This window comes from Oceanobacillus sp. GQ8 (genome assembly GCF_059758495.1).
The window spans coordinates 1-57,671 of the sequence record NZ_JCAXEV010000003.1 but is presented as its reverse complement, the minus strand read 5'-3'; the positions used below and the strand labels follow the sequence as shown (position 1 = coordinate 57,671).

Annotated in this window: 61 protein-coding genes and 2 pseudogenes (1 of these 63 running past the window's edge); 27 read left to right on the top strand and 36 right to left on the bottom strand. The window is 36.8% G+C overall.

All coding sequences use genetic code 11. The features are described 5' to 3' along the window. Positions 1-1,178: the 3' portion of a complex I subunit 5 family protein gene (locus AC6CHS_RS09250; protein WP_498235749.1), read on the top strand. The gene continues 289 nt to the left of window position 1, outside the view; the window shows 1,178 of its 1,467 coding nt (coding positions 290-1,467); its start codon lies off the left edge, out of view; the stop codon is at positions 1,176-1,178. A 2-nt stretch (positions 1,179-1,180) separates the two neighbouring features. Further along, positions 1,181-2,737 carry a proton-conducting transporter transmembrane domain-containing protein gene (locus AC6CHS_RS09245; RefSeq protein WP_498235748.1) on the top strand — a complete coding sequence of 519 codons (1,557 nt, stop codon included), beginning with the start codon at positions 1,181-1,183 and terminating at the stop codon, positions 2,735-2,737. 359 nt (positions 2,738-3,096) lie between these two features. Here AC6CHS_RS09245 and AC6CHS_RS09240 read toward each other — a convergent pair. Then, positions 3,097-4,324 (bottom strand): annotated as a pseudogene (locus AC6CHS_RS09240) (TolB family protein). A 308-nt stretch (positions 4,325-4,632) separates the two neighbouring features. Here AC6CHS_RS09240 and AC6CHS_RS09235 point away from each other — a divergent pair. Continuing rightward, positions 4,633-5,082, top strand: a complete 450-nt coding sequence (locus AC6CHS_RS09235; RefSeq protein ID WP_498235747.1) for a hypothetical protein — start codon at positions 4,633-4,635, stop codon at positions 5,080-5,082. 388 nt (positions 5,083-5,470) lie between these two features. Here the strand turns inward: AC6CHS_RS09235 and AC6CHS_RS09230 are convergent, their stop codons facing one another. Continuing rightward, positions 5,471-6,493, bottom strand: coding sequence for an alpha/beta fold hydrolase (locus tag AC6CHS_RS09230; RefSeq protein WP_498235746.1), 1,023 nt, complete (start codon positions 6,491-6,493; stop codon positions 5,471-5,473). Between the two features lie 143 nt (positions 6,494-6,636). Here AC6CHS_RS09230 and AC6CHS_RS09225 point away from each other — a divergent pair, with 143 nt between their 5' ends. Continuing rightward, positions 6,637-7,545, top strand: coding sequence for a LysR family transcriptional regulator (locus AC6CHS_RS09225; protein ID WP_498235745.1), 909 nt, complete (start codon positions 6,637-6,639; stop codon positions 7,543-7,545). A 49-nt stretch (positions 7,546-7,594) separates the two neighbouring features. Here AC6CHS_RS09225 and AC6CHS_RS09220 read toward each other — a convergent pair whose 3' ends face one another. The 7 genes from AC6CHS_RS09220 to AC6CHS_RS09190 form a co-directional block, all read right to left on the bottom strand. Continuing rightward, entirely contained in the window at positions 7,595-8,236 is a 642-nt protein-coding gene (locus AC6CHS_RS09220; protein ID WP_498235744.1) for a chloramphenicol phosphotransferase CPT family protein, read from the bottom strand. Positions 8,237-8,292: 56 nt separating this feature from the next. Then, a complete protein-coding gene (locus tag AC6CHS_RS09215; protein WP_498235743.1) occupies positions 8,293-8,811 on the bottom strand; it encodes an NUDIX hydrolase in 519 nt (172 codons plus the stop codon). Positions 8,812-8,964: 153 nt separating this feature from the next. Further along, positions 8,965-9,804, bottom strand: coding sequence for a dihydrodipicolinate synthase family protein (locus AC6CHS_RS09210; protein WP_498235742.1), 840 nt, complete (start codon positions 9,802-9,804; stop codon positions 8,965-8,967). 177 nt (positions 9,805-9,981) lie between these two features. Then, the gene (locus AC6CHS_RS09205) at positions 9,982-10,776 is read right to left on the bottom strand and encodes an SDR family NAD(P)-dependent oxidoreductase (protein WP_498235741.1); all 795 of its coding nucleotides are present in this window, start codon (positions 10,774-10,776) and stop codon (positions 9,982-9,984) included. A gap of 96 nt (positions 10,777-10,872) precedes the next feature. Then, on the bottom strand, positions 10,873-11,880 hold the full coding sequence (locus AC6CHS_RS09200; RefSeq protein WP_498235740.1) for an AraC family transcriptional regulator: 1,008 nt from the start codon (positions 11,878-11,880) through the stop codon (positions 10,873-10,875). Positions 11,881-12,192: 312 nt separating this feature from the next. Continuing rightward, positions 12,193-12,567, bottom strand: a complete 375-nt coding sequence (locus AC6CHS_RS09195; RefSeq protein ID WP_498235739.1) for a VOC family protein — start codon at positions 12,565-12,567, stop codon at positions 12,193-12,195. A gap of 72 nt (positions 12,568-12,639) precedes the next feature. Beyond that, on the bottom strand, positions 12,640-12,927 hold the full coding sequence (locus AC6CHS_RS09190; RefSeq protein WP_498235738.1) for a hypothetical protein: 288 nt from the start codon (positions 12,925-12,927) through the stop codon (positions 12,640-12,642). Positions 12,928-13,413: 486 nt separating this feature from the next. Between AC6CHS_RS09190 and AC6CHS_RS09185 the strand changes: the two genes are divergently transcribed. Genes AC6CHS_RS09185 through AC6CHS_RS09175 form a run of 3 tightly spaced genes read left to right on the top strand, consistent with a single transcriptional unit; the run spans position 13,414 to position 17,611 of the window. Then, positions 13,414-15,513, top strand: a complete 2,100-nt coding sequence (locus tag AC6CHS_RS09185) for an MMPL family transporter (protein WP_498235737.1) — start codon at positions 13,414-13,416, stop codon at positions 15,511-15,513. A 56-nt stretch (positions 15,514-15,569) separates the two neighbouring features. Next, complete coding sequence (locus AC6CHS_RS09180; RefSeq protein ID WP_498235736.1) at positions 15,570-16,241, top strand: response regulator transcription factor; 672 nt, start codon at positions 15,570-15,572, stop codon at positions 16,239-16,241. Beyond that, entirely contained in the window at positions 16,238-17,611 is a 1,374-nt protein-coding gene (locus AC6CHS_RS09175) for a sensor histidine kinase (protein ID WP_498235735.1), read from the top strand. Before AC6CHS_RS09180 ends, AC6CHS_RS09175 begins: the two co-directional genes overlap by 4 nt. A gap of 115 nt (positions 17,612-17,726) precedes the next feature. Here the strand turns inward: AC6CHS_RS09175 and AC6CHS_RS09170 are convergent, their stop codons facing one another. After that, the gene (locus AC6CHS_RS09170; RefSeq protein WP_498235734.1) at positions 17,727-18,113 is read right to left on the bottom strand and encodes a hypothetical protein; all 387 of its coding nucleotides are present in this window, start codon (positions 18,111-18,113) and stop codon (positions 17,727-17,729) included. A gap of 936 nt (positions 18,114-19,049) precedes the next feature. Between AC6CHS_RS09170 and AC6CHS_RS09165 the strand changes: the two genes are divergently transcribed. Beyond that, positions 19,050-19,367: a PadR family transcriptional regulator gene (locus tag AC6CHS_RS09165; protein ID WP_498235733.1), complete on the top strand. Its 318-nt coding sequence runs from the start codon at positions 19,050-19,052 to the stop codon at positions 19,365-19,367. Then, entirely contained in the window at positions 19,354-19,920 is a 567-nt protein-coding gene (locus AC6CHS_RS09160) for a DUF2812 domain-containing protein (protein ID WP_498235732.1), read from the top strand. The genes AC6CHS_RS09165 and AC6CHS_RS09160 overlap by 14 nt, the downstream gene beginning before the upstream one ends. A 115-nt stretch (positions 19,921-20,035) precedes the next feature. On the opposite strand, the gene AC6CHS_RS09155 is transcribed toward AC6CHS_RS09160, so the two are convergent. The 12 genes and pseudogenes from AC6CHS_RS09155 to AC6CHS_RS09100 form a co-directional block, all read right to left on the bottom strand. Next, positions 20,036-20,578: a hypothetical protein gene (locus AC6CHS_RS09155; RefSeq protein ID WP_498235731.1), complete on the bottom strand. Its 543-nt coding sequence runs from the start codon at positions 20,576-20,578 to the stop codon at positions 20,036-20,038. 46 nt (positions 20,579-20,624) lie between these two features. Further along, the gene (locus tag AC6CHS_RS09150) at positions 20,625-21,008 is read right to left on the bottom strand and encodes a VOC family protein (protein ID WP_498235730.1); all 384 of its coding nucleotides are present in this window, start codon (positions 21,006-21,008) and stop codon (positions 20,625-20,627) included. A gap of 39 nt (positions 21,009-21,047) precedes the next feature. Further along, positions 21,048-21,326 carry an ArsR/SmtB family transcription factor gene (locus AC6CHS_RS09145; protein ID WP_036575890.1) on the bottom strand — a complete coding sequence of 93 codons (279 nt, stop codon included), beginning with the start codon at positions 21,324-21,326 and terminating at the stop codon, positions 21,048-21,050. A gap of 49 nt (positions 21,327-21,375) precedes the next feature. Continuing rightward, positions 21,376-21,531: pseudogene (locus AC6CHS_RS09140) on the bottom strand (YkvA family protein); the annotation flags it as partial. Positions 21,532-21,630: 99 nt separating this feature from the next. Then, positions 21,631-22,995 (bottom strand): FAD-dependent oxidoreductase, encoded by a 1,365-nt coding sequence (locus tag AC6CHS_RS09135; protein WP_498235729.1) that lies wholly within the window; start codon positions 22,993-22,995, stop codon positions 21,631-21,633. A 20-nt stretch (positions 22,996-23,015) separates the two neighbouring features. Next, positions 23,016-23,849 carry a carbohydrate ABC transporter permease gene (locus AC6CHS_RS09130; protein ID WP_498235728.1) on the bottom strand — a complete coding sequence of 278 codons (834 nt, stop codon included), beginning with the start codon at positions 23,847-23,849 and terminating at the stop codon, positions 23,016-23,018. Further along, a complete protein-coding gene (locus AC6CHS_RS09125; RefSeq protein ID WP_498236450.1) occupies positions 23,839-24,666 on the bottom strand; it encodes a carbohydrate ABC transporter permease in 828 nt (275 codons plus the stop codon). Before AC6CHS_RS09125 ends, AC6CHS_RS09130 begins: the two co-directional genes overlap by 11 nt. 158 nt (positions 24,667-24,824) lie before the next feature. Next, positions 24,825-26,090 carry an ABC transporter substrate-binding protein gene (locus tag AC6CHS_RS09120; protein WP_498235727.1) on the bottom strand — a complete coding sequence of 422 codons (1,266 nt, stop codon included), beginning with the start codon at positions 26,088-26,090 and terminating at the stop codon, positions 24,825-24,827. Positions 26,091-26,191: 101 nt separating this feature from the next. Then, entirely contained in the window at positions 26,192-26,929 is a 738-nt protein-coding gene (locus AC6CHS_RS09115; RefSeq protein WP_498235726.1) for a response regulator transcription factor, read from the bottom strand. Then, on the bottom strand, positions 26,922-28,787 hold the full coding sequence (locus AC6CHS_RS09110) for a cache domain-containing sensor histidine kinase (RefSeq protein ID WP_498235725.1): 1,866 nt from the start codon (positions 28,785-28,787) through the stop codon (positions 26,922-26,924). The genes AC6CHS_RS09115 and AC6CHS_RS09110 overlap by 8 nt, the downstream gene beginning before the upstream one ends. Before the next feature lie 133 nt (positions 28,788-28,920). Continuing rightward, entirely contained in the window at positions 28,921-31,020 is a 2,100-nt protein-coding gene (locus AC6CHS_RS09105) for an FIMAH domain-containing protein (RefSeq protein WP_498235724.1), read from the bottom strand. Between the two features lie 235 nt (positions 31,021-31,255). After that, positions 31,256-31,774 carry a YkvA family protein gene (locus tag AC6CHS_RS09100; protein WP_498235723.1) on the bottom strand — a complete coding sequence of 173 codons (519 nt, stop codon included), beginning with the start codon at positions 31,772-31,774 and terminating at the stop codon, positions 31,256-31,258. 309 nt (positions 31,775-32,083) lie between these two features. On the opposite strand from AC6CHS_RS09100, the gene AC6CHS_RS09095 reads away from it, so the two are divergent. The 10 genes from AC6CHS_RS09095 to AC6CHS_RS09050 all read left to right on the top strand — a co-directional run bounded on the left by AC6CHS_RS09095 (position 32,084) and on the right by AC6CHS_RS09050 (position 37,176). Continuing rightward, entirely contained in the window at positions 32,084-32,428 is a 345-nt protein-coding gene (locus AC6CHS_RS09095) for an RDD family protein (protein ID WP_498236448.1), read from the top strand. A 632-nt stretch (positions 32,429-33,060) separates the two neighbouring features. Further along, on the top strand, positions 33,061-33,240 hold the full coding sequence (locus AC6CHS_RS09090) for a hypothetical protein (protein ID WP_498235722.1): 180 nt from the start codon (positions 33,061-33,063) through the stop codon (positions 33,238-33,240). 377 nt (positions 33,241-33,617) lie between these two features. After that, the gene (locus AC6CHS_RS09085) at positions 33,618-33,803 is read left to right on the top strand and encodes a hypothetical protein (RefSeq protein WP_498235721.1); all 186 of its coding nucleotides are present in this window, start codon (positions 33,618-33,620) and stop codon (positions 33,801-33,803) included. 208 nt (positions 33,804-34,011) lie between these two features. Continuing rightward, entirely contained in the window at positions 34,012-34,266 is a 255-nt protein-coding gene (locus AC6CHS_RS09080; RefSeq protein WP_498236446.1) for a DUF3021 family protein, read from the top strand. Between the two features lie 28 nt (positions 34,267-34,294). Beyond that, a complete protein-coding gene (locus AC6CHS_RS09075; RefSeq protein ID WP_498235720.1) occupies positions 34,295-34,462 on the top strand; it encodes a hypothetical protein in 168 nt (55 codons plus the stop codon). Positions 34,463-34,565: 103 nt separating this feature from the next. Further along, the gene (locus AC6CHS_RS09070; RefSeq protein ID WP_498235719.1) at positions 34,566-34,877 is read left to right on the top strand and encodes a hypothetical protein; all 312 of its coding nucleotides are present in this window, start codon (positions 34,566-34,568) and stop codon (positions 34,875-34,877) included. A gap of 145 nt (positions 34,878-35,022) precedes the next feature. Further along, positions 35,023-35,424: a disulfide bond formation protein DsbD gene (locus AC6CHS_RS09065; RefSeq protein ID WP_498235718.1), complete on the top strand. Its 402-nt coding sequence runs from the start codon at positions 35,023-35,025 to the stop codon at positions 35,422-35,424. 666 nt (positions 35,425-36,090) lie between these two features. After that, the gene (locus tag AC6CHS_RS09060) at positions 36,091-36,390 is read left to right on the top strand and encodes a DNA-binding protein (protein WP_498235717.1); all 300 of its coding nucleotides are present in this window, start codon (positions 36,091-36,093) and stop codon (positions 36,388-36,390) included. A gap of 62 nt (positions 36,391-36,452) precedes the next feature. Next, complete coding sequence (locus tag AC6CHS_RS09055) at positions 36,453-36,623, top strand: hypothetical protein (protein WP_498235716.1); 171 nt, start codon at positions 36,453-36,455, stop codon at positions 36,621-36,623. 187 nt (positions 36,624-36,810) lie between these two features. Next, entirely contained in the window at positions 36,811-37,176 is a 366-nt protein-coding gene (locus AC6CHS_RS09050; RefSeq protein ID WP_498235715.1) for a hypothetical protein, read from the top strand. Positions 37,177-37,536: 360 nt separating this feature from the next. Here AC6CHS_RS09050 and AC6CHS_RS09045 read toward each other — a convergent pair whose 3' ends face one another. From AC6CHS_RS09045 to AC6CHS_RS09025, 5 genes are all read right to left on the bottom strand, one after another. Beyond that, positions 37,537-38,226 carry an alpha/beta fold hydrolase gene (locus AC6CHS_RS09045; RefSeq protein ID WP_498235714.1) on the bottom strand — a complete coding sequence of 230 codons (690 nt, stop codon included), beginning with the start codon at positions 38,224-38,226 and terminating at the stop codon, positions 37,537-37,539. 169 nt (positions 38,227-38,395) lie between these two features. Continuing rightward, positions 38,396-38,872 (bottom strand): GNAT family N-acetyltransferase, encoded by a 477-nt coding sequence (locus tag AC6CHS_RS09040; RefSeq protein ID WP_498235713.1) that lies wholly within the window; start codon positions 38,870-38,872, stop codon positions 38,396-38,398. Positions 38,873-38,925: 53 nt separating this feature from the next. Then, positions 38,926-39,240 (bottom strand): putative quinol monooxygenase, encoded by a 315-nt coding sequence (locus AC6CHS_RS09035; protein ID WP_498235712.1) that lies wholly within the window; start codon positions 39,238-39,240, stop codon positions 38,926-38,928. A gap of 220 nt (positions 39,241-39,460) precedes the next feature. Next, positions 39,461-40,267, bottom strand: coding sequence for a carbon-nitrogen family hydrolase (locus tag AC6CHS_RS09030; RefSeq protein ID WP_498235711.1), 807 nt, complete (start codon positions 40,265-40,267; stop codon positions 39,461-39,463). An 11-nt stretch (positions 40,268-40,278) separates the two neighbouring features. Next, positions 40,279-40,938 carry an MBL fold metallo-hydrolase gene (locus AC6CHS_RS09025; RefSeq protein ID WP_498235710.1) on the bottom strand — a complete coding sequence of 220 codons (660 nt, stop codon included), beginning with the start codon at positions 40,936-40,938 and terminating at the stop codon, positions 40,279-40,281. 104 nt (positions 40,939-41,042) lie between these two features. On the opposite strand from AC6CHS_RS09025, the gene AC6CHS_RS09020 reads away from it, so the two are divergent. Continuing rightward, positions 41,043-41,396 carry a winged helix-turn-helix transcriptional regulator gene (locus AC6CHS_RS09020; RefSeq protein ID WP_106897778.1) on the top strand — a complete coding sequence of 118 codons (354 nt, stop codon included), beginning with the start codon at positions 41,043-41,045 and terminating at the stop codon, positions 41,394-41,396. Between the two features lie 143 nt (positions 41,397-41,539). Here AC6CHS_RS09020 and bla read toward each other — a convergent pair whose 3' ends face one another. Next, positions 41,540-42,439, bottom strand: coding sequence for a class A beta-lactamase (gene bla, locus AC6CHS_RS09015; protein WP_498235709.1), 900 nt, complete (start codon positions 42,437-42,439; stop codon positions 41,540-41,542). Between the two features lie 362 nt (positions 42,440-42,801). Between bla and AC6CHS_RS09010 the strand changes: the two genes are divergently transcribed. The 4 genes from AC6CHS_RS09010 to AC6CHS_RS08995 all read left to right on the top strand — a co-directional run bounded on the left by AC6CHS_RS09010 (position 42,802) and on the right by AC6CHS_RS08995 (position 46,253). Beyond that, positions 42,802-44,592, top strand: coding sequence for a BlaR1 family beta-lactam sensor/signal transducer (locus AC6CHS_RS09010; RefSeq protein ID WP_498235708.1), 1,791 nt, complete (start codon positions 42,802-42,804; stop codon positions 44,590-44,592). A 42-nt stretch (positions 44,593-44,634) separates the two neighbouring features. After that, positions 44,635-45,030: a penicillinase repressor BlaI gene (gene blaI / locus AC6CHS_RS09005; RefSeq protein ID WP_106897793.1), complete on the top strand. Its 396-nt coding sequence runs from the start codon at positions 44,635-44,637 to the stop codon at positions 45,028-45,030. 258 nt (positions 45,031-45,288) lie between these two features. Then, a complete protein-coding gene (locus AC6CHS_RS09000) occupies positions 45,289-45,672 on the top strand; it encodes a helix-turn-helix domain-containing protein (protein ID WP_498235707.1) in 384 nt (127 codons plus the stop codon). 74 nt (positions 45,673-45,746) lie between these two features. Then, the gene (locus AC6CHS_RS08995) at positions 45,747-46,253 is read left to right on the top strand and encodes a sigma-70 family RNA polymerase sigma factor (protein WP_498235706.1); all 507 of its coding nucleotides are present in this window, start codon (positions 45,747-45,749) and stop codon (positions 46,251-46,253) included. A gap of 29 nt (positions 46,254-46,282) precedes the next feature. Here AC6CHS_RS08995 and AC6CHS_RS08990 read toward each other — a convergent pair whose 3' ends face one another. The 5 genes from AC6CHS_RS08990 to AC6CHS_RS08970 all read right to left on the bottom strand — a co-directional run bounded on the left by AC6CHS_RS08990 (position 46,283) and on the right by AC6CHS_RS08970 (position 50,676). Beyond that, complete coding sequence (locus AC6CHS_RS08990; protein ID WP_498235705.1) at positions 46,283-47,521, bottom strand: MFS transporter; 1,239 nt, start codon at positions 47,519-47,521, stop codon at positions 46,283-46,285. A 508-nt stretch (positions 47,522-48,029) separates the two neighbouring features. Next, entirely contained in the window at positions 48,030-48,932 is a 903-nt protein-coding gene (locus AC6CHS_RS08985) for a YitT family protein (RefSeq protein ID WP_498235704.1), read from the bottom strand. Positions 48,933-49,173: 241 nt separating this feature from the next. Further along, positions 49,174-49,830 carry a Type 1 glutamine amidotransferase-like domain-containing protein gene (locus tag AC6CHS_RS08980; RefSeq protein WP_498235703.1) on the bottom strand — a complete coding sequence of 219 codons (657 nt, stop codon included), beginning with the start codon at positions 49,828-49,830 and terminating at the stop codon, positions 49,174-49,176. Positions 49,831-49,864: 34 nt separating this feature from the next. Further along, entirely contained in the window at positions 49,865-50,044 is a 180-nt protein-coding gene (locus AC6CHS_RS08975) for a hypothetical protein (RefSeq protein ID WP_498235702.1), read from the bottom strand. Between the two features lie 239 nt (positions 50,045-50,283). Continuing rightward, positions 50,284-50,676, bottom strand: a complete 393-nt coding sequence (locus tag AC6CHS_RS08970; RefSeq protein ID WP_498235701.1) for a DUF3888 domain-containing protein — start codon at positions 50,674-50,676, stop codon at positions 50,284-50,286. Between the two features lie 289 nt (positions 50,677-50,965). Here AC6CHS_RS08970 and AC6CHS_RS08965 point away from each other — a divergent pair, with 289 nt between their 5' ends. Further along, positions 50,966-51,634 carry a DNA alkylation repair protein gene (locus AC6CHS_RS08965; protein ID WP_498235700.1) on the top strand — a complete coding sequence of 223 codons (669 nt, stop codon included), beginning with the start codon at positions 50,966-50,968 and terminating at the stop codon, positions 51,632-51,634. Positions 51,635-52,069: 435 nt separating this feature from the next. After that, complete coding sequence (locus tag AC6CHS_RS08960; RefSeq protein WP_498235699.1) at positions 52,070-52,456, top strand: DUF192 domain-containing protein; 387 nt, start codon at positions 52,070-52,072, stop codon at positions 52,454-52,456. A gap of 274 nt (positions 52,457-52,730) precedes the next feature. Here AC6CHS_RS08960 and AC6CHS_RS08955 read toward each other — a convergent pair whose 3' ends face one another. Next, positions 52,731-54,101 (bottom strand): FAD-dependent oxidoreductase, encoded by a 1,371-nt coding sequence (locus AC6CHS_RS08955; protein ID WP_498235698.1) that lies wholly within the window; start codon positions 54,099-54,101, stop codon positions 52,731-52,733. 589 nt (positions 54,102-54,690) lie between these two features. Here AC6CHS_RS08955 and AC6CHS_RS08950 point away from each other — a divergent pair. Continuing rightward, positions 54,691-55,056 (top strand): triple tyrosine motif-containing protein, encoded by a 366-nt coding sequence (locus AC6CHS_RS08950; protein WP_498235697.1) that lies wholly within the window; start codon positions 54,691-54,693, stop codon positions 55,054-55,056. Positions 55,057-55,166: 110 nt separating this feature from the next. On the opposite strand, the gene wecB is transcribed toward AC6CHS_RS08950, so the two are convergent. Both wecB and AC6CHS_RS08940 read right to left on the bottom strand, forming a co-directional pair. Beyond that, positions 55,167-56,279, bottom strand: coding sequence for a non-hydrolyzing UDP-N-acetylglucosamine 2-epimerase (gene wecB / locus AC6CHS_RS08945; protein WP_498235696.1), 1,113 nt, complete (start codon positions 56,277-56,279; stop codon positions 55,167-55,169). 108 nt (positions 56,280-56,387) lie between these two features. Further along, positions 56,388-57,671, bottom strand: a 1,284-nt coding sequence (locus AC6CHS_RS08940) for an N-acetylglucosaminidase (protein ID WP_498235695.1), incomplete at its 5' end; no start/stop codon positions are given.

Below are 57,671 nucleotides of genomic sequence, written 5' to 3'. Positions count from 1 at the left end.
ATAAATTTATTAAACATGACTATTTTATTTTTGCATATTTAATGGTAGCCGGTATTTCAGGAATGGTTCTTACCACTGATTTATTCAATCTTTATGTATTTATGGAAGTGTGTTCTCTGAGTTCTTGCGCTCTTTCATTGCACAAAAAGACTGATAAGGGAATAGAAGGTACTTTTAAGTATTTGATAATGTCTACGTTGGGGAGCTTTTTTATTTTACTGGCTACAATTTTAACTTATTATTTAACTGGAACTCTAAATATGGCTGAAATCTCCCTAGCATTTGAAGATATCCCCTTTAAGATTAAAAGTACAATTATGGCCTTTTTTGTTTTTGGCTATGCAATAAAGATCGGGTTAATTCCTCTGCATGCTTGGCTACCTGATGCTTATGAAGATTCTCCAATTCCTTACAATGTTTTATCTTCGGGTTTGGTGATGAAATCTGCTGTATATGCATTAATAAGAGTATTATATATAATATTTGGCATTGATTTTCTGGATGAAAGTGGAATGTTAAATATTGTAGTTTTCTGGGGAGTCATTACTTTTATTATTGGTCATTGTTTAGCCTATCAGCAATCAAATTTAAACCGGCTGCTTGCATATTCCAGCATTGCCCAAATAGCGTATATCATGATCGGATTATTTGTGGGAACTGAAGCAGGCTTAATTGCTGGAAGTTTTCATATTATAAATCATGCCATAATGAAAGGGACGTTATTTTTTGTTGTAGCAATTTTTAATTATAGTATAGCCGCTGTTGAAATAGAAGATATTAAAGGACTAGGTTATAAATTCCCCATACTCTCCTTTACTTTTGTGGTTGCTTCCCTTGCTATAGTGGGACTGCCTCCCTTCAATGGATTTATGAGTAAATGGCTTATTGTTGAAGCAGCTCTAGAAGCTGGCTTTGTTTATGCTGCCTTCTTTATTCTGGTGGGCACGTTTTTATCTTTAACGTATTATTTAAAAGTAATTGTTACATTATATACAAAAGACGAACAAGAACTAGAAATGGAAAAAGCCGGTTTATCTTTAAAATTACCTACTATCTTTCTAGGTAGTTTATGTATTGTATTTGGTATAGTACCATCATTACCTTTAAATCTTATTAATAAAATCCCAACATTTTTGCTAGAAAACAGGGATTACATAAGAATATTACTAGGAGGTTGAAGATGATTACTCCGGGTTTTTTATATTTAACAGGTGCTTTACTATTATTTTTACCCTTTCAGGATAAAATCAAATACATCCTATCTTCCCTTATTGCTACAGGAGCCCTTATCGTTACTTTTTATTTAATACCTGGTTATCGACTGCACCTGGATTTTCTCTCTTATACTCTAACTCCTTTTAGCGTAGATAGTATTAGTAAATTAACGGGATTAATTTTTGCCGTCGGTGGCTTAGCTGCTGTAATTTATTCGATAAATATATGTTCCCTACCTAAATTAAGGCTAATATTTGTGTTTATTGGTAGTGCCCTGACCGTGGTTTTTTCCGGTGATCTGTTTACTCTATATGTTTTCTGGGAGTTAATGACGATCAGTTCTTCTTTTCTTATTATAATAGCAAGCGATTTCACTAAAAAAACGGGGTATTATTATTTTCTAATGCACGTGGCTGGCAGTTTGAGTTTATTATGGGGGATATTTTTACAGTATTCTGCTACAGGTAGTTTATCTTTGAATGCTATAGAGGCTGGAATTCCCTTTTTTTTAATGGCAATAGCAGTTAAGCTGGCCTTTGTCGGTTTCCATACATGGATGCCATGGGTTTACAGCAAAGCTCCTTTTTATGTTGCAGTTGTTTTATCGATATATACGACAAAAGTGGGCGTATATGTAATGGCTCGTCTTGTATCGGGGATAAATATTTTGGCATATGCCGGTCTTATTTCAGCTTTGTTTGGAATTGTAATGGCCCTAAGGCAAAACGAGGTTCGTAAATTATTGAGCTATTCGATCATAACCCAAGTTGGCTATATGATTATTGGTATTAGTATTGGTACTGCAGCGGGAATTGCAGGAGGTATGTTTCACCTGGTTAATCACATATTATATAAAACTGTATTATTTATGGCAGTGGGATTTGTCATGTATACAACAGGGAAGGATGATTTTGAAAATTTAGAGATCATTCGCCGCAAACTTCCGATAACTTCTATCGCAACATTGGTAGCTTTTATGGGGATATCTGGCGTTCCCTTTTTTAATGGCTATATGAGTAAAACCATTATTAAAGATGCTTTACATGACCCATTATTAAAATTGGGTCTGGACCTGATGAGTTTTGGGACCTCTCTCATGTTTTTAAAATTTATCTATTATGTATTTTTCTATAAAAGTAATAGGAACTTAGCTGAAAAGCCACCCATTAGCATGCAATTAGGAATGGGCTTTTTAACTGTTATGATGATATTGATTGGTCTTAATCCTTTTTTGTTAGAAACTTTAACGAATATTAATGTAGATATTAATTATTTCGAAATAAAACATATGTTAAGCGGAATTCAACCCTTTCTTTGGTCTATTCTTATATTTATTTTATTTAAGAAATATATAGTAAAAAAATACGATAGACTTCTATATCAGGATATTTATCGTCAAATGGCTAAAATATTTGTAGGTGCAGGTTATAAGTTAAGTAACTATCATGACGGAAAATTAAATAAATATTTGTTATGGGCAACTACCACTCTAATATTTCTGCTGTTATTGTTAATGTTTTAATATCCATCTACTGTTATGATGAATATAGATTTGATAAACATTATTCAACGGTGAATTATACCAATTGACCTATATCTGATTTGGTGCCTATAATCCTTCAACTTCATTAACCCACATTCTTTCTTGTTTGTCTGAGGATACGTTATTGGCATTACAAATCAATTTCAATTATAACTAATACTTCTTCAAATTACCTGCCCCTTTAGTTAAATAACTTCAACAAAAAAGTACTTCTCCTTCTTTAAGAAAAGCACCCGTTTGTTTTAGTTCATTTGTCACATTCTTGTTGATGAAATAAAAAGCGACCTTCAACTTTGAAGTATCGCAATCGTTTTTAACCTTTTTTAATAAACGTATTCTCAATGCTTACCATTCTGAGTATAAAAAATTGGAGCTGAATCAACATCCTGAATCCATAGATGTTCTCGATCACTTAATCCTTCCTTCACCCATACATCGCCTTTCGTACTATTTAAATTCTCTCGAAACCAAGTAAGTTTAGAGCCAACAACTTGAGGATCTCTGTCAAGTTCATTTTTCTTTGGAAATGAGATTCGTTTTTGCTCTTCTGTTTTAACATTGATAACATAAAGTGCTGTGAACATGGTTGGAACAGGTCCTTCATCCCACTCCTTGTTCTCTTTGGCACGAGCGACAATGATTTGCTCGGGTGAAAACCATTCCAAATCAAGATCGACATAACCTTTAGGTGTGTACTCCTTTTGCTGCTTCGAAGTTGGTATATCAGCAATTGTAGTGTTTTTGTTCTCAACAAAAAATCTTCCTTCTCCAGAAATATATGCGAGTTTGTTGGCCGAAGGAGCCCACTTCATCCAGTCTTGATACCAAAGCATTTTTCCTATTACTTGAAAATCTTCTCCTTCTGATGACAAAACGCTTAATGTATTACTATCATTTGACCAAGAAGCCGTTGGAGTGGCTAAAAAGCTAACCCACTTTCCGTCAAAGCTCCATTTAAAGTTCTCTGCGGAAATAGCAAAGAAACCTTGATTTTTTGTTTGAATGGTATAAAAAGGTTTCATTTTCTCTTCAGAAAGATTCGCATCTACGGGAACCTTATAAAGTGGTATTGGTCCCCACCCAGTAGGACGCAAACTGGCTTGGGAAGAAACGATAAATTCTCTTCCGTTTGGGAACCACTCAAAATCACTAACACCTAGAGAGACATTTTCAAAACCATGTGGACGATCATTTTTCATTTTTGTGACATTTAGTAGCCCTTCTGAATTGTAAGCTAATTGATTTTTAATCGGGGACCATTTGAAGTTCGTTGTTTCAACTCTTACATATGACTGGTAGTTTTCTCTTTCCTTTGGGTCATATATGAATAGGTCCGCTTTTTCTCCTTGATCATCACCATCAATATAAGCAATAAATCGACCGTCATATGACCATTTCGGAGAATACACATATTTGTCCTTTGTAATTTGTCTTTCTGCCATCACCGTCTTTGATCCATAACTGGTTGTCACGAATAAAAGCTGCTTTTAATGGGGAGCTTGCACTAACCATTGTTGCTAAATGAAAACTAATGAGAATAAGTAGTAATAATACTCGAAGTACCAAGATCATCCCTCCTGCTTTTAAGATGACCTAATATTTGTGGAAAATTCTACTTAAACTACCTTGGAATAGATTCTTTTCCTTTATCTTCTTTTCATACAGATAGGTAAGGGTTTGAAGTTATCGCTTCCTTTTCCCCCTGGTCACACCGTACGTTGTAACCGTCAAGTAGTTTTGAACACTTTTTGCTCATTAATTTTAACACGCAGACCAGACAGAAAATTCATTCTAGGAAGAATGGCTTTATGTTAAAATTTATTTAGAGATTATTTAATTTACGGAGCATTATGTTAAACAGGGGGGAGAATAAAATGGATGAAACACAATGGGATTTAAAAGAAATAAAACATTTAAAAAAGAAGCAATTAGTTCAATTTAATCTCATCATGCTTTTGTTATTCGTGCTATTTGGTTATTTTGCCGAGAACGGAAAACCATCCCTGCTCATTGGGGGATTTTGTGTGCTTATGTGGATAATAGTAACCATCACGTTGTCCACCCTAACGAGAAGGCCTTTTGGTACGAAGACAAGTAGAATAGTGCAGGAATTTGAGAAAAACCGTTTTGGACAGAATCGTTGGAAGCGAAGAAAAATGATTGAGGCTGTCATCATCATTGTTATAAGTGCTTTTATTACAGTATTAATGTTTAGTAAGGATTTTAACTCTGGAAGATTGGACTTTCCTCTCGACGCTTTCCCATTTATCGGGGCTTGGGTAGGCGCTAATATTGGAGAGTTTATCAGAATAAGCAATTTGTAAGGATATCAAAATATAAGAAGAAGCTTTTGTAAGTAAGTAGCGGAAGCTTTAGTGGAAGAACACTCGATAAGATTTAAGACACATAACTAAAAGGCATGGCTGTAAGTAGCTATGCCTTTTAGTTCACCTTTTAGTTTACTTCTAACCACCATTAGCACATGAACTAACAATGGTTTTCGCATCATTTTCAAACGTATGTCAATAAAAATTGTCGCCCTGCTGTTGGAGCTGCTAATAGCAGTATCATTTACCTTGTTGAATAGTTCAAAATGGCTTATATCATCAAAAATGTGGATGATAAAACAATTGCTAAAATGAAGGAAAATACTATTAAAAATTCCACACATTGCAAGCACCAAGAGCAAAGCATTCCTATTGAAAATTTAATCTATCTCTTTGTACGAAGTGCCAATAAGTGCTTTAAATTGTCATCAATAAATTGATTATCGGTACGGTTTATCCCACGACCGGCAAAATGGCCCCATACTGATTTAATAGGATGATATTCACTATTAGGTACTAGATTAGCCTCATATTCATTATTATCTGCAGTGCAAAAGAGATCTGTACTTCCTGGCATGATATAAGTAGTCGCTTCTATACTTTTTAATGCTTCATCAAAATCTCCGTTATACAAGGAGTTTTCACTAATATCTGCATGTTGTCCTGTCCATAACATGGCTATTACATTGTGCGGATCCATATTCATAAAACTATTTTCCCAAACTCCTACCGCAAAATCTTCCAAGGAATCAAATCCCATTTCCCGAAAAAGTTCTTCTTTATAGAAGGTCTGGGATAATCCCCAACCTGCATAGACACGTCCGACAGCACGCATGGATTCAGAAGTTAATTGGTTTAACTTCGTTGAATCTGAGCCAATTGATCCCATGAGCGCAGCTTTAAGTCCATCTAGGACTACATACGTTTGCGGCCAAGTCTTTGCATTTCCACAGAAAGAGGCTATTCGTTCCACCATGTCAGGATAAATTGCTCCCCATTGGAATGACTGAAGACCTCCCAGTGACCATCCAACTGCAAGAGAAATCTTTTTAATACCAAATTTTTCTGTCACTAGTCTATACTGTAATTGAATGTTGTCATAAATAGTTACCTGAGGGAAATTACCCTTATCAAATGGTTCAGGTGTATTACTTGGAGATGAAGATAGTCCATTCCCTAGCAAATTAGGAACAATAATGAAATATTTCTGTGGATCTAGTGCCATCTCCTTGCCAATTAACCATTCATTATTAACATGCTGGTCACCAAATGCCGTTGGATAAAGGATGACATTATCTTTCTTTTCATTCAAAGTTCCATAAGTCTTGTAAGCAAGAAAAGCATTTGGTAATATCACTCCGGACTGCAAGGTTACATCACCTAAATTATAAATCTCAAAATCCTCCATTGAGTAATCACTCCTTTCAAATGAAACACAAACAGCTAGAATGTATTTCTTGTTATTAAGTATAATGCCGTGCTACATTCAATAAAAGTGAACAAAATTAATAGTAGTATTCAATAATATTGAAAGCTCAAGGAGGAATCATGATGGAATTGCGCCAACTTAACACATTCCAAACGGTTGCAACAACTTTAAATTTCAGTCGAGCTGCTGAAGCACTAAACTATGTACCCTCCAACGTCACCATGCAAATAAAAGCATTAGAAGAAGAACTTGATGTTCGTCTCTTTGATCGTTTAGGAAAGCAGCTCGTTCTCACAACTGCGGGGAAACGTTTTTTAACTCATGTCCAGGACATTCTAAACAAATTAGAAGAAGCTCGCAGTTCCGTCCATGACACTGAAATTCTAAGCGGTACGCTAACAATCAGTGCCAACGAGGTTGTTTGCGCCTATCGGCTTCCAGAGGTCTTTAAACTTTTCCGTTTGCGTTATCCTGGAGTTCGCCTTATCTTTCGCTCCGTTCCAAATCAACAACTCAAACAAACACTATTTGATGGAACCTCAGATGTCGCTTTTATATTGGACGAGCCCATCCAATCAACAGGACTTGCAGTGGAGGCATTGACGAAGGAAACTTTTAGCTTTTTCGCCGCTCCAGATCATGCGCTTGTGAAACGCACTACATTACAGCTTGAAGATTTTCAGGGAGAAGCTTTCCTCATTAATGAAAAAGGTTGTCCCTATCGAACTATGTTTGACCGAACATTTAGGAATGGAGACATTGATAGTATTTCTCCTTTAGAGTTTCAAAGTGCAGAAGCCATTAAACAATGTGCAATCTCGGGAATTGGTATTGCGTTTCTTCCTGAAATAGTAACGGAAGTCGAAGTGGAACGCGGTGAACTTATTGCTCTTCCTTGGCGAATGTCAGACTTAGATGTATATACACAGATGTCATGGCATAAAGACAAGTGGCTATCACCGATCATATTAGCTTTCATAGAAACAGCAAGAGAGGTTATGGGTATAAAAGAAGACAATATGTCTACATAGTTCAAACTGTGTAGACATATTGTCTTTAAATCTTTTTCATCTAAATGTACTATCTATCAGGAAACTCTCCTCTACTCATATCTGCACTTTGTTTAAATGCCGTACCATATGGCTCTGTTTTTAATCGCTTTCGGATTGCATCTGCACATTCTTCAGAGCTTAAAACCGATGTATCAAGTTCTAAATCATAAATACCAGGCACATGAACGGAATCTTGCCAAAGAATCACGGGTTGCGGTACATTCCCATCTTCTGTGTAACCAGTGTTCCACGTTTCAATTCGCCGCTCCATAACAACATCTAAGGGGCATCGGATACCTACAAATAACACAGGAAAGTCCTTTAAAAGGTTAGCACAATTAGAAAGAATACCCCTCCGAACTGAATAGAAATCATGATGTCCAACATCAACCACAACATTTAAGCCTGAACGGCTGTGTGCAGCAATTGACTCGTACATGGCTTGATATAAAGTAACAATCAAAGGCTCTAAATCAGGACGTTCTCCCCCAGGTCTTAGTCCAATTCCAGGTTGATACCGTTTTGGGGTTATTTTCATAAAAGTATCAACTCCCAGATTCATCCATACCCCATCAAAAGTATTCTGGACAACCGTTGCAATACTTGATTTCCCAGACCGAGGAGTTCCGTTCAGAATCACAATATTACCGAGTTTATGTTCAGTTGGCACTCGACACCCTCCCCCTTGTCTTAATGGTAGTCTAATAATAGTAAAACTTTTTAGATTTACAGACGAATAGAGCCATAATGATGTCGACCCTCAAAAAGAAACGCGATGATACTCTCATAATATGGTATAAATTTTTTTAGTTCGATAAGTTTTAAAATCTCCTCTTTAGAAGCCCATTTGACTGCTTGCACCTCTTCAGCCTGTAACGTCAATTCATTCAAATCAACATCATATTCAATTAAATAAAAATCGTCAAAGCCACGTTCAAAGTTAATAGTAAAGTGTGGACGAATTTTTTCAAAGTTATAATGAATCCCCAACTCCTCGAATAACTCTCTTGAAGCAGCCTGTTGACTTGTATCGCCTGTAACCGCACTACCTCCACAAGTGATATCCCAAAGGTTCGACCATCCTTGCTTAAAGGGCTGACGCTGCTGAATCAGCATTTCACCTTTTGAATTAAATATACAGACGTGTACTACTAAATGAAACTCTTTTGGTGTCATTTCATCTCCACGAGTTATTTGTTTCTCTATTTTATTACGATGTTTATCAAATAAATCCCACTTTTCCATTGCTAAACTCCTTATGTATACGATAATTAGGAACATTTTTTTACTTAGAGTTGAAAGGCCGCAAAAAAAACTGACCAGCTCCTTGTTGAGCTAAAGCGCCCTTTAGTGTAAGTGCAAGAATTTATAAAAATATTACATGATTGTATAAATATTTTAGTAATCAGTCTTAAATATTCCTATTGGACTCCTACAAATCCCAATTGGAATACCCTTATGATTAATGATTTCTTTCAAATTCACGATAGCATTTCCTTGATAAACTTGTTCCATAATATTTTTTATTCGTTCGTTTTCTTGTTTACTTACTTTTTGCTTCATAAGAATTTTTTGAAACCATTGGCTAATTTCTGTAGGGGAAACATTCCCAGCAATGGAAGAAAGGCGATCATATCCATGTAATACTTTTTCCTCTAAATCCACTTCTCCCCCAGCATAAAAATAGAAATCATTTCTATGTAAACCATCTTTGATTCGTTCAACTTTTTCTTTGTTTCCAGCATCTTTTATACCAACCACTAAGTCTATCTTACTTAATTGAATAATGCTCTTCTCTGATAAATCAAATCCAGTTCTTTTTGGATTGTTATATAAAATTGTAGGTTTATTACTAAGATCAATAATCTTCTTGGTATAAACGAATGCTTCTTCTTGTGTCGGTATAACATACGGTGGATACCCAAGCATAATACCTGATATTTTTGTGTGACGAATCTTTTCTGCTAATTCCTCTGCTTCTTTCTGTCTAATTGAAGCCACCCCAAATATAATTTTCATATTACTAATAAGTTCTTCTTCCCATTCTAAACCGTTTATTATTTCAATCTTCTCTTGGAAGTTTAGACTGTGCTGTTCTCCAGTGGTTCCAGAGACAAGAACAGATTTTACTCCCTGTTTATACAGGTCTCTTATATGGCTTATTGTTCCTTGAATATTTAAAGATTCATCTTCATAAAAAGCTGTTGGCACAGCAATATGTACTTTTTCTGTTAGCATCATGTTGTCCCCTTTATCCTTTTTATCTACTTAAACTAAACTGCCCCTTTAATATAATAACTTCTACGTAAAACAGCGTTAATCCTTCTAGAATTAACGCATCCGTTAGTTGAACAAGGGCTAACGCCTTAAAGATAATTATTATTTCAGATCTTTAACCATAATATATGAAGCGTGCTAAAAAATAGTCGGTACCATTCCGCCATCCATGCGGATTGGAGACCCTTTAAATGCGGATGCATAAGGACTACACAGGAATGTAATTAGCCTGCCTATTTCAGTTGGCCTGATAAATCTCTGTATTTCCGATTGAGGCAGATTTGTAGTCATAAATTCTTTCTCTTTTTCTGAAAAAGTCATATCTCCATTAGGGTATATCCCCTCGATTATTGGATGCACGTTTTCAGAGAGTGTTGGCCCTGGCATGATCGTATTAACTGTGACTTCTTTTCCTGTTGTTAATTTAGATAAGCTTTTTGACAACGATAATAGCATTGATTTTGTCATACAATACTGAGGCATTTGTCCTGAAGGCATAACTGCTTCCTCACTCGCAATAAAAATAATTCTTCCAAAATCATTGTTCAACATTTTAGGTAAATAAAATTTAGATAATCCATTTGCTGCAAGAACATTGGTGCGAAAGTATTTTTCCCATACATCATCGTCAACATCATCATATTGCATGATTTCATAAATACCCATATTATTAACTAAAATATCAATATTAGGGTGTGTTTTAAATAAAGATTCCCTTTGTTGAATATCCACAATATCGGCCGTTGCATTTTGAGGATGGGTAGTCGGGAAATCTGATTTCATTTCTTTTACAATTCGTTCCACTTCTTTATCATTTCGTCCATTGATTAGTACATTAACACCTTCTTTAGCAAGTTCAACGGCAATTGCTTTACCAATACCTTTCGTTGATCCTGTAACTAAAGCTGTTTTATTGTTTAATCTCATATCCATCATACATTTCTCCTTTTAATTCACTTGAAGATAAAAGTTAATAAATAGCAGTTTTTATTAGGTTACTTTTTTAAAATACAGTTTTAACATGTCAATTTAGTGAGTTTTTCCTAAGTGTTCAGTACGCCAGTTTGAAGGAGTATCATCTTCCCAATGGCGAAAAGCCCGGTAGAACGAGTTTTGGTCTTCATATCCAATTAGGAAGGCTACTTCGCTTATATCGAGCGAGGGGTCTGCTAAGTACGCCCGTGCCCGCTCATGTCGGATTTGTGTTAAAAGAAGCTTGAAGCTTGTTCCTTCATCAGTAAGACGTCGCTGCAATGTACGATTGCTCATCCCCAACTCGCCAGCGACAGTCTGAATGTCGGGACGCCCTCCTGTCAGGCTACGTTCCAAGACCCACTTAACCATCTCAGTGATTGAGTTGCTGCGCACTTGCTCGTCCAAAGATTGATCCAATACGGGAGCCAAAATCTCCAGCAATTCTTTGTTGTACGAAACAAAGGGACTGTCCAAGTCACTTCTATGGAGCGTTAATTTGTTACAATTTCCACCGGTCTTGATACGACAGCCGAAGTAATTCTCAAGTAGGTCTACGTCGCCCATTGAATGTGAAAATTCTACGGACTTTGCCGTCAAAATTTCACCTGTCCCTCTGCGCCCTAGTTCTAGAAGAAACGCCAGCGTGATACCAATCAGCATCGAAGGGCCAGGTTGATCAGTATATAACCATTTCAGTTCAATTGTACAATGATCATCTTCCTCGGTGATAAGTAAATTTTCAGGGGGACACATTTGCTTGTACCTAGCCATTCGCGTTAGTGCATCACGGTAGTAACGAGCGTGATAAGCTGCTAGTATGGCCGGGGGATAATGAACAGTTTCAAAGCCGTTCACAAGCTTGATAATCCCCTTGGCAATGTCATCCATCAGATCGGAATAAGCCTGCCAAATTGAAAAATATTGGCTGGCGTTGACAACTGTTTCATTAATAATAGTGAGTGGAAGCCCTGCTTTTCGAACTACTTCATGGGGAGCGACTCCTAATTGGCGTAATCCTGTCCAAAATCCTGTCGGGAATTTAATACGAGTATAAGGCGTCATTAATAAATCCCTCCTTTAGCCTTTCTATAGATTCAATGGTTTTGATTGTGTCCAGCCTTGCTGGTGGAACAGTTATTAGATTACCAACTTAATGTCGCTGTGTAACTAGCAAAGAACGACATTTCACTTGCTATTTACGTCAAATAAATCAAAAATATGCTTCTTGTTGAAATGGCTTATACACCTTCTTAAACTTAACTGCTTCGTTTATCCAATAATTCAACAAAAAAGGGCGTAAACCCTCCATTGGTTAACGCCCTAAATGTTTTGTTATTATTCCCTAGCAATCTACTAAAACTACCTACCTTCTTCTTACCAGTGTACTTGAAGTTTATTGCCACTTGGATCAAAAAAGTGGAAATAAGCATGTTCGTTATCTTCTATAATATCTTCCACCTTAACACCATTATCAATAAGGTGTTGATGAAAACCAGGTAAATCTGGGCTTGTAAAACCAATGCTAAATGCTGATTCATTATTAATCGTAAAATGCGCAAAGGTGTTATCTTCAGTAGGAACTAAGATAAGTAAAAAAGGCCCTTCATTTACTTTTATAATCGCATATGGATCCTCCGTGATGGATAACAACTGAAGCCCTAATACATCTCTATACCAGTGTGCAGACTGATTTAAATCTCTAACAGGGATTCGAATATAATGTACTTGCTCAATAAATGATTTGCTCATCATTACCTCTCCTATATTTAATTGGTTATAAAGTGAAAGTTCAATCAGTGGGGATTTTTGTTCTACCCTCGTTTATTTCTCTTTAATAAAATAAAACCCTTGTCCGTTTTCTTGTTGTACAAATCCTGAAAAAGCTGATAATTTCTCTACTTTATTTTGTTCTTCTACTGTTATAAATGTTTTAAGATCTTTTTCTTCAACTGCCTTATTTTCACGTACTTCTTGTTCTTCTATTGTTACAACTCTAATTTTATCTCCATTATGATCGTCAGCTTGTCCTTTTGCTAGTACATCCGTAAATCCAATAAATAGGGCAAGAACCCCTGTTAAACCCAAAACTAAACCTAATTTTCTCTTCATAAAGCATCCCTCCATTTTTTCAAAAGATTGTATCTTCTAATAATATATTAGCATACACAAACTATAAAACCTTTTTCTACTTTACTGCTGCTTTAGCTTAATAACTTCTACAAAAAAGGTACTTATCCTTCTTGCGGCAGCTGAAAATATCTTGTGTAAATGAATAAATAGAAAAAGGAAGACCTTTTCTTGTAGAATTAAGTTACCACACAAAATCCGAAGAAAAGAGGTCTTCCCTTATGGGTCATTTTACATCAGATATTATGCAAGCTCTAGTGAAAAAAGAGGATATTACAGAAATTTTTCCCAGCCATCTGGAAAGTGCAGTGAATACCCTCCTTAAAAACACCATTAATACCTCTAGACTTAAGTGAATTATTAATTGCTTCTCTTCAATCTGGAACTCCTCCATGAAATCAAAAGTTGATATTAAGTTTATATTGATTTGATAATCTACTTTTGATAAAACCTAAAGGAGTGAAAGTATTGAGTAAATTGCTACGCCCGATAACTGATTGGGTTTCAACAAAAAAAGGAATATGGTTGACCATAGCTGTCTGGCTGGTTGTCATGATTGGTTTAAGTGCTGGCCCAAGTGTTAACGATTATAAAGTGACTGACTTTCAGTCTCTTCCGGATGACGCTGAATCGATGATCGCTAAGGATAAATTAGATGAGTACTTCCCCAATGAACAAGGAATTCCAGGGATTCTCGTATTCCATAATGAAAAGGGAGCCATCAATATATCCAATGGACAAGTAATTGTAGAGGCTATTTTGACAGAAGATATTGATGGTGTTGACACTATTGTTAATATATCTCAAATGCCATCTCAAGCAATAGAACAATTTGTCTCAGATGATAGATCTACACTTATGGTTCCTATGACACTGGAGCAAGGGTTAGGAAATGACGATTTTGCCAAGATTAATGACAAGGCATCTAAGATTGGTAATGATTTAGCCGCTAATATGGCGGATACCGAATTTTTCATCACTGGGCCTGCTGGTATTGCAGGGGATTCGTTAAAGTTGTTCGAGAGGGCAGACTTTGTGTTATTATTAGCGACCATTGCAATTGTTCTCATTTTATTAATCTTCATTTACCGTTCGCCTTTATTGGCCTTCATTCCTATACTTGCTACGATGATCGTATACCAGGTAACAAATCAATCCGTAGCGTTGATGGGAGCAGCTGGACTTGAAATTAATAACTCGACGACTTCCATTATGAGTATTCTTCTCTTTGCGGCTGTCATAGATTATTCGTTATTTGTATTCTCAAGATACCGTGAAGAACTTTACCGATACGAAAGCAAGTATGAATCCATGAAACATGCGATGAGAGCGACTGGTGAACCTGTCTTCTTTGCAGGAGGTACGGTGTTAGCCGCGATGCTGGTATTATTTGTTGCTGAGTTCAGAGATTACCAAAACTTTGCGCCTGTCTTTGGAATGGCGATTTTCATTATTATGTTGGCATCCATCACCCTGGTTCCTGCGTTATTCACTATGTTCGGCCGTAAATCTTTCTGGCCAAAGGTGCCGAAATATGGACAAGAGACGCAAATTAAAAATAGTATCTGGGGTCCTGTAGCTAAATTTGTTATCAAAAAGCCAGTAATATCTGGAGTTTCCGTTTTACTATTCTTGATTGTTACCGCATTGAATTTATTCAACTTGGATTATGAGTTCAACACAGTCAAGTCCTTTCCAGAAGACCTTCCATCCCGTGAAGGTTATGAAATCATTGAGGAAAATTACGATAAAGGTGAACTTGCACCTATTTCCCTCCTTGCTCTAGGTGAGGAATCCATAACAGAGGAAAAAACAAAGGCTTTATCCGAAGAACTTGAATCTAATGAGAACATTTCATCTGTACAGCTTATTGACGATGAAGATGGGGCAGCAAAATACAGAATCGTTCTCTCATTAAATCCATACTCAAAGGAAGCCATTGATTTTATAGGAGATTTACGCAGTCAAGAAAACGAGTTGATGACTTCAACTGGAATGGAGGGTAATCTCTATTATGCTGGGGAAACACCTGAACTACTAGATGAACGTGAAATTAATAACCGTGATATTATCATGATCGTTCTACTTGAAACTGTGTTAATTTTAGGTCTCTTGTTCTTCTTAACCAGGTCTTATAAAATGCCAGTCTACATGATGGCTACTATGCTTGTTTCTTATCTTTCTGCGCTCGGTCTGGGAACCTTCCTTGTGGATCTATTCTTCGGTTACGAGGCGATCAGTACTCGAGTTCCGGTATATTCATTTATTTTCCTGACAGCACTAGGGATTGACTACAATATCATTTTAGTTTCCCGCTTCATGGAAGAACGTAAGAAACATAATGTTAAAAAGGCCTTGGAAGTTGCGGTACGAAACACAGGGGGAGTTATATCCTCAGCTGGGATTATTCTCGCTGCTACGTTCGCTGCGTTGATGACCATGCCGATTGCTGATCTGTTCATTTTTGGGTTTATTGTAGCATTAGGCATTTTGATTGATACATTCTTAGTTCGCGGACTCTTACTACCTTCCCTCATCCTGTTTTTTGAAAAGGATAAAAAAGAGTAAAATCGGAAGGAGAGCACAGTTTTATCCTTCGTGCTTTCCTGTCAGGAGGTTAACCGATGAAAATTTTAATCGTAGATGATGACCCTTATATTTTAAAACTTGTTTTCATCCACCTAACAAAAGAAGGATATACTGTTTTTCGAGCCAATAATGCTGTGGAGGCACTACAGTTACTCGAGGACGATGTGGTCGATTTAGCGATCGTCGACGTAATGATGCCTGGGATGGATGGCTTTTCCTTGACTAGAGTGCTCACAAAAGACTTAGATATTCCAGTAATTTTATTAACAGCTAAGGGTCAAATGGAAGATAAGGAAGAAGGCTTTTTATCAGGTACTGAAGATTATATTGTTAAACCTTTTGAACCTAAAGAACTGTTATACAGAGTAGCTGTTGTTCTCCGAAGATTTGAACGGGCTATGAATGACTCTATAAAGGCCGGCAATCTTATTATAGAGCGGAAAAATTTCGAAGTAATTGTGGGACAGGACACGATCCTTTTCCCATTAAAAGAGTTTGAAATTCTTTCTTTGTTAGCCGCCCGACTAAATAAAGTTACTTTACGTCATCTTTTGATTGACCATGTGTGGGGAGAGGAGCACGAAGGAAATGAAGGAACGTTAAACACCCATATTAACCGCATTAGAGATAGGCTGAAACGCTACGAAACAAACTTGCAAATTGTGACTGTACGAGGTATCGGCTATAAGGCAGAAGAAGTAAAATGACGACTCTTTACCGCCAATTTACGATTGCCACATTGCTAACCTTAGTCGTCAGCGTATTCCTGGGATTATCTTTAGCCAATTTATACTATATTATCGTTACAAAAGAGAAGAGTGACGAAAACCAAGTGATTATTACTAAGAACACAGCAGATGTGCTAGAGAATTCACATCTTTCGACTGCGAGTATGGACCAATACTTAGAGTCGGTCGCTCAATTGGGATACCAAGTTTACTTGCTCGATGAAGAAGGCATTGGAAAATCTTATGGGGAACCGTTCACCAAACAAACGGTTCCCCAAGAAGCAGAAAAAGTTCTAGATCAGCAGAAAATCTATCACGGGATTGAGGAATTTCCAAACTTTTGGTTTATGAGTCATTTCTCCAACGATCTAAGGAATACGGTCGGTGTTCCTCTTGAATGGAACGGGAAAAACTACGGACTGTTTATGCGTTCGGATGCTAAGCTCTTTTCATCGGACATTCATACCGTCATCATCGGGTTTATCGCTGTCATAGCCATGATTAACATTCTTGGAATGCTTTGGCTTGCTAAACAGTTAACTAAACCACTCGCGGAACTGACGGAGGCAACAAAACAAATAGCAAAAGAAAACTTTGAGTATGAAGTTCAAGTCAGACGAAAAGATGAAATTGGACAACTGACGGAGAGTTTTAACACTATGCAAAAGCAGCTCCAACATAATGACCTTTCAAGGAGAGCCTTTATTAGTAATGTTTCACATGATTTTCAATCTCCCTTAATGAATATTCAAGGATATGCCAAACTATTGGGTCAAGAGAGCTTATCAGATCGTGAAAGAAGGGAGTATGCAGAGGTGCTTGATAAAGAAGCAGGAAGGTTATCAAGCCTAACTAAGCAACTCTTGTTACTAACTTCTCTCGATCAATCCTCCTTTCCTTTCAAACGTCAAACATATCGGTTGGATGAACAACTCAGGACGTTGATTCGGAAATACCGATGGAAGTTTGAAGAGAAAGACATAGACATCGCTTATCAGCTTCCTCCATTGGAAATTAATGGGGATAAAGAACTATTAGAAAATGTATGGGATAACCTTTTGACTAATGCTATCAAGTATAACAAGCCTTCCGGAAGTATAGGGATTGAGCTAACACAGGATAATCTCGGGACAGTAGTATCCTTTGATGACTCTGGTATCGGCATTGAAGCCGAACAAATTGCAGACGTGTTTGAACGTTTTTATCGTATCGACTCTTCACGATCAAAAGAAGGTACAGGGCTGGGCCTCTCAATCGTTCAGCAGATTGTTGCCCTTCACGAAGGGAAAATAGAAGTAGAAAGTACATTAGGAGTAGGAAGCACCTTTAAGGTGAAAATCCCTCGTTAAATGGGAGAAAGTGATTGTATAAGTAAGGACAGCTAATTAGACAAAAAAGGAACTTACAAATGATGTAAGTTCCTTTTTCTATTAACAATAGTTGCTTCGTTTGATTATTATAACTCTATTTTTCTATAAAATAAGTTACGATGACAAACAATAAAAACGCCAGGAGCAACAATGAACCTCCAACTATAAATAAGACGGTTACTAAGGTATCATTGAAATTAAATGGGTTAATCATATAAAACCACATGCCAATTGTTAACCCTAATGCCCCTAGCATGCCTAACGTACTGTGAATAGAAACAAGCTTCTTTATTTTTATTCTATATACTCTGTAGAATATCCCCCATGCGAAAACTGACAGCCATCCAACAAGTAAGATATGGGCATGAATAGGTCTCATAGAATAATCCATTTCCCCAGCCATTTGCGAACCGATAAAAGTACCTATAAAACCAAATATAGCAGCAAATCTAATAAGTCGAATACTCCATTTTATCTCCATTGTAAATTCCTCCACTTTTTATTTAATCTATTGAATGAGAATCTTAGTAATAGCTTTATTATTATTATTTATCTTTAAATCCACCTCTTTTTCTATGCATATGCTGAACTATTGATCCTCTATTCTTGTTTCCTTGTTAGTCATTAAAATTCCGACTTTCGGGAATGCTCAATAAGGATATTGAATACCTGTTGAAACTCATCCAATTCTTGAAGACAATTCTTTCAATGTACTTCATTACTTATTTATTTCATTTTCATTTAATAGAATTATATCAAGACAATATAAACTGAATCTCAACTATAAATAGCTTCATTCTAAACTTAAAAATATTGGTTGGGGTTTTATACAGTAATTTCATTGCTGGGAAAAAAACAGCAAAAAGATAGTGACTTAGAATCTTTAGTATTAAACATAAGGTCTTCTTTAACTAAACTGTCCCGTTAATTTAAGTGACTAAACTCCCAACATCATATATCTTCTTATTTAAATCATACCAGAAGGTTAAGAATCATTGATTTCGAGTATTTCGACCTTTGCAGATTCAAAAACAAAAATCAAAATTAAACTATACTATGGCAAAATAATGTCCGAAGAAAAGAATAAAAGGGAGTACATAAGGGATGAACAAGTGGACCATAAAAGATGTTCTAAAAGATAAAACGCGGCCTGTGATTATCCTACCGTTATTATAAGCCTTGCAATCAATAGTTTCGAAAATCAATTCATGACTAGGGAAGTCGTTTCAGAATATGGCATAACCCACACTTATCATTTCTCTCTTGGTATTTATGGCGTGGTTTTTGCAAGCCCGCACAGCCCATAAATTCGTGCTCTACCCAACTTATTATAAAACTTCTGTTGACTATTCAGTTGAACTGTATTACATTATTATTAAGTTGAAATGTATAGTTAAACTGAATAGTAGGTGAGAATATGAAACATAAGTTATTGCCGTTGTCTGAAACCATGCATTATATTTTATTAGCTCTACGTGAGCCACTTCACGGCTATGCTGTAATGCAGAAGATAGAAAAAATGAGTAATGGCTCCGTTATTTTAGCGGCTGGTACATTATATGGAGCGATTGAGAACTTGAATAAACATGGTTGGATTGAACCTGTGGAAAATTCAGGTCGAAAGAAAACGTATAGGATCACGACAGAAGGAAGCGCCGTTTTGAAATCGGAACAAGAAAGACTTTTGCATATTTTATCTTTGTATGAAGGAAGGGAAGCAAATGAAGAGGTTTAAACTATTCTTTAGCATTGAAAAAGAAGAGCAATGGTTGGCGGAACAATTACAAAAAGGCTATCGCTGTACCAGTATTAGTGGATTAGGGATCTACACTTTCGAAAAAACGGATAAGCAATATGTGATGCGACTTGATTATCAAGATTACTTATCTAAACAGAAGTTCGCGGAATACAAAGGAATATATGAAGATTTCGGTTGGATCCATATAAGAGGCTCCCGGCTTAGTGGAATACAGCGTTGGCAAAAAGAAGACGATGGCCAGAATGAAATCTTTTCGGATCGCCAATCCAGGGCTAGCTATTACAAAAGGTTAATGAATTATTCATTATGGTTGGGTATGATGTGTTTGGCCTATTCATTTATGCTCTACAGCGATTCGACTTTATACCATGAAGGTCTTTGGAGTATGGAAGGTTCATTATTTTGGAAAGCACTTTTATTTGAAACGCCCTTCGTCCTTTTGAAATTGCTTCCTGCTCTTATGGCTATTGTTTTGGGTAGTAGTTGCTACAAAGCGTATCAAAAATATTCCATGTTAAAAAATTTATAAAAAGATTGCAATCAGGCGTCCTTCGTTAACAAGAAGGCGCCTTTTGTATAACATTTTCAAACACAAAAAAAGCTGAAGACACCTTATCTCCAGCAAACCCTTGCTATGGTTTGTACTACTTCCATATCCCCATATACTTCTTCTTGTACTTTTTGTCTTCAACTGTCTCAATCAAATCTAAAGCTGTCTGTTTAATAGACTCCTCATTATAATGGTCATATAAATTACGCATGTTTTGCAGGATGTCGTTTCGAATTAACGTATAATTTTTTTCATCTGTTCCTTTAAACCGCTCCACCATATATTCCATTAGCCTTTCCTTTTGCGGTGTACCAGCTATCCCGACCTTCCAAATCGATTGAAGGCTATGTCTAGCTGTCACAAACTTTTCATCCTTCGTTACCTCCCATAACATAGGGAAATCATTCATCATTCTCATCTCTGGATCGCTTTTAGCTAGGTTGGCTAAATATTGCGCTGCACGAGAGCGTTGATGATTATCTTTATGGGTTAAGTCCTCTACTAGTTGGTCCCATACCTCATATGCCCAATCAACTTTTTGGTCCGTTGCCTCTAAAATAGTTTGATATGCTTCATAACGTTCCTCTTTATCGCCTGATTTCGATTTTTCGAATTCCAACTCCATTTGACTATCCATATTATCTCACCTCATTTTCTACGTAGTTTTCATCAATTAGTGTATATTACTGCTGGATGATCTGGATCAAGTTCCCACACGTATCATCGAAAACAGCGATCGTGACATTGCCCATTTCTGTCGGTTCCATCGTAAACTGCACGCCTTTTTCCACTAGCTGTTTATACTCATCATGAATATCTGCAACCCCAAACATGGTTACAGGAATACCTTCAGCAAATAACCGCTGTTGATAATCTTTTGCGGCTGGGTGTTCATTCGGCTCAAGTAAAAGCTCTGTTCCGTCTTGTTCATCTTGAGATACAAGTGTAATCCATCTATGTTCTCCTGTTGGAACATCATGCTTTTTTACAAATCCTAACGTTTCGGAATAAAAATCTAATGCCCTGTCTTGGTCTTCTACAAATATACTATTCACAATAATTTTCATAATGGGTTCCTCCCTTATTTTGTTGGTTCCTAAAACGTACTACTCTACCCAGCCTTTCAGCAGGTCTTTAAGTGGTGCGTTGTTGAAAATAAGTACTCGATATTTCCCCTTTCTTTTCGATTCAACGAGCGCAGCATCCTCGAGTACTGCAAGGTGCTTGGCTATCGCTTGTCGTGAGATGGAAAGGTCATGCTTCATGATTAGTCGTGTTGTCAGTTCATACAACGTTAACTCATTGCGCTCGGCTAACTCGTCTAATATAAGTCTCCGTGTAGCGTCACTAAGTGCTTTGAATACCACATCTTTGTCCCAATTCATGTCCCTAGTATAAGCAACCTTATAGTTGCATGTCAAGCATAGGCAACTAAATGGTTGCTTTCACTTTCATTGGCACATCTGGCTTCTGAAGTGTGTAGTAAAGTAACAGCACAGCGTAAACTACTGATGTTCCGGCTTTCTTAGAAAAACGCTCTTCGTGTTGATTTATATCTTCAGCATCCAGCTTTTCTGCTTCGTCCTTTATATCATCAACTAGTTCTTTAACTGGAAATATAAGATTACTCAAAAATAAACTTAACCTGTGAACAATTGCTCCACTGTTCACAGGTCGAATATCATCCTATTAACTTAGTATTGCATCATTACCCCTTAACGTATCCTGTAAAAGTTGCACAGACAGATCTCTTGGTTTACACTTCTCTTTCGTTGATAATGCTGCTGCTGTACCTGCAGCTTCACCTAATGCCAAACATATAGCTTGCACTCTAAACGATCCCAAAGCTTCATGTGTAGCAGATATACATCTTCCGGCCAATAATAAATTATCTAGCCCCACAGGCACCAAACTACGATATGGAATATCATAATGTGTACCCTTTGGTAATTTATAAATCTCTGTCTTATCCGAATCAGGAGAATGAATATCAATCATATAACATGATTGAGCAATCACATCATCAAACTGTCTTTCCTCAACAATATCTTCTTGATTGATTACGTAATCACCCATGATTCTTCTCGTTTCACGAATTCCAAGTTGAGGTGCTGTGGTAACAAGTTGTGCATTTTCAAATCCTGGAACAAATTTCTTCAAGAACTCAATACCATCAAGGGCCTGCTCTCGCCCTAAAATTTCTGCCTCTGTCAATTCCTTTGGATCCAAAGCATTTTTTCCTTGAATTCGAACAAAATTAACACCAACTACATCATCAAGCCACGGTACAGTAAAAATAGAAGCAACATGGTCACGATTTACTTTCGTAAGATAGCCTTTCTTTTTCGCTTCAATAATCTCTTCCTGAAAACCTGTAGCGTTTAAAAAGAATCTACCGTCTTCAGCTTCCCAGTATCCCCTTTTACCTTCTTCATGAAGCTTTTTACCCACTTCATGAATATTCACGTTTCCAAGCATATACATGAGTGAAGATGGCTGTGTTCCTCCGTCTTTATCTCTTCCAATTTTATATTCTGCTCCTGCCCGTGCTGCTAAATCTCCATCACCAGTAGCATCAATAAATTGTTCTGCAACGATTGCTTCCCTTCCAGCCTTACTTTCAATAATGATTGCTTCAACTTTCCCTTCATTAGTAACAGCATCTACTATCGATGTGTGACATAAAATTTCGACACCTGCTTTCTGAAGGAGTTCGAATGCTAACATTTTGTAAATCTCCGGATTAAACGGTTCCCATCCCTTTCTCGCCGTCTTAATCAAACCATTTCGTTCATATAATTTTTCCCGTATTTCTTTAAAAATTCCACCGATAATAAATCGTTTTTTATCATGGTATCCATAAGCAAAAGATGTTACCATACCAGCTGTTCCCATGCCACCAAGGAATGCATGGTGTTCAATTAGAATCGTTTCTGCGCCTGTCCTTGCTGCACTTAAAGCCGCTCCAATTCCAGCTGGACCACCCCCACAAACTACCACCTCTGCTTCTGTTCGAATTGGTAATGTTTTCGCTGCTTCATTAATCGTCTTCATAGTAAAACTCCTCTCCATGATTATTCCTTCGATCCACTCATCGCTAGACTTTCAATAAATTGTTTCTGAGCAAAGAAGAAAACAATTAATACAGGTAGAGTAGCTAATACAGAAGCACTCATAAGTAGATCCCATGCTGTACCTGCTTCATCTGTAAATAATGAAAGCCCAAGTGGTAAGGTCATTAATTCCTGAGATTTTATAAAAATCAAAGGCTGTAAAAATTCGTCCCAACTAGTGAGAAATGTAAAGATTGTTACGGTAGCTAAAGCTGGTTTAGATAAAGGAAGCATAATTTGCCAAAAGATCCGCCACCTCGAACAACCATCAATTCGCGCTGCTTCTTCTAAATCTTTCGGTATCTGTTTAAAAAATTGTCTCATCACAAATACTGCGAATGCTCCTCCAGAACCGAAAATTGGGATTAATATTAATGGAAGATGTGAATCAATGAAACCTAGGTCACGCATAAATAAAAATAACGGAATAATCGTAACCTCTGCTGGTATCATCATGACACTTAAAAATAAAATAAAGATTAAATTGTTACCAGGAAAATTGATACGAGCAAACGCATAGCCTGCCATCGAAGCTAGTAACAAAGTTCCTATGGTGACTGCTACACCTATATAAATGCTGTTAAATAATTGCCGAAGAAAATACGTATCCGTTAATACCGTGATGTAACTTTCGACATTTATTGAACTTGGTATAAACTCAGGAGGAAAAGTAAAAATTTGGGTCGGATCTTTCAACGACGTGGATAGCATCCATAGAAATGGCATAAGCATGATGACTGCAATTGAAATTAGCAGAATATATTTCGGGAGTATTCCCCAAAAACTAGTCTTCATTGTATACCCACCTCTTTCTCAGTTGCCATTGAATCAACGTGAAAATCAAAATAATAAAGAATAAGATAAAGGCTGCCGCTGAAGCATATCCTAAATCAAATAATTGGAAAGCCTTTTCCCAAATGTAATAGACTAACACTTTGGTACTGTTTTCAGGACCACCACGTGTCATAACGTAAATTTGTGTAAAGATCTTCATGGCACCGATGATCGTGATGATCGTGGTTAAAAAGATGGTGGGAGTAATAATTGGAAGTGTTATGTTTTTAAACTGGCTCAATCGATTAGCACCATCAATTCGAGCAGCTTCATATAAATTATGCGGTACTAATTGTAAACCTGCTAAGAATAAAATCATATTCAACCCAACATTTTTCAATACACTTGTTACAATAACGACAGGCATTGCGAGATCTTTATTGAATAACCAGTTCTTCCCCTCGCCACCGAACATCTCAATAATCTGATTAACAAAACCATAATCGGTAGCAAACATGTACTTCCAAACGATTGCCCAAACCACTAATGACGTTACGACTGGAACAAAAATGGTTGTTCGAAAAAAACCAATTCCAGCTAGTTTTTTATTTAATAATAGAGCTAATCCTAATGCTAACAATATATTTAGGGGTACTAACCCACCTGTAAATACTAAGGTGTTTTTAAATACTTGCCCAAATTCATCATCATTTATAATAGATTGATAGTTATCTAATCCGATAAAACTTGCTTCACCCAGTAATGGCCAATCCGTTAAACTCATATATAATGCAAATAAGATTGGCCCAAACATAAATAAAGAAAAGCCTATAAACATAGGACTAATAAAAAGCCAACCAGAGATCGTATCACTAGTTAAACGAAAAGGCTTATTTGCTGATACTTTTGCTTTCTTTTTATTTTCTTCACTCATTCTTTCACCTCTTCCAAACTGCGCTTAACATCCCCCTACCCCTCGCGAGATAGGGAGAAATTTTATTTAGATAAATGTTCTTCCATACGTGTTCTCATTTCTTCTAATATCGATTTAGGATCAGCTGTCTGTCCAAATAATTGATCTAGCCCATATAGAATCTCATTATCAATATTTTGCCATTCCTGATGAATAGGCATAACACGCGCATTATCACTTGGATTAAGAATCGCTAATTCCATACTCTCTCTAGATGGGTTCCCTGGTTGTTCAATAAATTCATCTGAATTCAGCACAGAATTTCGAGGTGGTGCAAAGTAAGTAGATGTTGCAGTCATACCTTCTTTACTTGCAAAAAATTCAATTAGATCTTTAGCTTCTTCGGGATGCTCTGTCCCCTCAAACATGACATAACCTGCCTGCCCCATTAACGGGAAACTCCCTTCAGGACCAGCTGGTACAGGTGCGATGTCCCATTCAAAATCTTCAATTTCTCTTGCAGTTGACGTGTAACTATACACATCGAAAAACATTCCAACGTTTCCTGCTTCAAAGGCAACTTGATCTCCAGCCTTTGGATGTGATTCATCTTCAAACATCATTCTTTCTAGCATGCTTAATGTTTCCACACCTGCATCTGAATCCCATGTGAATTCAGTCACTTCTTCATTAAATAAGTCACCACCATATGACCATGTATGTGCTAATAAATTCTGCCAATAATTCCATTCACGGAATAGGTTTGCTCCATATACTCCATCACCTTCAGCAATCTCCTTAGCAACCTCTTCAAATTTATCCCAATTCCATTCTCCCTTTTCCGCCAGTTCCGTTGGAGTCTCTAAACCTTTATCTTCAAATAGTGTTTTATTATAAAAAACGATGTGCGGAGGTGTTGAGAAAGGGATACCATATAGATTTCCGTCTGCCTCATATTGGGTTAACGTACCTGGAATGATATCGTCATAATCGAACTCTTCTGCATCTTTTAATGATGATAAATCTTTCAAGATGCTATTATTAATAAACTGTGGGACCATCCGTTCCGCTGCCCATCCAATATCAGCTAATTCCTGACCTGCTGCTAGAACCGTCATCTTCTGTTGATAATCTGCAAAAGGTGTTGTTTCAAAGGTGACCTTTACATTTGGGTGTTCTTCGTAATATTCATCTAACAAATCCTCGTATACAGCAATGTGATCATCATTACCCCACAATGCAAAAGATAACTCAATCGTTTCATCCTCATTACTCGATGTCTTATCATCGCCACATGCTGTAAGCGCTAACAACATACTGCAAAAAAATAAAAACAAAAGCTTTCTCAATAGAAATCCCCCCTTGGTTTGTATTGTCAAAACCAATTATAAATAAGCTATAGATGATAAAAAATACACTATATTTAATATTTAGTATCTTTTATAAAGATTTAATTTGAAAGGGGATTCCGCCTGTATTCTGAAGGTGTTTTTTTAGTATTCTTTTTAAATATCTTCATAAAATGCTTTTCACTTTGATATCCGGATAATTGAGCTATTTCATATACTTTTAGCTCCGTATCTCTAAGTAGCTGTTTCGCTTTATTCATTCGGATAGTTGTAACAAATTCCGAGAAGTTAATTCCTGTTTCCTCTTTAAACCATTGACTAAAATAACTAGGGTGAAGGTTTACAATTTCTGCTACAGTTTCTAATGATACCTCTTGATCAAGATTCTTCACGATGTACATACTTATTTTTGAAATGATAGGATGATCACTTTGGTGGACATTGCCTAGTTGATCGAACGAATTCTGATTTAATTCCTGTTCAACACTTTCCATCGTTTTCACAAATTCTGCTCGATTAATGGGCTTAAGTAGATAATTATGAACACCATTACGAATAGCTTTTTTTGCGTACTCAAAATCGTCATACCCACTTATGATAATAATGTATAGGTTTGGATAAAGGGTTCTAGCTTTATCGATTAAACTCATCCCGTCCATTTCTGGCATCCGAATATCAGTAATTAAAACGTCCGGGGTACTATGATGGAGGATTTCGAGTGCTCGCTTCCCATCACTTGCTTCCCCCGCAACCAAAAACCCCTTAGTTAAATCACGTATTAACACGTTAATTCCTTGTCTAATAATCTTTTCATCTTCCACTACTAAAACTTTATACATCTCTCTCCCCCTCTGCTTCGTTTAACCTATATGGTAGTCTTACAACTACATCTGTCCCGACATTCATTTGACTTGTGACGCTTAGTCCATACTCTTCACCGAATAATAGTTGTATTCGCTCATGAATGTTTTTAAGTGCTATACCTGTATGCTTAGGATTTGCTTCATGAATATTCATTCCATTTAACTTTTGAACTAATTTACTTTGAACTTCAGGAGAAATCCCTTTACCATTATCTCTAACTTGAATATATAAATCTTGAGCGTCCCTCCACCCACTAACCGTTATGTTTCCATAAATAGTTCCCGTATCTAAACCGTGTACAATTGCATTTTCTATGATTGGCTGCAATGTTAGCTTAGGAATCAAGGCTTCACTTATATCTGCAGGGAACTCTAAGAAAATTTCCAATCGATCTTCATACCGCTGTTGCTGGATTTTCACATAAGATTGTACAAAATCAAGCTCTTCTTTAATCTTAATTAGACTTGTTTTTTGGTCCACTGTATAGCGAATCAGTTTTCCAAGTGAGGAAACCATATCAGATATTTCATATTTCCCATTAATAATTGCCATCATATTAATAGATTCCAATGTATTGTATATAAAATGAGGATTAATTTGACTCTGTAACGCTTTAATCTCTGCATCTTTTTCACGAAGTTCTGTTTGATAGACTTGATGTATCAACTGGTTTATTTTCTCCATCATCCGATTAAAGCCATTAGAAAGTTCACCAATTTCGTCCTTCGCCTTGGTCTCCACCCTCTGGTTAAAATCCCCATTTTCAGCGAAGATCATTTTATCTCTCAAACGATAGATTGGTCCGGTTATCTTTTGTGTAACAAGTATTGCTAAAATAAATGTGATAATCATACAAATTCCAATTAAGATTATTGTAAGAACACGATGGCTCCTTGATGCTTCTAATACTTCTTCTTCTGGTATTAATACAGCAGACTGTATTTCCGAGTCTTTGGTATTTCGTATGATAGGTAAATAGTTTTTTTCATTATAAGTAATAATCTCTCTGGATCGATCACTATGCTCAACCTTGTCTAGGATTTCATTAAATTCTTCTTTAAATCTTCTATTGTCTTGAAATGAATGTACCTTATTATTATTAATTATTAAGTCGTTCGTACTTGTACCATCATCCGAATTTTGCATTTGTTGAAAAATGAAATTTTGGTCCTTGTCTACTAATAACACTAAAGCGTTTTCAGAAAAGTGTGTTTCATCTAACAGTTCTTTTATGTACTCAAGGCTAATATCAATTTTGATCATCCCTATATGTTCAAATGTTTCTAAATCACGTATTACTTTGCCAACAGAAAAAACTTGCTCGTGCTGGTTAAAAAAATAGGAGGGGGTATGAGTAGAAATTAGAATAGATTTCCCGTCAGCTTCTTGTATTTTTTTATACCACCTATCCTGCTGTAAGTTATGGTAGCGAGTTTGTATACGAGATGCTCCTAAGTTACTAAATATACTATTGTTATTCGTAATGATTTGTATTCCGCTTATTTCATTTCGGTCGTAAACCAATGTAGATATAAAGGAACGTATCTTATCTATTTCATCATGGCTCGGATAGTAGTAGCTTTCATTTGCTTCATGCTTTTTTAGTATTTCTAGTACATCATCGTCATAAAGGGGTAACATTGCCATACGATGTAACTCTTCAATTAGTTGATTAATATTTTGATTGACTTGGTCACTTATTTGTACCGAGTATGTATATGTTTGATCTTCCAGTGTATTTGAATACTCGTGGTACGTCATCATGCCAAGTAAATTTAATGGAACTAATATAACTGCTAGGAATAACATGATTACTTTCGTTTTGATTGACATATAGGTACATTCCTTTGAACTTGATTTTATATACTTATTTAGAATATATTAAATAATCATGATATTACAACTTTACTTTGTTGGAATCAACAAGAAACCTTCTAAACTTATTATTTAGAAGGTTCCGGTCTTATTACTCAAACGAATGAAGAATACGATCCACGTCCTCTATCAATTCTATCTTTGCCCTTTCAGACACAAACTTAGCTAATCCTTTATTTTCTAAATGCTTGATAAAATCATTTAAATGTTTGACCGCTTGTCGACCATGTCCCTTATTAAAGTGGTGTTCAAAGTGCTTCACTTTATTACTTAATAATTGATAAAGTGGAAATTGTAGATCACCACTATTACGATAGAAATCTAATGCCTCACGTAGATTCGTAACATCACCCTTTGGTAATAATGCACCTGTTCCTAACTTGATATAATCCAGATCCATATTAGCAGTGGCAGGTGAATCGGCACCTATTTTAATTAAGTTTGAACTACTATCTGTCCTAGAAGTTCCGCTCCACGTATATTCTCCATCTACCAAAACATCATATGTTGAATCAGTGTGTACAATCACTCGATACGTATGGTATTCGTCTGTATCAAGCGTAATAGATTCAGTAGGATTGGAAATTCTATTTTTCACCAGACCAGCATCCCCGTCATAAGATACAAATAGTGGATAAATACGTCCATTATTACGGATAGAAAATTCATTTCCAGTACTAACCGCATTCACTTTGGCACGCACTTCAAAAGTAAACGAATCAGTTGGTATGGAAAAGTTCGTTTTAGTTAGATAGTGATACGTACCATTTGTGCCAAATCTATCCTCTTGGATGGTAACAAATCCTTCATTCTGTGTGATAGTACCTGTCGTATTTCCCCCTTTTGTTATGGCCCAACCATTTTCAAAATTTGATAAGTCATCATCGATGATATTCCACGCAAAGTCATCATCTATTACATGAATAACTAACTTTTTCGATTCAACTGTAATCCCATTCAAAGTAGCTCGCACCCATATATCCGTATTTCCTTCCTGAAAACCATAAATTTCTCCATCAATAATTGTTGCGGTATCTGGATCTGATGAGAAATATTCTATTTTTACATTATCAGCATTTATCACTTCTCCATTATTTAACTTCAAATCAAGTTCCAATGGAATTGTACTTCCTGCTAGCAATGTTGTAGATTCGGTCGAAATAGTAACCGTACCTAAGTTTTCTAGCTCATCTTTTGGGACAGACTTAGCGAGAGCGATTTTCGTGCTTCCTCTTTGGCCAACTTCATAAAACATATAGATTGTGTCACCTTCTTGAATATAAGAACGAGAAGCAGCTCTTCCGTATTCCGGGTAGGCATCCGTAGATTCATAGTAGGCACCATGGTGTATTTCTTGGTCGAAATTTTCCCCTACCTCAACAAAATACTGATTCCCTGAACTTGCATGAACGGTTACATAGTGCTTACCATTCCATGGAAAATAATATCCACCTGAAAGATTTCCTTTATGGTCTATCTCACCATTTGCTGTAGGGGAAATAATAGGGTCCCTTTGGGTCTCCCATTCTCGACCATCATCAGACCAAGCTAGATATATTTTTCGATTTCCATTATTATTTCCCATCAACAACATGATATATTTATTTTGCTTATCAGGAATCGTGTATTCAAATACTCTTGCATAAGATGCTTCACTTATATCATTAAAATCTGCTGTCGTTACTACTTCTTTTTCATATTCAAAGTGAATACCATCTTCAGATGTTGCCAAGCGTGTTGTAGTGTTCTCTCCATGGAAATAAAGGAATAGTTTACCCTCTTCCTCATTCCATATTGGATGTGCAGAAGCAACATGTGATACAGCGTAATGTGGCTCCCATTGCTTACTTACTATTGGATTACTGTCATATTCCGTCCATGGTCCTTCTAAAGAGTCCGCATATGCTAGACTAATTCCACCAGGGCTATCATGGGGGCCATAGTACATATAATACTTACCTAATGGATTTTCAAAATATTCATGGGCCTTAATAACGGTAGGAAAATCATATTCATTCGTTGGATTATAATCCATATCATCTGGATCAATCACTACATCTTCAAATTTAAACACAGGGAAATCCGGCTTAATTTCCTCAGCATATGTAACTGGCTGAGAATTAAAGCTGAATGCAAAGTACAAGATCATAAATAAGACCGACACTAATGTAAGCGCTTTAGATTTACTCATTTGAAAGTTCCTCCTCTTTACTTTTAACTAAATAAGTTGAGACCGTCCCTCCTCCCTTTATTCAGAAAAGTTAAATTATTATTATCTATTGCATTATGATATTGTTTCTCTTTAAAATAAATCCTCTGATTTAAAGGAAAAGTATTCTTTTTTAAGGAGGATAATTGTTTTGAAGTGATTTAATATAAAAATAAAAAGCCCGCTCCCCAAAACTTCGGGAAACAGACTCACCCTATTATGCTCTACCTAATTTACTATCAATCTCTGATGTATCTACATTCTCGCCAAATAAGTCTTTTAATTTATCTTTGGCTTTCCTTTTCGTTGCATCATCCACATATATAGCAACCTGAATTAAAGCGAATAGTACCACACTTAAGTCATCAGCATATCCTGCACCAATTGCAAAGTCAGGGATAACATCGAGTGGTAAAATAAAGTAACCTAACGCCCCTACAATGGTTGCTTTCACTTTCATTGGAACATCTGGCTTCTGAAGTGTGTAGTACAGTAATAGCACAGCATAGACTACAGAGGTTCCGGCTTTCTTAGAAAACTTCTGTACCTTCTTCCAAAATTTCTCCTCTGAAAAATGCTCTTCGTGTTGGCTTATATCTTCAGCATCCAGCTTCTCTGCTTCGTCCTTTAAATCATCCACTAGTTCTTCTTCTATTTCAATTTCGTTGGTTTCCTCAATATTAGAAGACGATAGTTCGTCTAGCTCTTTTTTCTTCTTAAATGGATTCTTAAACATGAAATCCCTCCAAGTGGATTAGTACATTACTAGTCCATTTTACACCATAATTATCATTTAAAACACCATTGCAAATAACTGTGTACATTTCTTCTTACTCTTTTTTCCAGCAAAAGGGTTCAGTAGAAAATTCTCCTTGCTAATTTATTGTAAAAGTTTGCTTATATTTACTTTTCTGTTAACAATGTTTTTTCGAGTTAGAAAATGTTACCATTATTAGTATCTTTAGAGTTTTAAGGAGGCTCGGTAAAATGGTAAAACAGCTGGTTTTCAAGTTAGATTTATAGCATTATTTATTGACTTTATTGTCTGTACCATTGGTATTGGTTATTAAGCTTACTATTTTATGGACAGTTTTTTGCGTCTGATCAACACTTTATTACCGATTATCTAGGCGTATTATACTCCATCCTCTTACCCGTAATATGGCAGGGCCGTACAATAGGGAAACGTCTAAATCATATTCGCATAATGAAAACCAATGGTGAGAATGTGACACTAATAACGATGCTCATTCGAACGATTGTCGGCAATTTAATTTATTTATTTTCTTTTGGAATCTGTTTTATTATAAGTGCTTTTATGGTAGGTATGCGCGAGGATAACCGTTCTATTCATGATCTTATTGCCGGTACATATGTTACATATAAATAAGATCTTTTTATTAGAAAACGCATCATATAATTAACCTAAGGCGCTTCTTCTGATTGCTCTTTCCGGTTCGTTAATAATAGCATTACACATTAGGGGAAAATCATAGAGCCAATAAGGGAAGGAAGTTGTTTTTGTGAACAGAAAGTTTAAAGTAGTTTTATTGTGCATCCTTTTTGTTTTGCTGTTGTTTTTCTTAGTGTCCTGGTTGAGATTTGAATCATTTATTATAGGTTTGGAAGGTCCGTTTGCAAAACAGGATATTATGATTTCCCCGTTGTATTTGGGTTACTTCATTACCCTGATAAGTTTACCTATTGCTTATATTTTCAGTATGAGTAGATCAAAGAAAAGCAAATTCAAGATATGGGGAATTTTTATTATGGTACCAATTTCCTTACCGTTAGCCTATTCGATTGGTCTAACCTACTCTTTAATCGTGAGAAATCCTTGGGCAACAATGCTGATGTTCTATATATTCCCTTTGATATTTATCGCAGGACTTATTCTGTTATGTTTTGGGATTTTTAAGAAAATGAAGTAAGACAATTTTAAGTCATATGTTAACTGGCGTAGTTAAGTCTTACTATTATGTTGATTAATGCTATGTTAGAAAAAATAACAGGAGTGATTTTATGAAGTGCGATGCCTGTGGCAGAGAAATAAAACCAGGTGAGTTTATGGCAATATTAGCGAAATCTCCTACAAAATACCGTGTTGGGGCAACAGACGCGATTATCAAAAATTGGGTTAAAACTACTGATGGAGATATTTATTGTGAGCAATGTTTTGAGAACAGATTTAATTCAGCTTAAGCAATATGGCGCTTAAACTAAACCATCATATATTGGGATAGGGTAAGTAAATCGAGGAGGAGTAAAAAAGTTTATGAATATGATATTAATGTTTGGAGCATATGGGCTATTTTTAGTCCCAGTTAGTTGTGTCATTTTAGCTCTTAATATTTATAGGTCTATGCTAAAAGTGGAAGATAACAAACATATAGATCCTAACATGATATGGATAACAATTTCTTTCACGTACATAATATTTTACTTTGCTTTCTTATTGGCTATAGTTGCTTTAAAATAGCATTTATTTATGAGTAATGCGGTAATCGGGCGCCATTCTTGAATAAAAGTGGTCTTCATATTTGGTCCATTTTGCTTAATAGAGATGGGAGGGATAAATAATGGAAGGTTCATTTATTGGTACTATCGTGCTTTGGATTATAGGTTTAGTTATTCTATACTTCGTGATTTATACAGCAGTAAAGGATGGAATTAACAAGTCTCTCGTTGGTCAATTTATCGAGAAGAAATACAATGTTAAAGAGGAAAACAAATCATTCCTCGATAATGATTTAGATAGTGACTGAAAAACGATTTAAACAATCGAACTTTATTGCACCATAAGTGATTGGACTCATATCGCAAGCAGGCAATCATCTGTAAGATACTTTTGAAAGTAGGTTAAAACATGCTTATTGCAAAAGCTCTTTTAAGAGGGTGAATACCTTTCATTATTATGGGCGGTATTGCTTTATCATTATATTTTCAAGGTAAGTATTCTGATGCCAGAGGAACATTTGTGCCCAGTTTAATCGCTTTTTTGTCGGTGCAGCAATAGTTATTTATACTATTGACCATTGGAGTTTCGCCAAGCAAAGTGGTGTTCATTTTTTAATCATGTTGATAACAGTTTATCCAATACTATTGTTAAGTGGTTGGTTTACAGTTTCCTCTGCACTAGATGCTTTTAAGATATTTCTTCTTTTTATTTCAGTCGGTCTCGTTATCTGGCTTGTAATGTCTCTACTAGCTAAAATTTTTTCTTGGTAATTTTAAAAATCGGAAAGGAGAGAAGAACGTGGAATTCTTACTATTATTTGTTCCTTTGTTTTTCTATATCGGAATACCACTCGCTGTCATCTTCTTTTTAGTATGGATATATCAAATTAAAAAGAACAGCGAGTTAGGCGCTAGACAAAACCAAAGAATCATTCGTTTACTAGAGGATATTAGCAAAAAGTCTTGACTGCTTCAAATGTATGTGGCCATGATAGGCACGCTACAATTGGACGCTAACAAAGAGATAGGCCAGTTAATAGCATAATTATTAATGTTAGTGAGGGTGGGATATGAGAAAAAAATTAAGAAATTTAGGATATGTTTTATTTATGGCGGGTACCGTTTTATTCGGTATCATGCATCTCGCAATAGATTTATACATACCTAGTTCAGGAGGTTGGGGAGATCCACCCGGTCTGATAGCTACTGTTTTGTCTGAAATCGCTGGCTGGGTTCCTTATATTTTAAGCATTGTTTTAATGATTATTGGCGCATTTTTAATTGTTATTGATTTAAGTAATAACTCTAGCTTGTGGCAAAACCAAGATGGGAATATTAATGAAAGAAACCAGGAGCTAGGTGCAGAACAAAATAATAATTGAAACAAGATATAAAATCATGCTGTTAACCCACTGTTCTTTAAAAGGCCAGGCTGTGGAACAGTGAAACCTAAACATAAGTAAAACCGTATTATGAGGTGACAATAAAACGCGGCATCTCAATTTTTACGATGAGGTGGAAGATTAAATGAATAAAAAGGTATTTAACATAATCGGTTGGATATTGCTTATAGGAATGGGGTTTAATTGGTTTGTATTTCACTACTCAAGTTGGTACTTGTTATCGATTCCACTGGCTTCTATCTGCTTTTCAATTAGTGACGGCAGTATTAAAAAAATAAAAAAGATAAGAAAAATGTCGATATCGCAGATAGTTTTAATCTTGCTCTCGTTTGTTGTATCGGTCTGTATTGTATATGGACTTATTCAATTATCTAATTATGTGATTAACGATAGTTTAAATCTAACTGGATGGACCAAGACATTCAGCCAAATTATTGCTGTTATTCTTTCGTTGTACCCTGTTAAGTTTACATTTGGTAGTGTTGTTTATAAAGTAAACAATGATCTGAGAGCTAAAACATTATAAGTTTTGGCTATTGGATAAGTACCGAAATTGGGCGCTCTTCTGGAACAAGAATCAGCATTCGCGTTAGATATTAGGCCATTGAATTGAATATTGCAGGGAGTGATGGTTTATATTTTTTTCAAGCTGGACTTTATTTCAAGGTATTATAATTGCTCTACTGGTCGTTCTAGGTTTAATAGCAGATATATTTAAGAAAGATATAGGCGTACCCGCTTCTTCAACCAATGTCATAAACATACCACCGTTGATGACTGCTTTAATTTTAGTCATAATAATTGGTTCACTTAGTCTTTTCATGTACTTTCAAGTGAAAAAAAGTGACACATTCCTAAAGCATCGATTATGGGATAAAATGTATATAGTTATGCCGGTAATCGTTTTTATGTCTTTGGTTATTGTTATGATTCTGTTTTTGACGGGCCCACTAAGCGAGGTAACACAGAGCAATCGATGGCTTATATATGTAGTAATTTATTACATGTTATTTGTTATCAATATGACTGTTTTAGCAGTTATACATAAAGTAAAAAAGAATACTATATCCAATGAACATAAGATCGGTTATTCATTTGTTTGGACATCAATAGGTCTTTTACTCATTATTTTTATACTGTAACTGTCTTACTAGTTATTTAGATAAATTATGATCAGATATGGGGGATTAATATGGAATTTGATTCAATTTGGCTTGCATTAGGTATTGCTGCTGCAGGGTATTTTATAGGGAATGGGCTTAAAAACTTTAATAACCCGGATGCTAAAGATAGTCTCAGCGAACTCTTTAGCGAAGACGATGAACACGAATTAATTAAGGAAAATGAGGTCCACTACTTTATGGGTATTTCTAAAGAAGATGCGAAGAGCTTGATTCAAGAATATCCAGACATACCACACGTCTCTATAAATAATAAAATTTATTATCCTAAAGCTAAACTTCGTAAATGGTTATCTGATTTAGGAGCATAAATTGTAAAGTAATCGGGCGCAATTGCAGCATAAGTGAGAGTTGGATTGGGGTTATGCCAGATTTGAGTCACTATAGGGCATTAGAAAATGAAGTACAAGATGTTTTTAATAATGCGCGTCAGCAATGTGGATATATGTCAAAAGATGAAACAGAGGGGTTTTATAAATTATTTGAATGTCGAACACATTGGGAATACCGGTTACTTCCTACTTTTGATGGTATGGAACAGTAAAACTCGTTAAGCCCAACTTCACATGATAATACTTGAACACTATGCAACTTTTCCTCCTTGAAATAATATCAGAAGCACTCAGTCGCAAACCCATTTTTTTCTAATCAAATTCTAATCTTCCTCACATGGGTATTTAACTTGACGTGTTTAAGATAAAAGCAAATGAAACTCAAAGGAGAGAAAAGACATGAAAACATTCGTACTTACAACAGCAAGTGCACTACTTCTAACAAGCTTAGGTGTTGGTTACGCTTTGCACGCAAATCCAAAAAAAGCACCGGTATCAGAGAATGACACTGAAATGATTCACCAAAAAGCTCAAATGGACACAGAGGGCATTGATGATCTCCTTGAATCCGACACACTCGATGATGTAGCTGATGCTAATAATTTTAATTCCGAAGTTGTAGAGGACAATCCTCACAAACGTATCATTCTATTAAAAGACGAAAACGATCAGCCACAGTTCAAGAGCATTTTTGTTAAGGAGACAAGCAGGTTGAAAATCATTAACCTACATGAAGGACTTGTGTACAACGAAATCATCAAGTAAATAACTCTCCCGTCGAGACTAACGATAATTCTTTGTTTGCAGGGGCGGTTTTAGTGGGTGCCATTCTTATTCATGAAGAGCACCCAGCAATTGTCCAAAACTTGGAAATCGTGACCTTTTCTTAGATAACTATATAACTATAAAACCCATGCTTATTCAAAATGACATCTCCCCTATTTGATATCAATCTCATTATAAAAGCGGAAATAAGCATGACATTAATTTCTGATATATTATCGACCTTTTCTTATTCATAGTTCAGATAATTGCAGATTTCATGCAAAAAGACGCATTTCCTTCATATCGGAATTGCGCCAGATTGTTTAATAAGAATTAGGATGTAGTGAGAGCGTTCGGAATTTATGAATTAAGAAAACTTTTAACGGCAGCCAAGTAGGCTGGTAAATTTTCATCATGCACAAAGTGTCCAGCATCCTCTATCATTACAAATTCACATTGCGGAATAAGCTCAGAAACCTCCTGCAATTTGTTTTGAGGAATATGACTGGATCCACCACCTATGATAAGAGTCGGCATGACAATGTCAGTAAGACGCGCCCACCATTCGGGATTGGGTTCATTAAGTTGCTGTAGAATCGAAGGCACAACCAGCCAATCAAACGGCAGGGAATCAGAAGGTTTGGTAGGAATTTCGATTGGCTTATCCGGAAAAGGAGGAGGAGTGTCTTCAACAATTAACCGTTCTACTCTTGATGGAAATGCTTCCGAGAAAAGATAGGATACTGTTCCCCCCATGGAATGACCAATTAGAGTAAACTGTTCTAAATTCATAGCATTTGCAAAATGAAGCAAGTCATCGCACATCAATTCAAAAGAATATGAATCAGTTCTCGCACTCCCACCGTGCCCCCGTTGATCTAAAGCTAAAACGCGGTATTTTCCTTTTAATTCAGCGGCCACTTGATCCCATGATTCTGCACTTTTCCCCAACGCGTGAAGTGCAACGAGCGGTGGTGAAGAAGGGTCCCCACTCTCGCGATATTGAAAAGTTAGACCATTCAATTCAATTTGATTCACCAGTGTTTCCATCTCCGATCATCTCCTATGATAGGTTTTGACATTTGAAACCTGATTTATTTACTGTTCATAACTATTCAGAGAATGTGTGAATATTACCTTCTTAAACGTAGCTTTTAAATAAAGTTTGATCATTTTCTACCTGTATCTCCACAATTGCGTCCGTAGTTATATAAAATTACTAGGATATCAACCTCTTAGACATTTTAAAATTAACTAACGTAATACCTTTACGCTCTACAGTTTGGGGTTCAATTACCTGATACCCGCGGCGTTCAAAGAATGGTTTTGCTGTGATACTTGCCTCTGTTTCCACTTTCGTAAGTCCAATTTCTCTTGCTTCAGACTCAAGCTTATTCATTAACGCCGTGGCAATTCCTTGGCCTTGAAAATGTTTATGTGTGAAAAGTCTATCTAGGTATCCATTATGGGTCATGTCACCGAACCCTACAATTTCATCATTAGTTTCCGCGACATATGTAATGTTACGAACGAAAGAATCCTTCCAATTTATTAGCTTAGCATCCATTTCATCTTTTGTTGCCCAGGCATTAAGTTGTTCCTTTGTGTAATCTCGTGCGTTTACTGCATGTACTGTTTCATAAAATAGAGAAACCATTTGATTGATATCAGAACTTTGAAAGACTCTTATCCGCATATGTTGTATCTCCTTGCTACATTGTTCCCAATATCGTGCCTAACTCCAACTTTTTAAGCTCTTGAAATTCCCTTTCCTCCTATAGGTAACGATGTATTAATTTTTTCTACTCCCGCAATTATCGATTTGGCTTTTTGGATTAATGTTTGAGATGCTTCCATTGATAAGGAAGCGCGATGAGCATTCTCGTCACTCCAAACCTCGTAAACATAAATGGAGTCCTTATTGTCATCATCTAAACTAACGACATACAACTCACAATCATCTAATTCCTCCATCGACTTCGATGCCTCCAACAACATTCCTACCAAAACATCCCTTTTCCCATCAACAGCAGTAAACTTGTTATACAATCCGAATTTATTCAATGCCATTCCTCCATTTTTAAAATAGTGCAATATAAGGTAATTCCATTTAACCTCTATAAATCCTTCTTATTCTCCATAAACGGCACGAGAAATTAATACGTTACTCCGCAACGCGCCCGTTTGGTGAAGAAGGAGTTAGTGTAGTATTAAAAATACACGGGAAGGATATTTTACTCCTTCTCGTGTTTGGAAATGTTACCCTTACTCTTCATACACATCACTATTCCGCATACTTATAAACATCTGGTCTCAGGTTTTCAAATATGGGGATGTTCTGTTGTTGTTCTGCTACTTTTTGTATATCGACTTCTGCTGTTAGGATTGCTTCCTGGTTGCCTGCTTCTTCTACAATGTTTCCATTTGGATCAATGACAATTGAATGTCCCGCATACGTGTTACCGACATGATTTTCATTATTCACATCCCCCACACTGTTGCATGCAACGACATAGATGCCGTTTTCTATTGCTCTAGCTTTCAATAATGATCTCCAATGGTTTAAATTTTTTGTTGTCCATTGCGCAACATAGAATACAATCTTTGCGCCATGATATGCTGGATAACGTGTAATTTCTGGGAAACGTAAGTCGTAACATATAATTTGGCTCGCTTTGGTACCGTTAATTTCAAATACTTCTGGAACACCATCCCCACCTGTTAAATAATAATGTTCATCTAACATTGGCACGAGATGGGTTTTATCTTTTTGATAAAGTAGCTCGCCCGTTTTTGATACTGCAAAAGCCGTATTATATATATTATCATCACGTTTATTTGAAACTGAACCTGCAATAATATCCACATGATATTTGGTGGCTAAACTCTGGATAAAAGGAAGACTTCTCGTTAAATCGATATCAGCTTTTTCCACTAAATGTTGTAAATCATAACCGTTATTCCACATTTCAGGGATTACAACAATCTCAGTATCAGTTTCGAGCTTTTCTTCAAATATGGTTTTAATATGATTTTCGTTTTGTTTCACTTCTCCTTCTATAATTTCAATTTGAAATAATTGTATTTTCATTTTTCTATCCCCTATTCATATATATATTTATAAATGGTATACAAATCATCATTGTATTTAATGTCTTCGCCATGTGCTGAAGATATGATAGAAGGTTTAATTTCGTCTATAACTTGCCCGCTACTAATATTTTCACTCATATCGACCGTAAACTTTTTAATTGGCGGATGTAAGGTTTTAGATCGAGAAATAAATAAATCCCCAGCTAGCAAAACATTATCATCTTTATGATGATATATTACATGTCCTGGTGCATGACCGGGTGTCAAATATAGGTCCAAAGGTAACGTTTTGATGATATTGTCACTCAAAGCCTCGACTCTATATTCAACACCAGTTGTCTCCTTTTCTGATTTGTTTGGGTATGGCTTCTCACCATTAATAAACGGAATTTCGACTTCGTGCGCATAAATAGGAATGTTTAATTCATCTTGTAAATACTTGGCACCATTAATATGATCCAGATGACCATGTGTCAGTAAGATACTTTTGGGAACACCTAAAGACTTTGCCGCATTCAACTGCATGTGTGCATGGTCTTCCATTCCGGTATCAATAATATAAACATCCTCGCCCTTCACCACGTACCATGTATTAATTTTAACAGGAATGCCAACAGCAGTTTCATAGGTAAGTTTATAAACATGCTCAGAGATTTGTACAAATTCCAATTGATGTTTACCTCCCTTTCATTTATTTGATATTATAAGTTTAGTAAGTAAAAAGGGTAGTAACAAGAAGGCACATTTTTGTTCCCCCCATTGGAGGCGAGAAAATGCCAGACTTTAAATACGATCAATATGGCAGCTGTACTTTAACCGTGGAGCGCGCTTGCCCGATTGAGTTAGCGATGCATGTAGTAGGAAGTAAATGGAAGGGAATTATTCTATATTTATTGTCACATTCACCAATGTATTACAACGCAATGCGCCGGGAAATACCAGGTATTACCCAACGCATTCTTACACTACAACTTAGAAACCTAGAAGAAGATGGCATTATTGAAAGAAAAGAAACAAACGATAACCCAAAGAAGGTTTTATATTATTTGACCCCTCTTGGAGAAGATTTCGTCCCAGTACTTAAATCCATAAAGACATGGGGAAACACCTATATGAGCAAGCAGTAGATAGGACTAAAATAAAAAAGATGATTTCGAATTTTCTCCGGAATCATCTTTTATTCTTATTCAGCAAATTGGCCCGTTTGTTGAAAACAGTAAAGAACTCGTTCCAAAAATCCCTTGGTTTTTGATACCCTCTTCTCCCACCATCACTTCAATGCATCAAAAACAATTTCAGCAGCCTCCGAGATCAGCGCATCGTCGTAGTCAGCATCCTCGGTATCATGGCGGGACATAATCGCAATAACAATTGGTTCTCTATCTGGTGGCCAAACAACTGCAATATTATTTCTCGTTCCGTACGTTCCTGCCCCACTCTTATCACCGACCACCCAGCCTTCAGGTGCGCCGGCACGAATCAATGTATCACCTGTCGCATTGCCCTGCAGCCAATCCGTGAATAGTTCACGCCTTTCGTCTGTAAGCATGTCGCCTACTGCAAGTTGCTTAAGATTGGTGGCCAGGGTTTTAGGTGTGCTGGTGTCACGGGTATCTTCTGGATTGAACTCATTCAATCCTGTTTCGTATCGGTCAGACTGTGTAACATCATCGCCAATTTCTCTTAGCGCTTCCTCAAATTTAGCTGGCCCTCCCAATGCTTCAAATAAAAGGTTTCCAGCGGTGTTGTCACTTGTGCGTACTGCCGCTTCCCCAATTTCTAAAAGAGTCATGCCCGTATCTACGTGCTTCTCAGTAACCGGCGAGTAGGTAACCAGGTCATCTTCCGTGTATGTTATGACTTCGTTAAGGTCCTCCATCTCGTTCTGTTCCAGCAAAAGGGCAGCGGCCAACGCCTTGTATGTAGACGAAAAGGCAAAACGCTCCTCAGCTCGATATGCGATCGTCTGATTTGATCCTGTATCAAGCGCATAAACACCAAGCTGTGCGTCAAAATCATCCTCCAATGCGGCGAACTGCTCATCTAGCTTAGCACTTTGTCCGTTTTCGTTCTCCTCTTTTGGTGAGGAGTCCGTTGAACTGTCTGCCTCCGCACAAGCAACGAGTATAACGAGTATTAGCAACGACATCGGCAATATTAATTTATTCATACTAAATCTAGTTTTATTTTTCATGTATATGACCTCTTTCTATATCTATTAAATAAATCTGGGTTTCTTAAACGAATAAATTAGTTCGCTCGGCGATTCCCCTGTTGTCTAACGCACATTCTAATTTCTCGGATTTCCCTCCTTCACGAAATAGGATTACGAATGTAGTCTAATATTACATCTGTAGTCTTGTGATGTCAATACTTCTTTGCCTTAGATGCCTCAATACCTCTGTATACAGTCAACATAAAAAGATTGGAAGTGATATACTGGTCATTAAATGTTAAAATAAAGGCTCTTCGATCATTTAATATTAAAGAATGTTAGGAATGTAAGTGGGGGCGAAAACGGAGGTGATCAGCTTGGTCTTAACTTACCTTGTAATAAGTTTGCTAGTTTCTTCCATTACGCTTGCGGTTATTAAGCTAGTTAAAAAAATATTTCAGAATCAGCTTTCAGCGAAATGGCAATATAATCTATGGTTTTTATTTCTAATTGCATTAACGCTTCCTTTTTTGCCAAAACATTTAATTGATTTTGGAAACTTTTTCACTTCATTAGACGTCAACCTAAACGATGAAATCAGCCATTCTATAACCACCACCAGTGACACTGCAGTGGCGAGAAATCCCAGCTGGATGCAGGACTTTACGCTATCCGTAAATCGATTTGATTTGGAATTCCTAAATATACTACTAGCCAGTATATGGATTGCAGGAATGATAGTCATGGCTGTTCTGACTTTACAAGGTTGGTTCATGTTAATGAAAATTAAATCCACGTCAACTGTTCCCAAAAATAAAGAAGTTTTGCGTTTATTTATACATTGTAAGCATCGTCTAAATATAACGGGACGTGTAATTGTAAGGGAATCAGACCTTGTGAAATCTCCTATGACATTTGGTCTATTTAAGACCTATGTGGTGCTACCTTCCCGTATTGAAGAATGGATGTCTATGAAGGAGATACAGTACATTTTCTTGCATGAACTGAATCATTATAAATATAAAGACATTGTGTCAAATTACTTTATTATTTTTTATCAGATTTTGTACTGGTTTCATCCGCTAGTTTGGGTGGCTTTTAAAGAAATGAAAGTGGATCGAGAGATAGCTTGTGATAGTGCTGTTTTACATACTCTGGATGAGCCCTGCTATCAAGAATATGGCAATACCATTATTAATTTTGTAGACAAAGCATCCAACCCGAAGAACATCGGGTTGGCAAATGAACTGAACGGTTCTAAAGGGCAAATAAAAAAACGTATTGAAAAAATTGCCTCCTTTACAACGGAATCAATGGGCTTGAAGCTGAAGAGCGTCTCCATCTTTCTCCTCGTCGGAGTATTTGTAGTAAGTCAGGCACCCTTGGTTTCTGTAATGGCTGATGACAGTAGTCGTTATGATTTTAATGAGGAACGCACGGTCTATGAGGATCTGAGCAAATATTTCACTGGATATGATGGGAGCTTTGTCTTATATGACATGCAAGCTGATAAGTATCATATCCATAATCAAAGTAAGAGCACACGAAGGATTTCTCCAGATTCTACTTACAAGATTTATAGCGCGCTGCTCGGATTGGAGACGGGTGTTATATCGAATGATAATTCACAAATTCCCTGGGATGGAACAGTGTATCCATATGAAGCATGGAATAGAAACCAAACTTTATCTTCAGCAATTAAGCATTCTGTTACCTGGTATTTTCAAAAATTGGATAAAAAAATACAACAAGATACCATTCAAGCCTACCTTAAACAACTTAGCTACGGTAATGGTGATCTTTCCGGTGGAATGGAAGAATATTGGCTCGAATCTTCATTAAAAATATCTCCAGTAGAACAGGTACAATTACTAAAGGCATTCTATACAAACGCGTTTGAATTTGATGAAAAAAATATCAAAACCGTTAAAGATATCATTAAATTAGAGGAACGTGATGGAGAAAAGCTATCCGGTAAAACAGGGACAGGAACTGTGAATGGAAAGAATGTCAACGGATGGTTCATTGGGTATGTAGAGACCAAGGAAAACACCTACTTTTTTGCAACAAATATTCAAAATGAAGATAATAGTGATGGAAGCAAAGCGGCAAACATCACCTTATCTATTTTGAGAGATAAAGAAATCATCCAAGGAATAGAAGGATGAGTGGTCTGATTTAAGCGTCCATAGAAGGAGAGAGGAAAAAGGATGTCAAAGAAAATCCCCAATATTTCAGAATCAGAATGGGAAGTTATGCATGTGCTCTGGAAAAAGGCCCCCCAAACTGCCAGTGAGATTATCTCTTCCTTGCAGAAGCATACAGACTGGAAGAAGAAAACCGTACGCACACTATTGGATCGTCTTACCCAAAAAAAGGTTGTCGGTGTCAATAAAGAGCAGAGGGTCTATACTTTTTTCCCTCTTTATTCGCAAGATGAGTGTCAACGTGCCGAAGCACAGTCTTTTGTTAAGCGAATTTATGGCGGAACGTTAAAGTCTATGCTGGTTCAGTTCATTCAGGAGGATTCTTTGTCAGAAGAGGATATTAAAGATTTACGTTCCATTTTGGATGAAAAGACACAAAAAAAGAGAACTAAAAAATGAAGTTAAATCGGGCGCTTTCTTTAATAAGAGGGCGTCTTTTTGCTTGGTTATTTTCTAACATTCTCTCGACCAGCACCTTTCTTAAATAATCATCATTTCCACAAAATAGCTAATTCATCGCACTGATCTACAAAACGACACCACACTCTATAACGAACAAAATACCATAACAAACCAACTAAAAACACCCGAATTGGGTGTTTTTCCTTTTGTCAGAATTATTCGTGGTATTTTTTAGGCGATAGAGAGGTGTTCACAGTGGAAGGGTTCGGTTTACGATTAGAAAATCTTCGCGAAAAGGCTGGGTATACACAGCAGGAAATAAGCTTCAAATTGGGATATTCCCAAAATGCATTTGGAAAATATGAAAGAGAAGAACGCAGGCCAAGCTATGAAGCGATCATCCAGATAGCCGATCTTTTTCAGGTGCCGATTGATTCCCTGTTACGAGGCGAAGAACCAGTTTATTTAAAGAACTACCGAAAAATAAATGACGTTCTTAATCTATTGGAAGATGCAGGATATAAGCAACCCTTTCTATTAGATGTGAACAGTTGGGCCAGACTAGGGAAAAAGGAACTTCACGACCTCTCCCACTACTTCTATTGGCAGGTGCAGCAAGCAGCAAAGAAAGAAGACTAGCATCCACGTTCTCCCCCTCTTCATCAAGACAGGAATGGCATCTCCCCTCTCCAATCCACTAAAGGAGGCATTTTATGTCAAAACCCTACACCTTTGAAGAAATTTACGAGCAGAACAAGCGACGCATTCATTATCACATCCACAAGCTAAACCTCCAAGACCCCCACAAGGAATACTACCAGGAAGGGCTGATCGCCATGTGGCAGGCCTATGAAAAGTACAACCCCGACAAAGGCCCCATGGCCACTTACTTCAATTACACCATCCGCCATAAACTCATCGACCTGCTTCGAAAGGAAACGAACGACTCCCTCAAGCAACAAAACTACCTCGAAAGCCAAGCTCCCTTATTACCAAAAGCCGCTCCTCCCGTAACATATAACGGTATCCCACAACTACTAAAAGAAATAAAATCCCTACTTACCGAAAAACAGTGGAAATGGTTCTATCATGCCATTCTATTGGACATGCCGCTTAAGGATATTGCCGAAAAGGAAAATGTGAGTGTGGAAGCTGTAAAGAGTTGGGGGAAAGAAGCGAGAAAGAATTTAAGTAGAACGCACGCGCTTTTTATTATGTAGTCAGTCATAGTTTTATTAGTCAATGCATGTTAAGTTCCATCATCTTCTATTCTAGCATTTCGCATCGGTGATAGACTGAACCATAGTCCGCATAAAGTTAGTCCAGCTATCGAAATCCATAAAGCCGTTGTGAAACCTAGTCCGTCCGCAAGAGCACCTCCTAGTGGAGCACCGATAACGACTGCACTACGGTTGATGGATCGCAGTGTCGCATTCATGCGACCTTGCAGGTGAGATGGCGTGATATACTGCCGGTACCCCATTTCAAGCGGCCCCTCGATACCCATGGCAAATCCGTAAAAGAGCTGCCCCACCACCATAAAAAGGAGAGCTATGTAGTGTGAGTCGGAGCTATTAACTACTGGAGCTAGCGCCACCAAGATAACTGCTGGGCCATAGAGAATTCGTGAAAAAGCCATTGCACGCCCTACACCAAAGCGCACACCGACTCGTGGAGATAGAGAAGTTCCTGCGACAGCACCCACACCTGCTGCGGCAAGGATATACCCAAGGAGGGAAGCATCAAAACCAAGCTCTATTAAAACAATCGATACGAGGATCGTCATCGTCATGCTATGAAAGAGAAACCAGGCGTGGGTATTTAAAGCGAGGGTGCGAAGGTAATGGTGCTGGTAGACCCATCGCAAACCTTCCTTGATTTGTTGACCGAGTGGTCCAGCCTTCACCTTGTTTAAGGGCTGATGTTTAATCGATGCCATTAATACACCTGAAAACAAATAGGATAAGGCATCAAAAAGAAGGGCGAATGGTGCACCAATTAATGAAACAAGTCCCCCTCCAATAGCTGGGCCACTTGTTTCCGCAACAGCTGCGCTTTGTTCTAACCGTGCATTTGCACGTGTTAATAAAGGACGAGGAACTAACTGTGGCACAAAGGACTGGTAAGCACTATCATGAAAAAGAGACAACGCACCAAAAAGCACCAGCAGGACCATTAGCCAGCCAATACTGATTACGCCTGTGATAGACAATAAGCAAATGCAGGCAAGGATAATGCCACGCCCCATATCTGTTACCACCAATACAGTCTTGCGGTGAAAACGGTCAATTAAAACTCCCGCTATTAACCCCAAAAGCACGTACGGAATCCATCTAGATGCTGAAACCCAGCCAACATCAACAGCACTGCCTCCCATATTACCAACAACCAATACCTGAAGAGCCAGTGTTGTAATATATGTACCAAAGCTTGAAGTCGTCGATGCAATCCAAAAACGAACAAAGCTACTGTTCTCTCTTAATTTCATGGAACTGCCCCCTCCTGCCAATTTATCCACCTTACAAATATAATAATCTATACTCGACAATATAGTAATCTATTCTTGGCTTTCAAAAAAGAGTTTTTAAATTACGCCTCCTTATCTTTTTCTAATTTGGTACATTTGTTGACAGTAGGAGAGGCTAAAATGCAGACGGCAGGGATTTGGAGGGGCTTGGGCGTAAAAATAGAACGTTTCATAGTGTCATGCTTCCACTGTAAATAAATGCTATTAAAAGATACTAAAAATTTAGGAGGATGGGTCATGCCAATTAATAAACTTCAATCAGTGGGGGTATTCGTTCTTCCCCCACTGATTGTTAGTGGAACGAATCGGGGGTGTTAGCGTCCGTTAGGGAAACAACAAAAAAGAGCTGCCGTAGCAACCCTGAATCCTCAACTTAAGCACATATTTCGTTTGAAAAGGACTTCCGATCTACTGGTTTATCGTAGCATACTCTCCAACTTGTCCTTCACTAGCACCCATTCTTTGCAATTTAAGTATCTTCGTCATCCTTCAGCTTCCTTCTATAGTACTGCTTTTCTTTCTTTGTACTACTAAATGTTTTCTGTGTTGGATAGTGAGCTTTTGCAAACGAGCCACCACTCACATCCTTTACTGTATTTACAACAGTAAACGCCTCTTCATCGACCTCACGAACCAATTTTTTCAAATAAAACAATTGCTGTTTTGGAACGACCACATAAATCAGATTCTCGTCTTTTCCATTTTCATCATTTTTACCTTCCAAAATCGTTGTATGGGCACCAAGATTCACTCGGATAGAGCGAGCTACTGATTCGCTGTAATCTGAGAATATATGAACGATCTTTTTGGACTCAAATCCTTCTAAGACGTAGTCCGTCACTCGTTTCCCAATAAACAAAGCCACTACGGTGTATAATGTTAAGATTGGACCAATAACTAATACTCCACCTACTACAACTAAAGCATCTAACACAAAGTTTACCCCTGTTAGTTCCCAGCCAAATTTGTAATTTAGCATTTTTGCAATTGTGGACGTTCCACCAATCGTACTTCCCGAACGAAAGACGAAACCAAAACCAATTCCAGTGAACACCCCAGCATAAAGGGCAGCAAGAAGAGGATCACCCATCGCAGATCCTAAGTCCTCCATTAGGAACAGAAATAGAGAAAATAACGAAATAGCAGCAATCGATTTTATTATCATCGCATTGGGTAAGTACCGATAACCAATTAATAAAATAAACCCATTTGCAAGGAAGGTCACCAATGCAGGAGACCAACCCAACCCAAAATAAAGTAAGAGGGATAGCCCGGGGATACCGCCCTCCGCAAGCGAGTTAGGCATTGCAAATATAGCTACTGAAAAAGCAAAGAAAAAAGTACCCAGTACCATGAGTCCAAAATCTCTCATATCGCACTTCCTTTATCTCTCTGATTGATGATTAGTATATAAGTTTTTCCTTTATGTTGCACTAATTTCGTGAAAACTATTTGTGTACGATAATGGCTCTTAGAGGGGTTGGAGCTTTAAATAGGTTGGTATGGTCAACATATACGAAGAGGGGGAACTTCGGAATTGGGTACATGAAAAGAATTATAAAGACGTGCATAGTTACATAAAACAGCTAAAAAGCGTCTTCGCATTACCATAATTAAAGCGTCTCATCCAATTTTTGCATCGTTGAGTGGGAAAGTAAAAACACATCGCCTAAAATGTCGATTTTGCCTCCCTTCACACGCACAGCACAATCCTTGTTTGACACATAAACATCTATTTCTTCCGATAAGGGAGACAGTTCGCTTTGAACCATCAGCATATTATTTTCAAGGTCAAAATGAGACAGTATGGAAAAATCATCAAGGCCAATTCCTTCGTAAATAGAGCTTGTTTCAACATTAAATCCAAGCTTTTCGGAGCATAACCACTTAGCGGACATGTTGAACGCACCAGCACTTGCTCCCATTACAACAGCTCCGCTTCTTTTTATCGCATCCGACAACTCATAGTCCACCAAAAATTCATTTTGGTTTAGCGGATTTCCACCCAGTAAGAAAATGACAGAAGCATGTTGGGTTAACGTTTTCGCCTCTTCTTTTTGTACACGATAATTAATCACATGATATTCTTCAAACGTAATCCCGGCCTGATCAAGCCATGAGCGTTCAGTAGAACCAATTTCATCATAAAGAGACGGATTCGAACTAATCATAACAAGCGATTTACGATCCGTTATATCTTCCTGTAACACCCTGACCACCTTCTCTGGGAAAAAATGATTAAACCAACCTAAATAATAATGCGATTTCATATGTACCCCCGTAGCAAAGTATAAATAACTTGGGTTAATCCCTTTTTTTATATAAATTCAAACCCAAGTTAAAAAGCAATAGTAAGAAAACAAACGGTGTAAAAAACCAAATTGGCCTCCAATCTATTTGTCCATCTCGAATTAGACTCGCAATCATAAGACCTAAGACGACGCCCACAATTCCACCAAGAAATGACTTCCATCTTTTATTCAAATTATCCCTCCCCTATTTCGATTTCGACGTTATGCTTTTATTAAAGATTAGCGTGGGATTGCTGTACAGTCAAATCAAAAAACATAAGGGAACGTACCCATTTACACAGATTAGAATTAGTTCTTGTATAGTAGTAGACCATTACTGCGCAATAATAGGATGATGATTTGGTGACTCTGTGAAACAATGTCCTTAAGCTAATGAAGCAGTTGAATATGAAGCATAAAAAAACCGGCTATTTATGACCGATTTTTAAGATACCATTCTAATATTTCCTTTTTTTCTTTTGTAGGGGTATGTTTGTAATTAACTAATTTTAGCTTGTTAGGTGCTTCTGTTACAAATGTAAGTGTATCAGTGCCAATCGTGTTATGCGCACCTATAAATGCATCAAGTTGGATTGCGATATCAAAATCAAGTGCGTTTTTCATTTTTAAGTCTAATACTTTTTGATCGTAAAATTGGACATGGACATCTTTAATGTCATAGTATTTATCAACAGCTTGATCAATATCTTCCCACATTAAGGAGAGCAATGCCTTTTCGTAAGTGGATTGATTAGAAGCAATTGTTGGAGTTGAGAAGATAACAAAAAGAAATAATGTTGCGAAGGTGACTAATACTTTTTTCAATATAACACCTCTTCTAATAAACCTTATAGCCATATAGTTAGCTAATTAACGATAAATATTATAGCAAATGTATGTTATTGTCCTAACGGGTGCGTTTAATAATTTCAATAAAAATGATTTCTCTTCTATTATAGGTGGAGAAAGCTTTCATACGATATACGCTACAATAATAAAAAAGGCAAACTTTGGAGGCACCCCACTGCAATAATACTAATAACGAAATGAATTTCTTGTTATCTCCCGTCATGGACATTTATGAAACAGAGCTTGAATAAAGGAGTTGTATAAAATGGATGAAAAAAGAGATACAGAATTAAAACGCTCTTCAAAAGCAGAAAACATTCTATCTCTGATCAATAGTAAAACGAAGCTAGGCGACTTAAGAAAAATCGCGGAGGACATTAAAAAAGATCACGAATTAGCTATGGAACTTTGGTCATCCGAAGCGTTTTTGCCCAGACTATTAGCCATCTTAATTATGGACAAAAAACTTCTTTCAGAAGATGTGCTAAATAAACTTGATGAGGATATGCAGACGCACACTTTCGATGAGCGAAATAACTTAATGGATTGGTTATTAGCCAATCAGCTCACCAAAGACAAAAAGAGAATTGAATTAATGGAGTCTTGGGAACATAGTCCTTGTGCTCTTCAAAGACGAGCTTATTGGTATTATCAAGGGCGATTAAGATGGACTGGACAAACACCGCCTGATAACACCGCAGACTTGCTATCTGCATTAGAAGCTAATATTACCCAGGAAGAACCGGAAGTTCAATGGGCTATGAATTTCACCGCAGGTTGGATAGGCGTTTATGATGAACAGAATCGTGCACGTTGTATAAAACTTGGTGAGAAAACAGGTCTTTACAAAGATGAAAAAGTATCAAAAGGATGTACTCCCAGCTATTTGCCGGAGTTCATTAGGATTGAATTTAACAAACGACAAAATAATTAGTTACCGCTGAGAAGTTTATCAGAGTTTAATGCAAAAAATAAAGGAATTCAAAGCCTCAATATGAAAATTGTAATAAGCTTGGACCGAAAAATAAAGAAAACAACGCGTTATGGTAGCTAGTTAGTGAAATATGCAAGGAAGATGTAAAGGATTAACGCACTATTTCTTTTTGGTCTGTAAGGCGCTTATCTTTAAGAAGAACAACTTTCCAGCTGCGCAGTACAAGGATACCAGCTTATAGAAATCCATTTTAAGACGATTACCCCAAAAGTATCGTCTCTTTCTTAATATTGTTGCTGTGATTATTGAAAACAAAGTATTAAATTTAAAACCATAGAATAAATTAAAAGTGATAAGGAGCTTGCCTCGTTATTTCTTCTTGTTTTATCACCAAATTTCTTTCACGCTTTTAATAATACTCAAAGGTGAGTGAACATGAAAAATAGAATAAAAACAAAAATGATAAAAATACTCAGTGGAAACAGGAAAACTAGATTAACCGTTCAAGTTTCAGATACTCAAGGAAAAATAGAGAAGGGCTTAATGTTTGTTGAAAAATTACCCGAAAATGAGGGGATGTTATTTGTGTTTCCAAGAAAAATATATGGTGGCTTTTGGATGAAAGACACATTAATTCCTTTATCTATTGCTTTTCTTGATTCAGATGGGGAAATTCTAAAAATACTAGATATGGAGCCTTGTAAAGGGAATGAATGTCCTATCTATGATCCGAAACTTTCTTATCGTTATGCAATTGAAGTGAATATAGGATGGTTTGAAAAGAATCGAATCAAAGAAGGAGATTATGTAAAGTTTGATTAAATTCATATTACCTCTAAGAACTAGGGTAAGGTGATTTTTTAATGGATATTTAAATATTACTGAAAAGATTGTGAAGAAATGTATTAAAAGTAACTGGTGCTTTAGTTGAACAAGAGCTATAATTTTAAACGGAAATTTTTATTGCACAGTACAAAAATACTATTTAAAAATAATGAAATTCCGCAATCAGTTATGATTGCGAAATTACCATACAAGATATTGACCCACTTAAACAAAAGTGAGCCAATCTTATCATGTCATCAATAAGTCTAATTTAACGCACTGCTTCTAACTCTTTCCCTCTCTTCGCTTCTTTCGCCATTGCTTCCATTGCCACTTGATTCAGGTAATTGACCGGTTTATTGTAATGTGGTTGGAAAAAGAAATCTGTTAAAGCTAGTTGCTCAATGGTCATATTGTTGGAGATTCCAACACTTATTGTATTGATTGCCTGTGTAAAGTCAGCATCAGAAATGACTTGCGCACCAACAATACGATGTGTTTCTAATTCATAGACTAGCTTCAATTGAATAACCGCATTTTCTGGCATAAATTCCGGACGATAGTTATCTGTGATCAACGCACTCCCTACAGATAATCCTGCTATCTTGGCACTTGTTTCCGTTAAACCTGTTGATGCAATGTTATGATTGTAGATCTTCAACCCTGACGTACCTTGTGTGCCAGGGTGAGCTAATACAGGGCTTACGAGGTTATGCGCCACAAGCGTTCCCATTCTTACCGCATTGGTTGCCAATGGGATATAAGTTGGTTGTTGGGAAGCATTGTTATATACCGCACAGCAATCCCCCGCTGCATACACATCTTCCCTACTTGTTTGCATATATTCATCCACGATAATGGCACCATTACCTAACATGGCCACTTGACCTTTAACCAGTTCTGTATTTGGTCTAAATCCAATACACATTACAACAAGGTCCGCGTTATATTCCCCTTTATCTGTAATTACCTTTTCTACTACTCCATTGGTTCCTTCGAATTTCGCAACGGTTTGCCCAAGAGCCAAGTCAATGCCGCGTTGTTCAAATGTCTCTTCTACTGGGACTGTGAATTCTTCATCTAAATAACGGTTTAAAATGCGCTCTTCACTATCAATTAAGGTGACGTTCTTTCCATTTTCCTCAAATGCTTCCGCAAGCTCAATTCCAATGTAGCCTGCTCCGACAACAACTACATTGCGAATTGGTTCTGAACGTTTAATAATCTCCTTCGCATGGTAGAAGTTCTTACATAACAACACGTTATCTAAATTAGAACCAGGAATTGGTGGTGTTACTGGCCAAGAGCCAGATGTAATAATCAACTTATCATAGCTATAGTTTGTTGTAGTATTGGTTTTCATATCTCTTGCTTGTAGTTGTTTACGATCTATATCACAGGAGGTCACTTCATGATTCATATGCATCTGTACACCTTGTTTTTCAAATTGTTCTATAGAAGCATAAAACAGTCCATTCGGATCCTCTACCACTCCGCCAACATAGAGCGCAATCCCACAAGATAGGAAAGAAACATTATCGTTCTTTTCAAAAACATCGATTTGTGCATCAGGGTAAAGATTTAACATATTATTAATCGCTGCTGTTCCCGCGTGTGTACATCCAATAACTGCTACTCTCATTATTCAACACTCCTATTGTTTAGTTTGTTCAATATTTCACATGTTAAATAATACTAGCTCCATGTGATTATGTATTTATTATAATGCATTGTTCAGTATTTCACAATATAAAATAGTAAAGTTCACAAGTTTGACACAGGTGCGGATTTACCAAGCGAATAATCTAAGGCGTTATAAAAGGGTTGTGGACATTTCTGTACAGGAACATCCATATGTCTATAAAGAGTTGGGGGAAAGAGGCGAGGAGGAAATTGAGAGGACAGGAACGGTGAAATCTAAACAACCCATAAAAGTTCTTGTTACTTTCATAGGTCTATATTCAAAGTAAACGGCACAACTTTTTGAAGAAACTGATTTGAGGTTTATAATGCCTTAGAAGCCATTTTTAATACTACTTAAACTATGGGTATACACATAAATAATATAGAAGTTCTACCTGATAAAAGAAAACCCGACCCGATATCTTATATCAAGTTAGTAAAGTTTCATTTTATCTTTTTATAAGTGTTTGACGTATCTCTTCAAACACTTATACCACGAACCAATTATGTTATAATTAATTTATTATGGAGAATGGGAGGGCTTCAATATGGGTAAAAAGTTAATTGTTTTAATAGTCGCTGCTTTATTGTTAATATCCGGCTGTGGTAATGATACACAGGGGGGTACAGATTCAACGAATTCAAATAACAGCAAACCTGAATTTGTTAAGCTTATCATTAATAAAAGAGACTCATCTGAATTTTATGTCGTTGCTACCGCAGAAGGTAGCAAATTATCATACGCCTACTATGTTTATAAAGGTGATGAACTTCTTGAAAAAAATTCATACATAAAAGATGCTCATTTCTCTTACCAAGTAAAAAAACCTGGAACATATAAAGTGAAGGTATATATTAAAGATAAAAACGAAAACGTAGAAAGTAAATACACCGATGAAATAGAAATAGAATAGTATACATACTGCATAAAAACAAGCGAAGAGAATGTTCTCTTCGCTTGTTTTCTATTAGTAAACAACTGAAAAATACTGCTCACATTAGTGGCCTTATATTTATGAAATTATTAGTTAAAGTAACCTAGAATAGCGTCTGCAATCCTTCTTGATGCATCTCCGTCCCCATAAGGATTCGATGCTTGTGCCATCTTATAATGAGATTCTTGGTCACTTAATAATTCATTAGCTAGTTTAAAGATATTATCTTCATCTGTACCGGCTAATTTCAACGTTCCAGCATCTATCCCTTCTGGACGCTCAGTAGTATCGCGTAATACTAAGACTGGTACTCCCAATGAAGGTGCTTCTTCTTGTACGCCACCAGAATCAGTTAATATTAAGTGAGCTCTAGAAGCGAAGTTATGGAAGTCAACCACCCCTAAGGGCTCAATTAATTTAATCCTATCATTATTCCCGAGAATATCACTCGCGGTTTTTTGTACAACTGGATTTAAATGGACCGGATAAATTACTTGAACGTCATCATGAGCCTCCACAATGCGGTTAATTGCTCGAAACATTTGTTCCATGTTATTCCCGAGATTTTCTCTACGATGCGCAGTCATCAAAACTAGCCTATCATTTCCTAAGCCATCTAATATAGAATTAGAATAATTTTCACTAACTGTTGTTTTCAAAGCATCGATTGCCGTGTTTCCAGTAACAATAATACTTTCGTCATCTTTATTCTCATTCATTAAGTTTTGTTTAGACTTTTCCGTTGGGGCAAAATGCAAATCAGCAATTACACCAGTTAATTGTCTGTTCATCTCCTCTGGATAAGGGGAGTACTTATCCCAAGTACGCAGTCCAGCTTCAACGTGCCCCACTGCTATTTGATTGTAGTAAGCTGCGATTGATGCTGCGAATGTTGTGCTTGTATCACCATGTACCAAGACCATATCTGGTTGTGTTTTCTTCATCACTTCGTCTAAACCTTCAAGAGCTCGAGTGGTAATTTGGATTAACGATTGTTGCTTTTTCATTATATTAAGGTCATAATCTGGTGTAATATCAAAAATACTAAGTACTTGATCTAGCATTTCTCTGTGCTGAGCTGTCACTGTCACAATTGATTCAAATTCATTTGGTCGCTTGTTTAACTCTAGGACAAGGGGCGCCATTTTTATTGCTTCGGGCCTTGTACCAAAAATAGTCATTACTTTTATCGGTTTATTCAAATTTATCACTCCAAGTTTCTTAAATATACTTTATGCAAGACAATTTATAAGTAAAAATAAAATTAAAAAGAGGTGCCCATCAAGAAGTTTGATGGGAGCCCTCTTCCCTTATAGTTTATAAACTGGTATGTCTAAATATACACTGGTCAACCCCAAATCCTGATATAGGTTATACATAGTATAAACTTGTTTAGATGCCCATCCAATATCTGTTGCATATTGATGTGTAGCATACCCGTATCTATCCATTCCTTCTGGATTCCAACGCATTTTGTATAATGTATTTTGTCCCTCTCGTATATAATCACCGCTTATAAACGCCGCGCCACCTACAATTGCTTTATAAGGGGTGGTCCAGCCTTTCTCATAAGCTCTCTTTGCTCCGCATTCCACAGGACAATGGTCATTCGCTCCAATACCATACATATTATAGACTGTTACGCCATTATACTTAACACCCTGAGCTAATGTAGAGCTTCCATGACCAGTTTCCAATAATGCATGAGACATTAAATAGACCTCATTTATACCATATATCTTGCTTGCATCTTTAAAAGCTTTACCTTGACCAGAAAGTATACCTTTACCCGAAAGATATTTATTTAGTTCTGTTACTGACGCATCACTAGATTTTGAAAGATCTAAAAATTGAAATTGCTGTTTGGGATTATCTACAAAATTATTTGGATCCAAATAATATAAAACATCACTTCGACTTGCATCTACCCATTGTCTATGATTGAACTCTATTTGATACCATCCATTGTAAGAACCAAGAATGTTAACCTCTGCACCATTAATAAGTTGCCCAACTATTTTATTGCCTGCACCTGGACCACTACGTACATTCAATGCACTAGCAGTTACTTTATTATTTTTATCAATATAACTTTGTGATACATAAGCATATGAGCTATCAGTCTGTGGTGAGACTTTCATTTGCATTTCTAATACCTCGTTCAAGGTCATATCATAGGCCGTTCTTTTAATTCCGTATAAATCTACTTGGTCTTTATTTACATAACCTACTCGGTCTAGATAAATAATCCGCCACCAATCCCCATAGTCACCTGCTATCGGAAAAATCATATCCTTATCTATATTTCCCATAACAACTAGGCTACCTGAAGAATTGTCATATACTGTTACTTTATCATTTGTCACAAATTTCTCACTAGAATTGGTATATGATTTATTTAAATTAGGAATTTCGCTTTCAGTTGCGTATCCAGTAGAAGCTTTATTAACGTACCCATAAATATCGCCGAATTGTACACGCCACCAGTCTCCATATTCATTGACGATTGAGTAAGATTCTCCTGCCCTCAATTCTCCAAGTCTCTTACCCGCGCCTGAATCTGGATTATCATATACTGACAAGTTATCAGTATA

Bases quoted from the DNA above. Each gene is read 5' to 3' on its own strand.
- AC6CHS_RS09245 (WP_498235748.1), top strand. From the start codon at position 1,181: ATGATTACTCCGGGTTTTTTATATTTAACAGGTGCTTTACTATTATTT.
- AC6CHS_RS09235 (WP_498235747.1), top strand. From the start codon at position 4,633: ATGGATGAAACACAATGGGATTTAAAAGAAATAAAACATTTAAAAAAG.
- AC6CHS_RS09230 (WP_498235746.1), bottom strand. From the start codon at position 6,493: ATGGAGGATTTTGAGATTTATAATTTAGGTGATGTAACCTTGCAGTCC.
- AC6CHS_RS09225 (WP_498235745.1), top strand. From the start codon at position 6,637: ATGGAATTGCGCCAACTTAACACATTCCAAACGGTTGCAACAACTTTA.
- AC6CHS_RS09215 (WP_498235743.1), bottom strand. From the start codon at position 8,811: ATGGAAAAGTGGGATTTATTTGATAAACATCGTAATAAAATAGAGAAA.
- AC6CHS_RS09210 (WP_498235742.1), bottom strand. From the start codon at position 9,804: ATGCTAACAGAAAAAGTACATATTGCTGTGCCAACAGCTTTTTATGAA.
- AC6CHS_RS09205 (WP_498235741.1), bottom strand. From the start codon at position 10,776: ATGGATATGAGATTAAACAATAAAACAGCTTTAGTTACAGGATCAACG.
- AC6CHS_RS09200 (WP_498235740.1), bottom strand. From the start codon at position 11,880: ATGACGCCTTATACTCGTATTAAATTCCCGACAGGATTTTGGACAGGA.
- AC6CHS_RS09195 (WP_498235739.1), bottom strand. From the start codon at position 12,567: ATGAGCAAATCATTTATTGAGCAAGTACATTATATTCGAATCCCTGTT.
- AC6CHS_RS09190 (WP_498235738.1), bottom strand. From the start codon at position 12,927: ATGAAGAGAAAATTAGGTTTAGTTTTGGGTTTAACAGGGGTTCTTGCC.
- AC6CHS_RS09180 (WP_498235736.1), top strand. From the start codon at position 15,570: ATGAAAATTTTAATCGTAGATGATGACCCTTATATTTTAAAACTTGTT.
- AC6CHS_RS09175 (WP_498235735.1), top strand. From the start codon at position 16,238: ATGACGACTCTTTACCGCCAATTTACGATTGCCACATTGCTAACCTTA.
- AC6CHS_RS09170 (WP_498235734.1), bottom strand. From the start codon at position 18,113: ATGGAGATAAAATGGAGTATTCGACTTATTAGATTTGCTGCTATATTT.
- AC6CHS_RS09165 (WP_498235733.1), top strand. From the start codon at position 19,050: ATGAAACATAAGTTATTGCCGTTGTCTGAAACCATGCATTATATTTTA.
- AC6CHS_RS09160 (WP_498235732.1), top strand. From the start codon at position 19,354: ATGAAGAGGTTTAAACTATTCTTTAGCATTGAAAAAGAAGAGCAATGG.
- AC6CHS_RS09155 (WP_498235731.1), bottom strand. From the start codon at position 20,578: ATGGATAGTCAAATGGAGTTGGAATTCGAAAAATCGAAATCAGGCGAT.
- AC6CHS_RS09150 (WP_498235730.1), bottom strand. From the start codon at position 21,008: ATGAAAATTATTGTGAATAGTATATTTGTAGAAGACCAAGACAGGGCA.
- AC6CHS_RS09145 (WP_036575890.1), bottom strand. From the start codon at position 21,326: ATGAATTGGGACAAAGATGTGGTATTCAAAGCACTTAGTGACGCTACA.
- AC6CHS_RS09135 (WP_498235729.1), bottom strand. From the start codon at position 22,995: ATGAAGACGATTAATGAAGCAGCGAAAACATTACCAATTCGAACAGAA.
- AC6CHS_RS09130 (WP_498235728.1), bottom strand. From the start codon at position 23,849: ATGAAGACTAGTTTTTGGGGAATACTCCCGAAATATATTCTGCTAATT.
- AC6CHS_RS09125 (WP_498236450.1), bottom strand. From the start codon at position 24,666: ATGTTTATAGGCTTTTCTTTATTTATGTTTGGGCCAATCTTATTTGCA.
- AC6CHS_RS09115 (WP_498235726.1), bottom strand. From the start codon at position 26,929: ATGTATAAAGTTTTAGTAGTGGAAGATGAAAAGATTATTAGACAAGGA.
- AC6CHS_RS09110 (WP_498235725.1), bottom strand. From the start codon at position 28,787: ATGTCAATCAAAACGAAAGTAATCATGTTATTCCTAGCAGTTATATTA.
- AC6CHS_RS09105 (WP_498235724.1), bottom strand. From the start codon at position 31,020: ATGAGTAAATCTAAAGCGCTTACATTAGTGTCGGTCTTATTTATGATC.
- AC6CHS_RS09100 (WP_498235723.1), bottom strand. From the start codon at position 31,774: ATGTTTAAGAATCCATTTAAGAAGAAAAAAGAGCTAGACGAACTATCG.
- AC6CHS_RS09090 (WP_498235722.1), top strand. From the start codon at position 33,061: ATGAAGTGCGATGCCTGTGGCAGAGAAATAAAACCAGGTGAGTTTATG.
- AC6CHS_RS09085 (WP_498235721.1), top strand. From the start codon at position 33,618: ATGGAAGGTTCATTTATTGGTACTATCGTGCTTTGGATTATAGGTTTA.
- AC6CHS_RS09070 (WP_498235719.1), top strand. From the start codon at position 34,566: ATGAGAAAAAAATTAAGAAATTTAGGATATGTTTTATTTATGGCGGGT.
- AC6CHS_RS09065 (WP_498235718.1), top strand. From the start codon at position 35,023: ATGAATAAAAAGGTATTTAACATAATCGGTTGGATATTGCTTATAGGA.
- AC6CHS_RS09060 (WP_498235717.1), top strand. From the start codon at position 36,091: ATGGAATTTGATTCAATTTGGCTTGCATTAGGTATTGCTGCTGCAGGG.
- AC6CHS_RS09050 (WP_498235715.1), top strand. From the start codon at position 36,811: ATGAAAACATTCGTACTTACAACAGCAAGTGCACTACTTCTAACAAGC.
- AC6CHS_RS09045 (WP_498235714.1), bottom strand. From the start codon at position 38,226: ATGGAAACACTGGTGAATCAAATTGAATTGAATGGTCTAACTTTTCAA.
- AC6CHS_RS09040 (WP_498235713.1), bottom strand. From the start codon at position 38,872: ATGCGGATAAGAGTCTTTCAAAGTTCTGATATCAATCAAATGGTTTCT.
- AC6CHS_RS09030 (WP_498235711.1), bottom strand. From the start codon at position 40,267: ATGAAAATACAATTATTTCAAATTGAAATTATAGAAGGAGAAGTGAAA.
- AC6CHS_RS09020 (WP_106897778.1), top strand. From the start codon at position 41,043: ATGCCAGACTTTAAATACGATCAATATGGCAGCTGTACTTTAACCGTG.
- bla (WP_498235709.1), bottom strand. From the start codon at position 42,439: ATGAATAAATTAATATTGCCGATGTCGTTGCTAATACTCGTTATACTC.
- blaI (WP_106897793.1), top strand. From the start codon at position 44,635: ATGTCAAAGAAAATCCCCAATATTTCAGAATCAGAATGGGAAGTTATG.
- AC6CHS_RS08995 (WP_498235706.1), top strand. From the start codon at position 45,747: ATGTCAAAACCCTACACCTTTGAAGAAATTTACGAGCAGAACAAGCGA.
- AC6CHS_RS08990 (WP_498235705.1), bottom strand. From the start codon at position 47,521: ATGAAATTAAGAGAGAACAGTAGCTTTGTTCGTTTTTGGATTGCATCG.
- AC6CHS_RS08985 (WP_498235704.1), bottom strand. From the start codon at position 48,932: ATGAGAGATTTTGGACTCATGGTACTGGGTACTTTTTTCTTTGCTTTT.
- AC6CHS_RS08980 (WP_498235703.1), bottom strand. From the start codon at position 49,830: ATGAAATCGCATTATTATTTAGGTTGGTTTAATCATTTTTTCCCAGAG.
- AC6CHS_RS08965 (WP_498235700.1), top strand. From the start codon at position 50,966: ATGGATGAAAAAAGAGATACAGAATTAAAACGCTCTTCAAAAGCAGAA.
- AC6CHS_RS08960 (WP_498235699.1), top strand. From the start codon at position 52,070: ATGAAAAATAGAATAAAAACAAAAATGATAAAAATACTCAGTGGAAAC.
- AC6CHS_RS08955 (WP_498235698.1), bottom strand. From the start codon at position 54,101: ATGAGAGTAGCAGTTATTGGATGTACACACGCGGGAACAGCAGCGATT.
- AC6CHS_RS08950 (WP_498235697.1), top strand. From the start codon at position 54,691: ATGGGTAAAAAGTTAATTGTTTTAATAGTCGCTGCTTTATTGTTAATA.